The organism is Phyllobacterium sp. 21LDTY02-6 (assembly GCF_023554255.2).
GTDB lineage: Bacteria > Pseudomonadota > Alphaproteobacteria > Rhizobiales > Rhizobiaceae > Phyllobacterium.
This window is the reverse complement of record NZ_JAMJWD020000005.1, coordinates 1-57,275: the sequence shown is the minus strand read 5'-3', so window position 1 is coordinate 57,275 and position 57,275 is coordinate 1. Positions and strand designations below refer to the sequence as shown.

Here is a 57,275-nt window from a genome sequence, read left to right as displayed (position 1 = left end):
GATCGTGCCGTTGGCTTGACCTGACTTTGGCGCCGGCGGTGTGGTCGGGGATCGCATACGTCGGCGCCGTAGCAGAGCAGCGTACCCGCCGCTTCAGGAACCTGGGACGCAATATCGTTACTCGTGGCCGAACGGGCCATTGTCGTGACGCCGGTCCTGTTCCTGAGTGGTGGCAGTTTTCGCATTCTGGTTCCTGTGAACCAATTCTTGGGAGGTTGAATTATGAAGAAAATACTGTTTCTGACGGCGGCGCTGCTGGGAAGCCTTCTGGCTGCAGCTCCCGCAGTGGCCCAGAATCCGCGCCTGGGCTACGTCCCCACGGAAGACCATCCGGTGGGACAGGCCTCGCGCCATTTTGCGAAGCTGGTGGAAGAGAAAACCGGTGGTCGCATCAAGATCGACACGTTCGGCAACGGCGTGCTCGGCAGCGAGCCCGAAATGCAATCGTCGGTTCAGGCCGGTTTCATCGACATCATGGTCGGCCCGACTCCCAATCTGGTCGGCGTCGTTCCGCAATTCATGCTCTTCGACCTTCCGTTCTTCTTCAAGGACTTCGCGGCGGCCGATGCCGTCATGGACGGCGCAGTCGGCGAGCAGCTGTTTGCACAGCTGAAGGAAAAGACCGGCATTGTCGGGCTGGCATGGTGGGACAACGGCTTCCGCCACCTGACCAATGCAGTTCGCCCCGTCAACACGGTGGAGGATATGGCCGGGCTCAATATCCGGGTCATCCCCAACCCGTTGTTCATTGCGACCTGGTCGGCTCTGGGGACCAATCCGACGCCGCTTCCCTGGCCTGAGCTCTACAGTGCCCTCGAAAATCGCGCAGTCGACGGTCAGGAGACGCCGTACGCTCTGATCAGTACCGCAAGGTTCTATGAGGTGCAGGGCCATCTGGCAAAGACGGGCCATGTCTATACCCCGTTCGTTCTGCTCGCGAGCCAGAAGTGGTTTGGAAGCCTCTCCGAGGAAGACAAGACGATCGTCATGGAAGCCGCGAAGGAATCGGCAACCTTCCAGCGGCAACTTTCTCGCAAGGCCGCAGAGGATCTGGAGGGGGAACTCGAAGCGAAGGGCTTCAAGATCACCCGCCCGACGCCTGAAGCGCTTGCAGCCATGAGCGAACGCGTTGCGCCTGTCGTGAAGGAATACAGCGATAAGATCGGCGTCGATCTGGTCGAGCAGGCACGATCGGCTATGGGTGCCAAGTAACATCCACCTTCGTGGCGCCGGGGCTCGGTTCACCTGCTCCGGCGTCAATCTGCAGAAGCACAATGCGTCTGGTCCGGTTTGAAGTGCAGCCAGATGGTGGACGCAGCAATACCGAACCAATAGGGTTGCAATCGCTGTGACACGATTCTCGACCTGGTTATTGTGATGATTCTTGAGAGCTACGTCCGCGTCTTTGTCGATCCTGACGCTATCGACCGCACGATCGATTTTTATCGTTCGCTGCTATCGGGCGAGGTCAGCCTGCGCTTCACCGACCCCGGAACTGAGCTGGAACTGGCGGCAGTCACTTCACAGACGCTGTCCGTGCTGATCGTCGCTGGGCTACCCGATCGACGTGCGCCCTTTGAGGCGACGCGGTTGACGATCAAGGTTGACCGACTGGAGACGGCGATCGCCATTCTGCTGAACAATGGCGGCCAGCAACTCGAGCCGGTCCAAAAGACGCCCGTGGGGCGCAAAACGCGCTTCAGGCACGCCGATGGGACCATTGTGGAATACGTCGATCATGACGCATCCCTTCCGTGATTGAAGGACAGGATTTGCCGCGTGCGCTCCGGCAGCAATACACGGAACTGACGTCATAATCGCGTCAGCGGCAAGCCACCTTCGTCCCGACCGAATTTTGCAATCCATCCCAGCAGGTTTGGCTTCCAGTTTCGCTGGAGGCGTTACCATTTATGGCTGAAGGATGCGATGACCGAACGACCTTCACCGTAGAAACAACCGAAGTTGCAGCTTGCAACGTAGCGTTCATCCGCGATGTTGTGGACATTGATCGCGGCGGTGAAGTTGTTCTTCTCGTATCGCAAACCTGCGTCGAACAGGGTGACGGAAGGCAGGGAGATAGCGTTGGCGTTCTCGCCATACCGCGAGCCGATATAGCGGACGCCACCGCCGACCGAGAAACCGGCCAGTGCGGTGCTTTCCGCAAAGGTGTAGTCAAGCCACAGAGAGGCTGCATGGCGCGGAATATTGGCGGGCCGGTTGCCGGTCGTGGACGTGGCCGTCATATCGCCTTGCGTGATCTCGGCATCGGTGTAGGTGTAGTTCGCCAGAAGATCCAGCCCTTCAGCAAGGCTCGCAACGCCTTCGATTTCGAAGCCGCGCGAACGCACTTCGCCTATCTGTGTCGTTACCGCACCTGGGAAGCCAGCCCTGATTTCCTCAGAGGCAATGTTGGTCTTGGTGAGGTTGTAGACGCTAGCAGTGATGAAACTCTTCTTGCCGGCAGGCTGGTACTTGATTCCGGCCTCGATCTGCTCGCCTTCGGTGGGCTGCAGGAGATCGCCGGTGATGTCATTCGTGCCAGCTTGAGGAGCGAACGAGGTGGAGTAGCTGACGAAGGGTGCAAGCCCGTTGTCAAACAGGTAGACGGCGCCCGCCCGCCCAGTGAGAGCATGGTCCCTTTGGGTTGTTCCGCTTTCGTGATTGCGCGTCTCAGCCCAGTCCTGGCGCAAGCCGAGCATGAACGAAAGTCGGTCGATCTTAATTTGGTCCTGAACATAAAGACCGGTCTGCATCAGGCGTACGTCGCTTATGCTGGCCCGGGCAGGATCATAGGTGATCGGCGTGCCATAGACTGGATTGAAAAGGTCGATCGTCGTGCGGCTGCCGGTAAAATTAGACGAGCGCCACTGGTTGGTGTTGCGATAATCGATCCCGAAAACCGCTTTGTGCTCCAATAGACCAGTTTCGAATTGAGCTTCCAGTTGATTGTCGATGCCGAAGCTGTCGAGCTCCTCCGACTGAACGCTTGCACCGCGCGTAACTGTGCGCAGGTCTGCAGGATTCAGCCTGTTGAAGTACAGGTTGTTGAAGTCTGCGTCGAAAGACAGATATTGCGCATTCTGGCGAAATTCGAAGACTTCGTCGAACCGATGGCGAAACTCGTAGCCGAGTGTCCAGAGAGAGCTTTCGTTATCGTTGAAATCGGGTTCCCCAAGGTAGCGGTTGATCGGAACGGTTCCGTGGGGATTGAAGTCCAGGGTGCCAGCCTGCGGCAGACCGACCTGCGAGGTTCCCGTGTCGCGCTGGAAGCTGCCAAGAATGGTGAGGGCGGTGTCGTCAGTTGGCGCCCAGGTCACTGACGGCGCAATATGGAAGCGGTCGTCCGTGATGAAATCCTGGTCACCGTCGGCAAGCCGCCCGAGAGAGTTCAAGCGCCAGGCGAAATCCTCACCGAACGTGCCACCCGCATCCACTTTGCCGACATATCGACTGTCGGTCCCGATCTCGCCGCCCACTTCGACGAAATCCGTGAATGTCGGCCGCTTGGAGATCAGATTGATCATGCCGCCCGGCTCACCCTGGCCGTACAGCACGGAAGAAGGTCCACGCAGGACTTCGATGCGCTCGAGGCCGTAAGGTTCGAAGGCCAGCGCGCCGAAATCGCGGATGAAGCGGAACGAGTTGAGGTAGACGCTGTCATTGCCCTCGAAGCCGCGGATCAGCGGATTGAAATAACGTACGTCATTTCCGAAGGGCTCTGCAATGACACCAGCCGAATAGCCCAGGGCCTGTCCAAGCGTCTGGACGTTGCGATCATCAAGCTGGTCGCGAGTGATGACGGAGATCGACTGGGGAATCTCGATGATCGGCGTCGTGGTCTTGGAGCCGGTGGTTGTGCCAGTGGCCACGTAACCGTCCACCGGGCCGCTTCCAGCCAGTGCTTCTTCCGCGGCGCTCGCTTCTCTGCCGCTCTGGATAATGATGGGCTCCAGGTTGATCGTACCGGAAGCAGTGCGGTCGTCCTGAGCGGTGGCGGGAAGTGCCTGATATAGCAGACCGCAAAATGAGAGCGCTATGAGATTGAGTTTCTTTTGATAATGAAAGGACATCAGGCCACCCGTCGGTATTAATGACCGACATGTAGCCAGAAAAACATGAGAACAATAGTTTCCTTTTCAAGCTCTTTCGGTAAATTGCGGGATATGTGGGATTAATGCCACATGTGTCTCCCGACGGCCCCTTATTCCCGGCCTCTGACCGCCGCCGCAGATCGCATGTTATCGAGCAGAACTGCGATCAGGAGAATGAAACCGCGCACGACATACTGGTAGAAGGCCTGGATGTTGAGAAGGTTCATGACGTTTTCGGCAATGCCCATGATCAGCACGCCGACAATAACGCCGGTCATGGCCGCACGTCCTCCGGCCAGTGAAACACCGCCGAGAACGCAGGCGGAAATGACCGAAAGTTCCAGGCCCGTTGCAGCATTCGGCTGTCCAGAGGTGATGCGGGACGCGAGCAGTATGCCGGCGACGCCGCACACGAGGCCCTGAAGGGCGAAGATCCATATCCGCATGCGCACGACGTTGACGCCAGCAAGCCGCGAGGCTTCGGGATTGCCGCCGATCGCCAGCGTGTTCTTGCCGAACACCGTGCGATTGAGGATGAAGCCGAAGACGATGAACAGCAGGATCATGATCCAGATCGGCGTCGGGATGGTGAAGATGCGCGACAAGGCCAGCTGGTAGAAGTTGGGATCATTGATGCCGACGGCGCGGCCTTCGGACGAGATCAGCGCCAGGCCGCGGACGATCTGCATGGTGGCAAGGGTGGTGATCAGCGCGTTGATCCGGAATTTTGCGATCACGACGCCATTGACGAGGCCGACTGCGCTGCCGGCGAGAAGGGCGGCCAGGAGCCCCAGCAGGATCGAGCCGGAGGCGTTGGACACCATGACCGCGATCATGCCCGAAAAGGCGACTGTCGAGCCGACCGATAGATCGAAATCGCGCGACGCCAGGCAGAACATCATGGTGCAGGCGACGATGCCGATCGTGACCACCGATTGCAAGAGGCCGAGCATGTTGCGCTCGGTCAAGAAGTTCGGAACGAAGATCGACACGATCACGAAGGCAATGGCGAAGATCACCACCAGCCCCTGTTCGCCAAGAAGGATTTTTTTCAACGAGTTCATCGATTGCGTTCCTGGATTAGATCGTGTGGGCTGCGTTCTTGTCGGGCAAGGCGGCGGTCAGTATGCTGCGCTCTTCGAAATCAGGGCGTTCGATGTTGGCGGCCACGCGACCCTGGCACATGACCATGATGCGGTCCGATATGCCCATCACCTCAGGCAGTTCGCTGGAGATGACGATGATGGCCATGCCGTCCGCTGCCAACTCGTAGAGGATCTCGTAGATTTCCGACTTGGCGCCGACATCGATGCCGCGGGTAGGTTCGTCGATCACGAGGACCTTGACGCCCTGCTCGGAAAGCCACCGCCCCAGAATGACTTTCTGCTGGTTGCCGCCCGACAGGTTGATGATGTCCTGTTTGCGCGACGGCGTACGCACCTTCAGCCGGGCGATGAAGCGATCTGCGATCGCAGCTTCCTTCTTTGGGCTCAGAATGCCGAAAGGCGAGAAATGTCTTCTGGAAGAGATGGCGATGTTCTCTTCGATCGAACGGCCCTGCACGATGCCATCGAACTTTCGGTCCTCCGGGCAAAGCACCATGCCGGCATTGATCGCGGCCTTGGGATTGTCGGGTGAAACCGTGACGCCATCGATGGAAACCGTTCCTGTTTGCCGATGATCGGCCCCGTAGAGCAACCGCGCCATTTCGCTTCGACCGGCGCCGATCAGGCCGAAGAAGCCCAGGATTTCCCCTTTGCGGACCGTGAAGCTTATCGGGGTGCGCAGCCTGGCGCCGGAAAGGTTCTTCACCTCGAGCCGCGCCTCGCCGAGAGGGCGCTCCTGCCAACCCCAGATGTTGCTGATCTCGCGTCCGACCATCTCGGTGATGATCTTCTCGCGGGTCGTGTCAGAGATTTTCGGGTGATGAGCGGCAAGGCGGCCGTCACGCAGGACGGTCAGGCTGTCACAAAGGCGGAAGATCTCGTCCAACCGGTGCGAGACGTAAAGTATGACCGTTCCCTTGGCCCGCAACCGATCGATCAACCGGAACAGGATTTCGCTTTCGCGCGAGGAAAGAGACGAGGTCGGCTCATCGAGCGCGATCACCCGCGCTTCGAGCATCACCGCCTTGGCGATCTCCACCATCTGGCGGGCGCCGATGGACAGGGTGGATACCTTGGCGGCGGGATCGATGTCGATGCCGATCTCGTCCAGCCTGTTGCGCACGGTCTCGACGAGGGTGCGGCTGTCGATAATGCCGGCCCGGCCGGGAAAACGCCCCAGCCAGAGGTTTTCCGCCACCGTCAACTCCGGCACCAGTTGGAGTTCCTGGTGGATGACGATGACGCCGGCATGGAAGGAATCCCTCACCGAGCGATAATCCTGCTCTTCGCCGTCGATCAAGATGCTGCCGCTGTCGGCGGACTGGTCGCCCGACAGAATGCGGATGAGCGTGGACTTGCCCGCGCCGTTCTCGCCCATCAGTCCATGGACGGCTCCTTTCTCGACCGAGAAGGAGATATCGGAAAGCGCCTGGACGCCGGGATAGCCCTTGGAGATGGCGCTGAACTGAAGGAACGACATGAATGCCCCAGAGAAGGTGAATAGGCGGTCCCGGCAGCATGAGTCGCCGGGACGAGGTCTTTTCAATGCGGCAGTTTATTGGATGCCGAGCTCTTTGCGCACCTGCTCATAATCGCTCCGCAGCGCCAGTGAGCCGGAGGTCAACGTCAGCATCGGCGGCTCCTTGTCGTTGGCGATCCAATCGTACATGTTGAGCGCCGTCTCGTAACCGTGGCGCTTCGGCGAGATGATGACCGTACCGAAGAAGCCCGTGGCCGTTGGCTTCTTGAACTCGTTGATCGCCGACTCGGCGCCGCCGATCCCGACCCCGATGATGTTTTCGGCATTGATCCCGACGGATTCCGAGGCTCGAACAGCGCCGAGCACGGCTTCGTCGTTGAGGCCGAATGCCACCCAGTGCTTGATGTTCGAATGCTTGTTGAGGACGGTTGTCGCGGCGTTGAGAGCTGCCTCCGTATCCGTCTTGGCCTGCGGCGCGTCGTAGATGTTCTCGGCGGGGAAGCCGGCAGCCTTGAGAACCGAGACCGCTCCTTCGACGCGATCGACAGCCGTCGGAAGCTGATCATAGGAGACGCGGATCGCGCCGACCTCCTTCATGTTCCAGCCGCGCTTCTTGATCTCGTCGGCAATCGCCTGGCCCACGGTCTCGCCGATCTTGGTTGCGGAAATGCCCATGTGAGGGACGTCTTCAAGCGGGCTGCCGTCAGCGCCAACCAGGCGATCGTCGACCGTCATCAACTTGAGGTCATTCGCTGTCGCCTTGGCCACGATACCTGGACCCAATTTGACGTCCGGCACGCAGATGATGAAGCCCTGTGCCCCTTGTGCGCCAAGGTTGTCGATCGCCGACTGGACCTTCTCGCCATCTTCCGCGCCGATCTTGACCAGGGTGAAGCCCTTCTCCTGAGCCGCCTGCTCAGCGAACTTCCACTCGTCCTGGAACCAGGGCTCTTCGGCCTGCTTCACCACGAACCCGATCTTGACATCAGCCGCCCATGCCGCGCTTGCCGACAGGACGACGGCACCAGCCAGCAACAGTGCTTTCAAAGAACGCATAGATATTCTCTCCCTCTTGCCGCGTGCCTCCCCGCGGACCCTCGACAACTATCCATTAAATATCATATCAGTCAATATATATGTATGATTTTTTGCGTGGCATTCTATCGAGTGGACGCCTCGGCATTCTTACGCGCGCGCCGCAGTGCGTCCGTCATTTCGCTCCGCGCCACGCCGATGAGTTGCTCCATCGCGTGTCGGGCTGCTTCAGGGCGGCGCATCCTGATGGCCTCGAGAACATCCTGATGCGTAAGAATTGCCTGTTCATGCGACTGGCTGGCGCGGTTGGTCAGCCGGAAGCTTGCGAGCAGCGCGGCCCGGATGGCGCTTGCAAATTGGCGGTAAACCCAGTTGCCGCTGGCGTCGATGATCGCCGTGTGGAACTCCAGATCGGCGCGGCTCCAATCCTCGGTATCACGTGAATTCGCCTCGACCATGTCTTCGAACGCTTTCGATATCTGGTAGAGCTGGCGAGCGTTGGCATTGGCGGCCGCCTGCGCCGCGGCGGCAGGCTCAAGCAGCTGGCGTGCGTCGATTAGGGAGGAATAGAACGTGTCGTCCGGCCCCACCGACAGCATCACGTCCAGCACGATGGGATCCAGGTAGTTCCAGTTCTCGCGCGGGAGAATGGTCGTCCCGGCACGCGTGCGCGATCGAACCATCCCAAGTGCAGAAAGATATTGCATCGCCTCGCGCAGGCTGGTGCGACTGACGCCGAATTGCTCTGTCAACTCCGCCTCATTCGGCAAGGTCGAGTTTTCGCGAAAGGTCCCCGAAACGATCTTCTCTACGAGACAGTGCAGCAATGCTTCTCGAATGGTACGCTTGCCACGCTGCGCGATCGGCGCCCCATGCTCGGTCAGTACCTTTGTCATCGATCCTGCTGTCAAGTTCTCGTTCCCCATCTTTCCCCCAGAGCATTCCGTTCGCCAAGACGGCCATGGGTAGTATGAATGAACAGCCGCGTCTGATCAAATAGGAAAATAAATCATATTTAAGTTGACATTCCCCATTACCCCATTACCTTGACGCCACCGGTCGTGGAGAGCCGAGCCGGCGGAGAAACCGTATCTGAGGGAGGAGCAGATGAAGCTCTTTAGGAACGCAGCGCTGCTGGCAGCCGTCGCGCTGGCAGGCGTGACAATCGCCGCTGCACAGGAAGATCTCAAGGTAGGGGCGATCTACATGGACGCCCAAGGCTTCTACGCCGGGGTGCGCAAAGGCATCCAGACCGGTGCAGGCGAAGCCGGGCGCAAGCTGGACATCGTAGAAACCAACGCGCAAGGGGATGTCAGCAAAGAGTCGTCGTTCATCGACTCTTTGATCTCGGCGGGGGTGCAGGCAATCATCGTCTCGCCCGTTTCTGCCGATGGATCGTATCGGGCCATCAGGCGCGCTCATGACGCCGGAATTCCGGTTGTCTGCTACAACACCTGCCTCAATGAAGCGGACATGAAGGAATATGTCTCGGCCTATGCGGTCGGCGATCCCTTCGAGTTCGGACACAAGCTCGGTGACGCGGCCGCTGATTACTTTATCGCCCAGAAGAACGATGCTCCCAAGATCGCGGTCCTGAATTGCGAGTTTGTCGAGGTTTGCGTCACCCGTCGCAAGGGTTTCGAAAAAGCGCTGATGGCCAAGGTGCCGGGCGCCCGGATCGTTGCAAACCAGGAGGGCGCCGTCCTCGATAAAGCGGTGTCGGTCGCCGGGACGATGCTGTCGTCCAACCCGGAGATCGATGCCTTCTTCGGCGAAGCAGGTGGGGCCACCCTCGGAGCGGCACGCGCGATCAAGAGCCAGGGCAAGACCGGCCAGGTCGTGGTGTTTGGTGGAGATATGACAACCGAAATCGCCCAGGAACTGGCCGACTTTTCCGTAATCAAGGCCGTGGTCGACATCTCGGGACAGGGACTGGGCAAGCTGGCGCTCACGCAAGCGATCAAGTCGATCGAGGGCCAGCCGCCGGAAGGCATTAAAGTTGCCTACGATATCGATGTCTACAAATCGCCCGAAGATGGCAAGGCCTGGCTTGAGGCCCATGCGGACGGCATTCCCTGATCGCCAGCGGGCTTAACCTGAGACCCAACCCGACGGGGCCGCCGCACATCCCGGCGGCATCCAAACGGAAAGATTGCCATGACTGCCACGCAGATGCGACAAGCCGATATGACTCCCGTAGCATCTATCCAGGGATGCACCCGACGCTATCCTGGCGTGCTGGCTCTCGATAATGCGACATTCGAGGTAGCGCCCGGTGAAGTAAGGGCGTTGCTCGGGAAGAATGGCGCGGGGAAATCCACTCTCATCCGCATGCTGACCGGAGCCGAGATACCCGACAGCGGCAGGGTGCTGCTGGATGGCTCCGAACTGACACACAATGGGTCGGGTCGCGCCCAGGAGGCCTTTGAGAAAGGCGTGCGCGTCGTTTATCAAGAGCTCAGCCTGGTGCCGGGCATGACGCTTGCCGAGAACCTTTTCCTCGGGCGCTGGCCACGCAAGCGCAGGGTAATCCAATACCGAACGATGGAGGCCGAGGCAGCGCAGGCGATGAAGCTTCTTGGTCTTGATCTTGCGCCAGACGGTTTGGTTGCGGGCTTGAGCCCTGCAGAACAGCAACTGCTTGAGATCGCGCGCGCCATGCTTGGTCGACCCAAGCTGATCATACTTGACGAGCCGACCAGCTCGCTTGCAGCCGCGGAAGCAGAAAAGGTGATGGCAGCCGTCACCCGTGTCGCGGCACAGGGCATCGCCGTTATATATGTCAGCCACCGGATGAACGAGATCCGCCAGATCGCTCACTCGGCAACGATCATGCGGGACGGCAAGATTATCGACACCGTCGATGTGAAGGGAGCCGACACCCGCGAAATCGTACGACTGATGTTGGGTTCGGAGGCCTCGCAGGCTGCTGCGCTGGAAGACAGGAGCCAGGCTGAAGTGGTGCTGGAGGTCAGGAACCTCGGCCTTGCGCCCAAACTTGCCTCGGTCTCCTTCGCCCTCCGCAAGGGAGAAGTGCTTGGCGTCGCTGGCCTGCTCGGATCGGGCCGCACCGAGTTGCTGCAAGCCATCATGGGGGTGCGGCGGCCCGATGCGGGCGATGTCTTGGTCGATGGCAGTCCGGTCAGGCATGCCGACTACAAGCGGATGCTCCGCAACGGCTTCGGCTACACGCCTGAAAGCCGAAAGGAAGAAGGGATCGTGCCGCTGCTCGGCGTCGATGAGAACACGCTCTCGACCAACTTTGCGGGCGTCAGCAGCAATGGCATCCTGTCGGCCCGCCGGATGGCGGAAGCGACGCGCAAGATCGTCGACCGCCTGCATGTCAAGACCGCAAGGACCGACACGCCAATCGGCACCCTGTCGGGCGGAAACCAGCAGAAGGTGGTCATAGGACGCTGGGTCTATGCAGGAAGCCGCGTCCTGCTGCTCGACGAGCCGACACGTGGTGTCGACGTCGAAGCGAAGGCGCAGATCTATGCGATCATTCGCCAACTGGCGGAGGAGGGGCGCAGCATCATCTTCGTCTCCAGCGAGATCGAGGAACTGCCGCTGGTCTGCGACCGCGTGCTCGTCCTGAGAGACGGGGCGCTGCAGGAAGAATTCAGATCACCAAATATCGATCAGGACAGCCTGATGGCAGCCTGCATTACCGGACATTGAGGGAGACAGACCATGTCGCTCGATCACGCTGCCAAACCGGCCGCATCTGACAAGGCCACAAGAGCAGGCTTCACGTTCTCGCAGCATATGAACGAGCTTAGCCTGTTCTTTGCGATTGTCGTCCTCTACGTCATCTTCTCGGCGACCGCCCCCGGCTTCATGTCGTTCAACAACCAGGTCAACATTCTTCGCGATGCCGCGACGATCGGCATCGCCGCATGGGCGGTCACGTTGATCATCATCGCCGGCGAGATCGACGTCAGCGTCGGTCCCATGGTCGCCTTCACTTCGGTGATCCTCGCGTTCCTCCTGCAGATGGGCATGCCCACACCGGTGGCTTTCGTTCTAGCCATAGCGCTCGGCGCGCTGCTTGGCGCGATCCCCGGAGTCCTGCGCGCATATTTCGATGTACCCTCCTTCGTCGGCACGCTCGGCATGTGGAGCGCGCTTCGTGGAACTGCCTTGTTTGTCACGGACGCCTTGCCGGTCTCGATCGGTCGCAACGACATGCTCGATGCGCTGGACCGCTCCATCTTCGGGATTCCGCCCGCAGCGATTGTCATGCTCGTGCTGTTCGGAGTCTTCGCCTTCATCAGCAGGAAAACAGCATTTGGCAGGTCCGTCTTTGCAATTGGCGGCAATGCCCACGCCGCGTTCCTCAGCGGCATCAGCGTCGCTCGCATCCGGGTGGCCCTGTTTGCAGTCGGCGGCGCGATGGCGGCGATCTCCGGTATCCTCTTGGTGTCGCGCCTGGGCTCCGGCAATGCGACAGCCGCAAATGGTCTTGAGTTCGACGTTATAGCAGCGGTTGTCGTGGGCGGCACGGCTCTGTCGGGCGGGCGCGGCTCCATGCTCGGCACCCTTCTTGGCGTTCTGGTCATCACCTTGATCGGCAATGGCCTGGTGCTGCTCGGCATCAACCCGTTCTTCCAGCAGGTCGTGCGCGGCCTGATCATCGTCATCGCGGTGTTGGCCAACATCCAGGCGATCAAGCGCAGCCTCGCGCGCAACAAGGGATGATCGCTGATGTCGATCATCAATTTGAGATCCGGGTCCCTGTTTCTGCGGCTCTCCACGATGGGCGGGTCGATCCTCGGCTTCTGGAAGGACGACGGAAAGCATCGCGTACCGCTGCTGCGCGATGCGCCCGACGATGCGGATGCGTTATCTTCCTCCTGCTATCCCCTCGTGCCTTTCGGCAACCGCGTAAGGGACAATCGCTTCGAGTTCGCGGGCCAGGAATTTCGTTTTAGCGCCAACACCTCGTGGGACCCCCATTACCTCCATGGTGAAGGCTGGCAGTCGGAGTGGGCCGTTGAAGAGCAGGCGGATGAGCATGTTGTCCTCGGCTTCTCCCACCGGGGCGAAGGTACGCCATACATCTATCGCGCCAGGCAACAGTTCTCGTTGAAGGACGGCGCGCTGGAGCTGAAGCTTTCGGTTCAGAACGATGGCAGCAAGCCTTTGCCCTTTGGCCTGGGGTGGCATCCTTATTTCCCGATGACGCCACAGACGACACTGCTTGCGCCGGCCCGCACGTTCTGGACGGAGGTGGAGGGCTGGCTACCGGGGGAGGCGACGGAGCTGCCCGCCGATCTCGATTTCCGCCGGCCGTCACCATTGCCTCACCGCTGGGTCAATAACGGTTTCCAGGACTGGTCGGGCGAGGCGGTTATCTCCTGGCCGGAATGGGATACGCAACTTCACCTGACGGCAGATCCGCTGTTCCGACACGCTTTCATCTTTGTTTCGGATACGGCCTTCGATCCGCAATTCAGGCGCGACTACTTCTGCTTCGAGCCGATGTCCCATTTGGCCAACGGCCACAACATGCCAGATCTCGGGGGGCTTCAGGTCCTTCAGCCCGGGCAGCAGCTTTCCGGCAGCATCCGCTTGCGTCCCCAGGCTATCGAGCACACGAATGTCCTTTAGGAGAACACATGTCTGATCCGAACCGCTTCGACTACATCATCGTTGGCGGTGGCAGCTCCGCCTGCGTTGTCGCGGCAAGACTTGTGGCCGAAGGGCGGGCCCGCGTGCTGCTTCTGGAGCGCGGCCCCGCAAAGCCGAACCCGATCATGAACTTCCCCGCCGGATACATGAAGTTCCTGGCAAGGGACACCTACCTCGCCATGCACAAGACGATGCCGCAGCCACAGCTCGACGGGCGCGGACCGATCGTGCCGCAGGGCAAGGTGCTTGGCGGTGGGAGTACCGTCAACGCGATGGTCTACATGCGTGGCCAGGCGGCCGACTTCGATCTCTGGAACGAGCTCGTGACCGCCCCGGGCTCAAATGATGGAGCATGGTCATACCGGGACCTGCTGCGTTACTTCAAGGCGCAGGAAGACAACGATCATCTGGCCGGAGAATATCACGGCGTGGGTGGGCCGCTGAAGATTTCCCATCTGGGTCACACGAGCCCGATGACCCGTACCTACCTGAAGACCCTGCAGGGGATGGGCATTCCCTATAACCCGGATTTCAATGGCGCTGAACAGTTCGGCGTCGGCTTCATGCAGCACACGATCGACTGGCAGACGCGCAGACGGTCAAATGCGGTCGATGCGTTTCTTGCGCCGGTGATGAAAAATCCGCTCCTGACGATCGAAACGGGGGCCACGGTCACTGCGGTAAAGCTCGAAGGGGATCGTGCGGTCGGCGTCGAATACGTTCGCAACGGCGCGCCGAGGTCAGCGCTCGCAGGAGCTGAAGTCATCCTGGCAGCGGGCGCCTATCAGACTCCGAAGTTGATGATGATTTCCGGTATTGGTCCGGAGAGCGAGCTATCCAAGCACGGCATCAAGGTGAAAGTCGCCTTGCCCGGGGTCGGCAAGAACCTTCAGGATCATTACGAATGCCCGGTCGTCGCGACCACGAAGGGGGCCTTCGGTTACTACAAGCAGGACCGCGGCTGGCCGATGGTCAAGGCCGGGCTGCAGTACCTGATGTTCAGGTCAGGTCCCGTCTCCACCACGGGCGTCGAAAGCTGCGCCTTCTATGATCCAGATGGAAACAACGAACGGCCGACGATCCAGATGTTCTGCGTCCCGACCGTTTACCTCGACCGCGATGTCATGGGAACGGAGCCTGGCGACGGCGTCACCATCAATTCGTTGTTGTTGCGGCCGAAGGCGAGGGGATCGGTCACCCTCGCTTCAAGCGATCCATTCGCAGATCCGGTCATCGATACTCGGATTTTCGGGCATCCAGACGATCTGCGCATCACCATGGCAGGCTTTCGTTTCGCCCGCACGGTGCTGGCGGCGTCGCCGATGCGTGACCTGATCGACAAGGAGATCTTCCCGGGTGCCGATGTGGTAAGCGACGAAGCAATTGCCGCTCACTGCAAGCGTACCGTCAAGACGGGGTATCATCCTGTCGGCACGTGCAAGATGGGGCAAGATGGCGATCCGGAAGCCGTGTTGGACGCCAGCCTGAAAGTACGAGGCACGCGCGGCCTGCGCGTGATCGACGCCTCCCTTATGCCCACCATTGTCAGCGGCAATACCAATGCCGCCGTTCTTGCAGCCGCCGGAAAAGCGGCCGACCTCATCCTCGCCTGATCGGAACCTGATTATGAAGATCACCAAGCTTACCACGTATATCGTCCCGCCGCGCTGGCTGTTCCTGAAGATCGAAACCGACGAAGGTGTGAGCGGATGGGGCGAGCCCGTCGTCGAAGGCCGGGCGCTGACCGTCGAAACGGCGGTTCAGGAGATGGCCGACTACCTGATAGGGAAAGACCCGTTCCTCATCGAAGACCACTGGACGATCCTGTATCGTGGCGGGTTCTACCGCGGGGGCGCCGTTCATATGTCTGCGCTTGCGGGGATCGACCAGGCCCTGTGGGACATCAAGGGAAAGGCCCTTGGCCAACCGGTGCATTCCCTGCTCGGCGGGCAGCTCAGGGATAGGATCAAGGTCTATTCATGGATCGGTGGCGACCGTCCGGCGGATGTCGCGCGCAACGCGCAGGAGGTGGTCGCGCGCGGGTTCAAGGCGATAAAGCTCAATGGCTGCCAGGAAATGCAGTTCGTCGATACGAATGAAAAGGTGGAGAAGGCAGTCGAGACGATTGCCATCGTCCGTGAAGCAGTTGGTCCGCATATCGGCATTGGCGTCGACTTCCACGGCCGGGTACACAAGCCGATGGCCAAGGTCTTGGCCAAGGAGCTCGATCCCTACAAGCTGATGTTCATCGAGGAGCCGGTTCTTTCCGAGAACAAGGAAGCGCTGAAGGAAATCGCCAATCACACCTCGACGCCGATAGCACTTGGCGAGCGATTATATTCGCGTTGGGACTTCAAGTCGGTTTTCGAGGGAGGGTTCGTTGACATCATCCAGCCTGACCTGTCCCATGCCGGCGGGATTACCGAATGCCGCAAGATCGCGGCGATGGCCGAGGCCTATGACGTGGCACTTGCACCGCATTGCCCACTCGGTCCAATCGCACTGGCCGCATGCCTTCAGATCGATGCCGTTTCCTACAATGCCTTCATCCAGGAACAGAGCCTTGGTATCCACTATAACGAGTCCAACGACATCCTGGATTACATCTCCAACAAGGACGTGTTTCACTACGCCGACGGTTTTGTCGGCATCCCCCAGGGGCCGGGGCTGGGGGTCGAGGTGGACGAAGCCTACGTGATCGAGCGGGCGAAGGAGGGCCATCGCTGGCGCAACCCGATCTGGCGTCACCCGGACGGTAGCTTTGCTGAATGGTAAGGAGAACACGATGACCGGACGCCTGACGAAAAAGCGGATATTTGTGACCGGAGCGGCTCAGGGAATTGGGCTCGCAATTGCCAAAGCCTTTCTACGGGAAGGAGCGTCCCTGTACCTCATAGATCTCGATCGCGAGCTTCTGGAGAAAGAGGCTCGCGCGCTCCGGGAGGCGGGCGGCAAGCTTGGCTGGATGGCGGCGGATATAGGCGGAGCTGCTGCAATGGCCGACGCTGTGCGCCGGGCCGCCGAAGAGATCGGTCCGATCAACGCGCTGGTCAACAACGCCGGCGTGAATGTGTTTGCCGAACCTCTCGAAACCAGCGATGAGGAATGGAACCGCTGCTTCGACATCAACCTCAAGGGCGCATGGAACTGCTGCAAGGCGGTGCTGCCCGGCATGATCGAGGCCGGCGGCGGCGTCGTCCTCAACATTGCCTCCACTCACGCCTTCACCATCATCCCGCATACATTCCCGTACCCGCTGGCGAAACACGCATTGCTCGGCATGACCAAGTCGCTCGGCCTCGAATACGCCTCGAAGAATATCCGCGTCAATGCGCTGGCACCCGGCTATGTCTCGACGCAGAAGGTCATCGACTACTGGAACAGCTTCCCAGACCCCGAGGCGGCAAAGGCAGAAACGATGAAGCTGCATCCAGGAGGAAGAATCGCTTCCCCCGAAGAGATCGCGATGGCGGCCGTTTTCATGGTTTCAGATGAATGTCCCTTCATGAATGCGACCTGCTTGACCATCGACGGCGGATTGAGTGTTCAGCAACATCCGGCTTGACCAGGCTGGGCAGAGCGATAATTCCAGAGCATGTCACGCAACGCGGCGCCATCTTGCCCCGAGTTTCATCCCGACCATCACCATGCGAGCTGCATCCTCGGCTGCCCTGGAGAGTAGTTTCGGGGCACTGAAGATTGCGTCCTCCAACGAGCAGCGCCTGCTCAGGATCGAGGCAAAGGCGTCAATGCCGTGCTCGAAATTGAGGCGCACACCCTTGCCGATGGTTCCGGCAAGCGCGATCACCGGCACGCCGGCAGTTTTCGCCCGGGCCGCCACTTCGGCAGGCACCTTGCCGAAAGGCGTTTGCCCGTCAAGGCTCCCTTCCGCGGTGATGACAAGGTCGGCCTGCGCAATGAACCGATCCAGCTCCAGATACTGCATGACAATATCGTAGCGCGGGTGGAGCTTGCCGGCGAGGAGCCCGAGTACCGCAGCACCCAGCCCCCCGGATGCGCCCGATCCGGGCGCCATGCCGACTTCGATGCCTGTCGTGTCGCGGATGGCCGCGGCATATCTCTCCATGGCTGCAACGAGCAGTTCCACCTGCGTCGGCGTCGCGCCCTTTTGTGGTCCGAAGATGCGGGCGACGCCGCGCTCGCCAAGCAGTACATTATGCCAGTTGACGGCCGCATCGATGCGCACGCCATCGAGGCGCGGGTCGCGGCCGCTGATATCGATGGTGCCGAGCCGGGCAAGTGCTGCACCGCCACGAGGCAGGGGATCGCCCGACCCGTCAAGAAACCGGATGCCGAGCGCTTCGGCCATACCGGCGCCGCCATCATTGATGCCGCTATCGCCACAACCGAGAAGAATACGGCGCGCCCCCCGGTCCAGCGCGGCACGCACCAGTTCGCCGACGCCATAGCTCGTCGTCAGGCAGGGATTGCGCTGATCGCGCGGGACGAGGCTGAGCCCGGCAGCAGCGGCCATCTCGATCACGGCGGTTGGCGTACCGCTGCCGCCGAGGAAACCGAAATGTGCCTCGACCGGATCGTTGACGGGACCGGTCACTGTCAGGTTGTAGAGCGTGCCGTTGGTGGCCTTGACCAGGGCCCTGGTGAAACCTTCACCGCCATCGACCATTGGCGCCTTGATGACGGTAGCACCGGGATAGGCGCGCAGGACGCCGCTTTCGATGCAATCCGCTGCCTGATCCGCCGACAGGCTTTCCTTGAAACCGGAGGGTGCGACGAGAACCGTGAAAGACATGGGAGTGTTCCTTTACCTATGACAATAATGTGACAGGGGAGGAACGGGATGGCTCGAAACCTATTCCAACAAATCAAAAATAAATTATGCGGCTAATAAAAAAGGCCACTCGATGTGGCCTTTTCATCTGTGTTTTCATTGCATTCAACGCAGCGGCAAACCCTGCAGTGGCCAGACGAGGGTGGCAAAGACGACGAGCATCGCCACGAAGGGCAGGATCAGGTAAGCCGCGAGCCGGAACAGGTCGGCCTGCCCAAACGGCTGCGGGTCCATCGTGCCGAAGAGTGCCACCGGCTTGGCGGATACCATCAATGTCTGGCAGAAACCGCTTGCCAGCGTGACGACCATAACGAGGTTGAGCGGATCGATCCCGAGGGCTGCAAGCGGCAAGGCAAGGGCGGGAATGAGGACGGTCGCCCGCGCCGTGCGCGACGTGATGATGATATGAGAAAGCGTTGCCACGATTGCGGCGAACGCAACAATGAGTACCGGCCACGCCGCGATGCTGCCGCCGGCAAACTCGACCATCCGTTGGGCCAGATGCTCCGCGGTGCCGGTCTCCAGCAGTGCCTCGCCGATGACCAGCGTGCCTGCGAGGAAGAGCAGAAGGTTCCATTCGACGCTTTTGAGCGCCGTTTTCAGCGGCAGGCCAGAGACTTTCTGGTTGGCCAGGAGAAGCGCGGCCGCAATGCCGATGAGCGGCATGCCGATGCCATGCACCGGCTGCGCGGCAAAAAGCAGGATCATTGCACCGGTGATCGCGAGCACGGTCCATTGCTGACGCGTCAGCGGAACCCGGGTCTTGTCGAGGTTATGCTCTGCGATCTTGATCGAACGTTCCTCGCGGGTGAGGAAAAAGCGCAGCAATACATGGCAGGCGAGCAGCGAGCATAGGAGCGAGAAGGGGCCGGCAAGTGCGATCCATCCCAGAAAGTCGGGGCTTTGCCCGCGCAATCGCTCCATCGTCCCGGCGGCGACGAGGTGAGCACCGGCGCCGATCAGGGACGCGCCCGCCGAAAGCAGGATAATCGAGGGGAAAAGCAATGCGAGCGCGCGGTTGATCCGCGCATTGCCGATTGCGGCTGCAATGCCGAGATAGACCGGAGCCATCATGGCAGCGCGCGCCGAGGTCGAAGGGATGACGAAGGCCGTTGCGAAGATCAGCAGTGTCAGCGCCCAGAAAAGGCCCTGCACGGTGGCAATCCGGGCGAGAAGCTGGCGGATGACCTGCTCGATGACGCCGACCTGCCGGAGCACCCCCGCAACGACGAATGCAGCCAGCATCAGCCAGACGATGTCATTGCCGAGCGAGCGATAGAGCACCTCCTCGTCGATTGCACCGACAACCGGCAGGAAAGCCGCCCCCGCAAGCGCCACGGGCGTATCCGGCAAGTCGAGAACGGTCCAGGCGATGATCGTCGTGACGAAAACCGCCAGCGTCAGCCGCATGTTCATCGTCAGCCCGTCGATAGCGAGAAAGATCAGAACGGCGCTGAAAGCGAGGATGATTGCTGCGACGATCCGCTTGACGCGGGCGAGCGGTACCGTGCGCTCAGGTGGCGCGGACGGTTCCCCACGCCGGTCGGCGTGGGGTTCCACTGGGGCGATTGAATATAGGGCCACGATCGCCCTCCTTTCGGTCTGTCGGTTGTCTCAATCGTCGTCGGACGATGAATTGGAGGAAGAATTCGAACTTGAATTGCTCGAGGAATTGGACGAGCTGTTCGAGCTGGAATTGCTCGACGAGTTGGAGCTGCTGTTTGAGTTCGAATTCGAGCTCGAGTTTCGGGAGGAATTCGACGAACTGTTGGAATTGCGATTGGAACTCCAACCGCCGCGCTTGTCGTCGTGCCGATCGCGATTATAGCGAGCATCGCCAGCCTTGTTGCTTCGGGTCATCTTCTGCAGGAAGCGGTGAACCGCGTCGTCAGCGGCGGCGGGAACGGGCGCCGCGGCGCCGGCGACCAGGAATGCGCTCAGGATTGCGATGAACTTTTTCATGTCGTTTCTCCTTCGAATGACAGCCTCATTGGCTGCGGGGGAGAAACGGCTGCGGGCGCTTCTTATTCCCGAAAAACAAAATATTTTCAATCGATTACGCAGCCCCTACGCAGCTTAAGGGGACATGCGTCAGCGCCGCCGCTACCGGTGGCGACGGATCGACGAACCCATCCGGTCAGGATCATCTCTGGGCGCGGGCGAACCGACGATACCAGCCGTCCGATGCCAATGTCTTGCGCAGGATGGTCTGGCGCATATTGCCCTCCGTCCGGCTCTCGGCGCGAATGTCCGCGGCGAGGTCCGATGTCTCCCTGCGGAAGGGAATGACCTGGGCGATCGGCATGCCGCGTTCGAGAACATGCAGGCCTGGCTCGCCGGTCGCGAAGAACGGGAAGTGGATTTCCGACTGGTAGGTATCCGTGTCGACAACACCGGCCACGATCTCAAATATGCCGTTCGGACGATTCAGCGGCGGAACGAACAGGCAGCTCCAGCCGGGAGGTGTGCGGATGGTCCAATAGTTGTGAAACTTGCAGGGCGGCAGCGGCTCCCGCGGATTGCCGGCAACCTGATGGCTGGCATGATTGCTGACGAGCGTGCGGTCGAAATCCCAGCCGCAATCCACCGTCTTTCCGCCGTCGGAGATTTCCATACGCACCGTTGCCGCGAGGCCGATGACCCAGCCCGCCGCCATGGCGTCGAGAAAGGGCATGCAACGTTTCACCGTCAGTCCGCTATTGGTGGGCGAGACATGCGCCGCGTCGACGGGTGGCAGCTGGCGGAACCAGTCGGGCAGGGCTGTCTTGGCGCGTACGGGTGCTGGAATAACCCCCTCGTCCTCCTTGCGGCAAAGAAAGGTCAGTCGAGGCTGTGGCTTCTTTAGAAGTGCAAGTTCCATGGCTGTTCTCCGCGTGAACCGATGCGGGAAGAACGGCGCCGGGATACACTTATTCCCACCGCAGCCAAATATTCGTTCAGGGTGCCAGGATTGCCCGTTCCTCCTCGGGCGACAGGGGCGCGCCGGCCTCGATCGACGAGAGATAGGCATCTATCGTTTCCTGCGATGAGGCAGGCACGTAGCCATCGGCCCGCGGTGTCGTCAGTGCCAGCCGCGTCGCCCAGGCACCGTTCTGGCGGCAGGCGATGGTGAGTGTGCTGCTTTCCGGCTGTTTCAGCTCGTATTCGCGGCAAAGCTCGCCACGTTCGTCGCGGAACGAGGCGACGACACGCAACACCAGGTTCGAGGCGGCAAGTGTTACGTCCCGGCCGGAAGCCTCCCTGTCGAGGGCGGTTGCGATCTCCGCGCCCACGCCAGGTGTCGATGGGGCCATGCGGCCCAGTGAAAAACCGACAACACCTGCCACCACGGCCACGAGACTAGCCGCGATCGGCATGAGCCAGCGCCACGTCGCCGGCTGTCGCTTCGGCCGGAAGGGAACGATACTGTCCTGCGATGGCGTCGGGCGCTTTGCCTCCTCCGCCATCCGGTGCACCGAAGCGCGCAGTGCCTCCGGCACCGGCTCATCGATCAGCGGTTTCAGCGTGTCGCCCACCAGACGACGGCTGTCGAGGAAAACGGCGAGCCGTTGGGCCAGCGCCTCGTTATGGGCAAGCGCCTCCTCCAGCGCAAGACTTCGGGCTTCCTCCAGTTCGCCGTCGGCGAAAGCCATCAACGTCTCATCGTCAAAATCGTGTCCGGTCATGCAACGCCCCTTTTCGTATCGGACGAACGTTTTTCCCCGAAACTTATTCCTGTCATTTCCGCAAGATTCTTCCGTGCCCGGGCAAGGCGGCTCATCACCGTTCCGATCGGGATCGATAGAACCTCGGCCGCATCGCGGTAACTGAGTTCCTCGACACAGACCAGCACGAGCACTTCGCGCTGCTCGTCCGGCAGCTTCTGCAAGGCAGCGGTGACTTCGAGCAGATCCATGCGCGCAAGCGATGCGGCCTCGCCGGAGGGAACCGATACGTCGCGCGCTTCCTCCAGTTCGTCGTGGGGGCCTGCGGTTTTCTGCCGGCGCAATTGATCGATCCACAGATTGCGCAGGATGCGAAACATCCAGGCATCGAACCGGCTACCGGGCACAAAGCTGTCGGCCGCGAGTATGGCGCGCTCGCAGGCGGTCTGCACAAGATCATCCGCCAATTCCCGGGAATGGCAGATTGAAATTGCAAAACGCCTGAGGTTAGGCAGGAAGGCAACCAGCCGTTCCGGCACTGTCTGCATGTCGTCGATCATCCGGCTTTTTTTGCACGCCGGGGAATAAGCTGTCGAGTCAAACGTATAACGAGGGTGGTGGAATTGAAATACGTCTCACTGTGCCGGCAAGGACGGAGCGGATTTCAATTCCGCACCACACCAGGAGTATATATTTGTTAGCCTAATCGAAAGCGCTTCCAAGGCCGCGCACCTGGACTGGGATGTCGCTACAGGAGACCGATCGTGCTGCTCATTTTGAAACTGAAACCATTGCGCCTCCTCACTGCCGCAGTCACCCTGGGCGCAATGATGGTGATGCCGCTGCCATTGAGTGAGGCCGGCTTCACCATTCCGGCCGCATTTGCCGACGATGATGACGATGACGACGACGATGATGACGACGACGACGGTCCCCGGTATTATCGCGACGTCCTGCCTGATCCGCGCCCGGTCATTCGTCGGCCTTCCCGCGAGCGTCGTGAACCCGTGCGCCGTGCACCCATACGCCGCCCGGCCCCGGTTCCGGCGCAGGCGCCGAACGAGCTCGTCGCGATAGGCCTGCAGGAAGACGCGATCGCGGGGCTGGTCCAGGAAGGCTTTGCCGTTGACGATCGTGTCCAGCTGTCGCTCGCCGGCGGCGAAATGGTGCGGCTCACCGTGCCGCGAGGGATGACGCTCGAAACGGCGCGCGCTGCCGTTGCTGCCCGCGATGCCACGGCAACCGTCGACCTGAACCATTTCTATCGGCCGCAATCGGAAAGCAGGTCAGGCTGCGCCGGCAAGGGTTGCACGCTTGTGCGTGAGATCGTTGGATGGCCAAAGGGCGATGGCGCCGGATGCGCAAAGCCGCACCGTATCGGTCTCATCGACACGGCGATCAATGCCGACCACATGACATTGGTCAATTCCCGGCTTGAAGTCATCCGCCTTGATCAGGGCCAAGCGAAAAAAAGTTCGGGCACGCAGCATGGAACTGCCGTCGCCGCCCTTTTGGTCGGTACGTCCGACAGCCGTGTTCCGGGCCTCCTGCCCGGGGCGGAGCTTGTCGCTGTCGATGCTTTTCGGCGGTTCGGAAAGTCTGCCGATATCGCCAGCATCTATGACCTCGTGCACGCGCTGGACCTGCTCGTTCAGCGTGATGTCAGGGTCGTCAACCTGAGCCTGACCGGCCCGGCGAATACCCTGCTGGAGAGCGCGGTGAAAGCGGCGACCAGACGGGGGATGATCCTCGTGGCTGCCGCCGGCAATGATGGACCGAACGCAAAGCCCGTCTACCCTGCGGCCTATGATGACGTGATCGCGGTTACCGCGGTCGACAAGGCGCGCAACCCTTATCGTCGGGCGGTGCGTGGAGACCATGTGGACATTGCCGCTCCCGGCGTTGGTGTCTGGACCGCGGCGTCGATAACCGGAGCACGCCAGAAAACCGGCACATCCTTCGCCACTCCCTTCGTAACGGCAGCGGTCTCGCTGCTGATTGCCGGTGAAACGGATATGTCGCCAGCGAGACTGGAAGCAAGGATACGACAATTCACCGATGACATGGGAGAGCCCGGGAGAGACCCTGTGTTCGGGTGGGGGCTTCTCAATGCAAGGAGGCTTTGTCAAAGCGGAAGCGAACAGGGGCCATCGGCGCTGTAAGTTTGCGCACGGGAAGCGCTTGACCTGTCAGGCGGCCGGCTGGCGCAGCTGGCGCCCGATGCGGGTTCACCATGAGCAAGGTGATTGAATACGGAAAATCCGCACCACGCCCGCGAAAATCGCGTCTGGTCATTGAAAATGGGGGGAGACGGGCGGTCTTCAGCGCGTCAGTATCATATCAGGGTCGAGGTCCGAAGACCGCCCGCGACGTCTTTGCCTGCTATCATTGCGTTTGTCAGACGCAACAACCCGGAAACATGAGCGCTACCTCCGTTTCCTTCTGCAGTTTGCTGGCCGATCGGGGTTGTCACTTCCGACTGTCCGGCAACGCCATCCTTTCCCAGCAATCGAAACAGCACCGGAAGCTGCTCCCCCACTGGAAAGGACCGAATCAGAATACTCCGGTTCCAAACAGGGGGGATAAGTTTTTTTGCGTGCCGGGGCGAAGAATGAGCGAAATCAGCGGCTTGCAGGGCAAAATATTTTTTTAGGCCGAAAATCTATCCCACCACGTGGGCCAGTTGTGCCCCCGTTCAGGGCCCGCAGCCTTGCCACCAACCCACCTAGCTTCAATGCCTGATCCTGTAAACCGCTGCGGGCGCGGTGTCCGTGCTGTCAGTTCTCCCGCAGGATCGATGCGATTATTGCGGCAACGTGTCGAAGCGCGGTATCCGTGTGCCGGCGGTGGTGCCAAGCGAGATGGAGGGGGAAGCCGGCGATTGGGATCGGCGGCGGAAAAGAGACAAGTCCGCCTTGGGTCGCCACAACGCGTGAAGGCAGCATGGAGATCATGTCCGAGCCCTGAAGGAGCGACGGGACAAGCTGGAAGTTTGGCACGACGAGACCGACGCGCCGGGCGAGCCCGCGCCTGGTGAGTTCGGCGTCTAGCGGGGTTCGCGTGTCGCCCCGGCCGGAGACGAGGATGTGCGGATAGCCCAGCCAGGTATCGAGCTCGAAGTCGCTGGCTATGGGATGGCCCTCGCGCATGGCGACCAGATAGTGCTCCACGAGCAGTTCCTCCCGATGAAGTTCGTCGTCCGCAGGCGGGAAAACGGAAATGGCCAGATCGGTCGTTCCTTCCACCAATTGAACACGGGCGGCGTCGGCTCCGTGCCAAGGCTGGATCACAAGGTCTATGCCCGGCGCAGAATGTTGAAGTTGCTGTTGCATGGGCGCGATGACGAGCAACGCCGGATAGTCCGCCATCGTAACGCGCAGGGTCTGGCGTATCTCGCTGAGCGGCACTTCCGGCGGGTCGACCAGATCCACGACACCCGCCAACAGCGATTTCAGCGGCGCGCGCAGCGCCTCGGCCTTCGGGGTCAGGCGCATGGTCCCGCGACCGCGTTCCAAAAGCTCGTCGCGAAACAGAAGGCGACAGCGTTGCAGCGCGGCCGAAGCCGCCGGCTGGGACAGGCCGACCCTTTCGGCGGCGTGACTGACGTGGGCCTCGTCCAGTAGTGCGTCGAGTATGACGAGAAGATTGAGGTCGAGCGTTCTTAAATTCATGGAACCGATAATAGATTATAATAAAAATCGATTGGAGTAATTTTTCGTGCAGCGCAATCGTCGCTCCATCTCAGCCCAAAAGAGAGGCGATCATGAGCAAGACACTCATCCTCCTGTTCCATCCCGACCTCTCAAGGTCGAAGGCAAATGCCGCCATGGCTACGGCAGCGGCGAGGCTGCCAGATGTCGAAATCGTCGACATGCAATCTGCCTATCCCGACGGCATCGATATGTTCCGCGACGGTGAAAGCGAGGCGGCACGCCTGCTCGCCGCCGGGCGCATCGTGCTCCAGTTTCCCGTGCAATGGTATTCGACGCCGCCCTTGCTGAAAGCGTGGCAGGATTCCGTGCTCACGCGCATGTTCTATGTCAACTATGAGACGGAAGGCCGCGTGCTGGAAGGGACCGAACTGATGGTGGCGGCCACTGCGGGCAATGTGCCGGAAGCCTATCGGCCGGGCGGACGCAACATGTTCGAGATCGAGGCATTGTTTGCGCCGCTTCGGGCTACTGCCAATCGCTGTGGTCTTGAATGGTCGCCGCCCTTCGTCATATATAAGGCGGACAAACTGCCACCCGAGGCGCTAAGGGCCGAGGCGGATCGCTATGCTGACCGGCTGGCCGAAGCCTGCCGGTGAGAGCAGCTATGCAACCGCCTTCGCCACCATGTCCGGATGCTGGCCGATCACCTTCACATAGGCGATAGCGAAATCTGGTGCGGTTACCCGCGCCTGCTCCCAATCGCGTAGCGTGCCGACCGGAACCGGAAACCGGCTGGCGAACTCGGACTGCAACAGGCGAAGCCCGGTTCTCGTCTTGCGGATCAGGCGGGCGCGCTGGCCCCGATCCATAGCTTCGGTCGTCACGTCGAAATCGTCGGCGTCGGCCGGATCAGCAGGCAGCGTAATATGCTCTTTCTTCACCTTGTTGCTCCTTCTCACCGAGATGAAGCGAGGCAGATCGCCCCGCCGCAGTCAAAACGGAAACCGGGTTGACTGGTGCCGCTATTCAACGGAACTGTAATTCAACGCCTGACCAGCAATCTTTCCAGCGCTTCTGCGACAAGGGCGGGTACGCCCTTCGGGTCGTCGAGATATGCTGCTTCGAGCAGACCGTCCGACAGGGCGACGAGCAGCGAGGCAGTAACGGATGGAGTGGGATCGCCATCTGCCAGCAGAAGTTCCCGCAGGACATCGTGATGCCAGGTACGGCGCGCATCGATGGCTTGCCGCACAGCGCTTGTCGGGTCGGGATATTCGGCGGCCGCGTTGAGAAACGGGCACCCACGCCAGCCGCCGGCAACCACGGCCGCGCTGATCCGCCCCATGATAGCCGAGATCATCGCTCGCGGCGGTTGCTCGGGAAGCGCTGAAACGGCATCCCGCCCAAGCCGGTCCTGCTCCTTGATATAGGTCAGGACGAGATCATCCTTTGACGGGAAGTGGTTGTAGAAGGTCGCCTTGGCCACGCCGGCCTCCGCGATGATGCGGTCGATGCCGACGGCGCGAATGCCCTCGGTATAGAAGAGACGGGTGGCCGTATCGAGCAGGCGGCGACGTGCGGCGCTTGCTCCGGTGTCGTTCTGCGAAGCGGTCTTGTCCATGCACTTGACTCTAACAGACAGGTCTGTATGCTGCAAATAGACAGACCTGTCTGGATAGGAGGAGATCATGCAGACGAGCGACACAGCCGAGATCATGCGGCGATTCAACCAGGCGTTCCGCGATCACACGCCCGAGACACTCAGGGGCCTGATCGCCCCTGACTGCGTGATGGAGTCTATTCAGCCGGCGCCGAACGGAACGCGATACGAAGGCCATGACGCCTGCCTCGCGTTCTGGGAAGCGCTGGCCAATGACCCGGTTGCGCATTTCGACGTCGAAGACACGATCACAATGGGCGACCGCGCCATCATCCGCTGGCGTTTCAACTTTGGCGCCGGGGACTCGGTCCGGGGCGTCAACCTGATGCACGTCCGTGACGGCCTGATCGTCGAGGCACTGGGGTACTCAAAAATCCCCGGCCTATCGACGCCGCTGCCGGAGTGACAGCAACAATCCATCAGCGTTTCAAGGAGGAAAGCTCATGATTATCATCGCTGGCTACACTCGCACCGACGTTGAGAAGCGGGACCGTGCCGCGGAAGCCTTCAAGGGCATGGTGCAACGCGCGAGAGCGCAAGATGGCTGCCTCGACTTCTCCATAAGCGCGGATGCGGTCGATCCGGAGCGCGTCAATCTATTCGAATGCTGGCGCGACCAAATCTCGCTGGACGCCTGGCGCAAGGTCGCGAAAGGAGGGCCGCGAGGGAAGCCTCGGGAAGTGGCAGTAAGCCTCTATCGCACCGACAAAGCCGAAAAGCCCTTCCAGGCCCGGATTTCAGGAGGTGAAAAGATGAATGCCGACAGCAAGACGACCCTCGAAATCGTCAACCGTTTCCATGATGCGTTCGAAAAGCATCGCCCCGAAGATCTCGATGATCTGATTGGTGACGGCTGTGTCCTTGAGAATACCACGCCCGCACCCGATGGCGCGCGCTACGAAGGGCGTGCGGCCTGCCTCGACTTCTGGAAGGGGATCGCATCCTCGGCGAACCTCGTCTTCGAAGCCGAGGATATCTGGGCCAGCGAGGATCGCGGCATTATCCGCTGGCGGCTCCGTTGGGGCGAGAGCGCGGCGGATCGGGTTCGGGGGGTAAACATCATGCGCGTTCAGGACGGACAGATCGTTGAAGGTCGAGGTTATGTGAAGGGATAGCCGCGATGCAACGCAGCTGGTTGAGGGCAGCGTCGCGTCGACGGAGGCTCCAGCAGCTTGTGTCTCGCCATGGAACTGCGCTCAGGGCACGCCATCGCCCATCTGCCAGGCTGGCGTTTCCGCAAATTCCGGCGGGCCGCCCTGGGTGAGCAGATAGCCATATGTATCGCCCGCCAGCCCGTCGTCGGGCGCTCCGGAGCCATCGGGCGATGCCCAGTCGGCGTGACGCGGGTTGGAAACGGCAAATGTGGTCTGATCGACGTCATAGCGGATGACGAGGTAACGGACATTGTCCATGGGCTCGCCGGAGGTGAGTGTCTGGAGTGCCTCCTCGGCTCGGAACCTGTCTGCCGGCGATGCCGCAGCCCAGCTTCCATTGCCTTCTGCGGCATCGAGCATGCGGTCAAGAGCGTAAGTCGGGCCGAGACGCTGGTCGGCGCTGAGCTTCGAACTGTTGGCCTTGATCTCGGCTACGATATACTGCCTGGTCTTGGGGTTGTACATGAAGATATCGACCCCGTGGCCGGACGGGTTCTTGGCCGTGAGTATCGTCGTATAGCCCCGTTTTTTGAAGTCGTTGATGGCAAAATCTTCCGCAGCATCGCCGATTTTCTGATTCTGCGGTTTGATGGTCGGTTTCGGTTGGACGACCGGGGGCTTGCCAGGTTCAGTCACGACTTCAAGTTCAGGCAGGTGCCTGCTTGCATTGGTGCGGCGCAGGGCAAGCCTGTCCGGCTTGCCATTGACCCCCGGCTGCCTGTACCAGACATAGTCTGACCGGTTCAGGTTATTGGCAGCAATGTAATCGTCATATGCCTCTTGCGACGAGCCTTTCAGGCCGCCGTCCGGCCCGTCCGTGCGGGCCATTTCCCGGCCGGTGGAGGGCTGCTTTATGACCGAGGGATCGGTGATTTTCGGATCGGTGGCGATGCGCTGCAGTCCCGAAAGATAGCCGGTATAATCGCCGATCTCGGCTGAAATCTGGGCTTTTTCGTAGTCCGACAGGCCGGGCTTCTGCAGATCCTGGCGCAACTGCTGCAGCTTGGGGGTCAATTTTTCCAGTTCGAATTGGATCTGATAGGCCTTGGTGCCGGGCTTTGCGACGTCGGCGCCGAGGAAGCTCCGCAGATTTCCCTGGAACCCGTTGTTCTGATACATCAGCCGGGCAACGCGCCTGTGATTGGCTATATCCGCCTGCGAGGCGGAAGGGCCGGCCTCGATGACAAATCCGCCGTTTCCGGACGGGTCATCGACGATGCGAATCTCGTTTCCCTGGAGCTGCGGATTCTTGACGACGGTCGGTTCATAGGCCGCAAGCAGATTCCGCGTCTGCGTGACGGGGTTGAACATGCCTGCAATGTTTCGCGGGGTCGGCGAAGGACCGCGTGACATGTTCACGCCAATCGTCGTGCCCCAGAAGCCCATGGAGAGGATGGCGGATGCTTTTTCCTCGCCGGACATGGAGCCCCAGTTGGTGGCGCTGTAGTGGGCCATATTGGCGATGGCCGCCGCATCCGCAGTGTTTGAAATGGCCGTGCCGTACCCGAGAATACGCGCCATTGTCGGGGTAAGCGTCGCGCCTTTCGATGCGATGTTCGCCAGTTTCGCGGCGCTTCCGAACGCCGCCGCTCCGGCGATGCTCGATACGCCGTCGAGCCAGAGCATGCGCGCGTCGGCATCCGTGATGGGATTGATCGACTGGCCATGTTCAGCGCGGTCGGCAAGCTGGGTCCCGGCGCGATAGGCCCCCCAGCCGGCGGCGGCGACGCCGACGCCGGCAACGATGGGCGTTGCGACACCGCCAGTTCCGATGATGACCGCCGCGCCCACGATGATGCCGCCCACCAGCGCGGCCTTGTCGATGATCTCGGTTACATGCTCGCCGAAAGTGTCGACGGTTTTCGGCGTGTTCTCTGGACCGGACAATTTGACCGATCCATCCGGATTCTGGGTAAGCTGACCATCGGCAGGATAGGTCATTGCACCGGGAGGCAGCTGATTATTGGCCTTCCAGTCGTTGAAATCCTTGTATTCACGACCGAGATTATCGACGAATTTGTCGCCACCGGCTGTCGATACCCGGAACAATGGCAATGTCACTGTGCCCGTCTGGCTGCTGGAATACTGGATCGGCAGCACCGTGACGGCGATGTCGCCTCCGCCGGCCGTCCTGCGAATCTGGTCGGCGATTGTCTGCACGGGCTTGTTGTCTTCACCGCCAAAGAGCGAGAGTTCGCCATTGGCGACCTTGGCCTGCATGTCCTCATCTGACATGCCCTCCGGAATGACCGGTTTCGAGCCCATGGCGGTGCCGATCGTGTTTTCAAGGTCCGTGCCCTTGAGCACCATGGGCGCATTGCCGCGCAGTTCCAGATATTGACCTGCGGTCTCCTGCGCAGGCGGATTGACAAAAACCGGATTTTGCCAGGGATCATCGGTCTTCTTCAGGGTGTCGGCATTGATGTTCCTGTCTGAACGGACGATGGCGAGCGCATTGGCACGCGCCCCGAGGGACAGCGAGACGTCGTCACCGGTTCCCGGAAACAGCAATTCGCGCCCTTGGTCGGTATCGAGAATGGACTGAAGGCGACGAGCCTCCGCATCGCGCGTCCGGGCATCGTCCGGGAACCACTCGCGGGCGAGGGCTGTGGCCATTTCACCCGGGCCACCCTCGGGATTCGAGCGCAAGGTCGGGCTATAGGTATCGGAGAGCGCAAAGACATTCTGGACAACCGCGCTTGTAGTGGGCGTATGGGCCCCCGAATTCACCGCCATGAGAACCGCCTGCAGCGAATTCGTGCGGTCCATGGTTGTCTGTCCAGTGTCGGCCTCCGTCCTGAAGCCGATCGACTGGATGAAAGCGGCAGCTTTTTCAGGGCCGAGCGCTTCAATTGCGCTTCGCAGCGACGACATATCGTATTTGCCATCCTCGCCGACCGTCGCAGGTGTGCTTGCCCGGACGGCCTGATTGGCAAAATAGCGGGCTCTGAACTTGTCCTCCTGACCGGGTTGCCCGCCGGATTCCGGTGCGGCAAGGGTTGCCGCCCGCGCGGCCATCCGCTCACTGACGATGGTTCGCAATGCCGGGTCATCGGACCGGCTCGCCGCCTCGGCGAGATAGCTGATGTCCGACAGACCGCTATCCGTGTCGAGTTTGGCAAGCACCTTGTCGAGGAGATATTTCTTCGTGCGCTCATCCAGCTTGCCGAGATCACCGTCCTCGCCCTTGAGGGCTTTCATGACCGTTTCCACGCCGTCCGTATATTTGAGCTCCTTGCCATCCAGCCAGGTATCGACCTTCTGCTGATTTTCGGCATCGCGCACAAGCTGGACCGCTTCGGGATTCTGCTTCAGCGCAAGCTGCACCTCCGGCGGCTGGCCTTGCGACAGATCCGTGAAGGTTTTCTTGACATCGCCCGGTCCTCCTGCGGCGCGTGCCTTGTCGATGATGCCGCGCGCCGTGTTTTCCGCTTCCGATCCGGTATGGCCACTTTCCCTCAGCCGAATGCCCATATCCTTGGCGACCTGCTCGATCTCCTTCTGGGCCGATCCCGCATCCTGCCAGTTGCGATCATACAGATATTGCAGTTGCGCCGCCCGTTCGCCCTGCGGAAGGCTTTCCAGATAGGACTTCACGTCAGTTGCAATCTCGCCGCTCTTGCCCTCTTTACCCTTGAGATGGAGTGCGTCGCCGAAACTGTCGGCGGCTGCATTCCTGATCGCGGTGCTGGCAGGAGCCGCGTCCTTCCATGTCCTCGCATCCGCCTGCAGGCGGTTCGCCGCAGCCTGGCGCTCCGAGGGAGGGAGGGCGTCGAGATAGGCTTTTACATCCTTCTGAATATCCTGGCGTTCCGCATCGGCCTGCTCGGGCGACAATGTCTTGTCTTCCAGCACTTCCCGACCGCGCACGCGCAAATCATTGAGGAAGGCTTTTTCGTCCGCCGGTACGCCATTGACGTCCTTGGGGCTGCTGGCTGTCAGAACCGGATCGCGCTGCGGGATGAAGATGACCTCGTTGGGATGCAGCACGTCATTCGGACCGAAAATACCCTTGTTGGCATTTTGAAGCTCAATGAGGGTGATTCCGTTGTCGCGTGCGATGCGCTCGGGCGCATCCCCAGCCTCGACCACCGCGACTTTCTCTTCGAGAGGATCAATCTTGCCGGACCCGCCGGCTTTCTTCCTGTCCTGCAGGGCTTGATTGATGCTGCTCGTAAACGCCCGTTCCTGCTGGGTATTTGCGGGGGTGACCACATTCCCTGTCTTGTTGTAACGGAATTTGCCATTCTCATCGATCCGGAACATCGTGTCCTCCAAAATGCGATGCAAACTATAGTTAATCCGTGACGGAGCTCAGGACCAATAAGAATAGCTGCCGGCTGTAACGCCAAATGACATTTTGTAACAATTCTGAACAGACGATTGCCGACTTACTGCTGACGGTGCTTCAGGCGATGCTTCCTCCGGCCGGAACGGTCCACTGAATAGACGCACCGGCTTAACAGTTACTTCAGCCGTTGCCGACACGAAACCATGTGCGCTAAGTTTTGAACGATGACCAAAGAATATATCCTCGACGGCACGAAGATCACGTCACTTGAGGCTTTTTACGATCAGGTGAGCGAACGACTTGTTCCGGGTGTAACTTGGGGAAGAAGTCTTGATGCCTTTAATGACATCCTGCGCGGAGGCTTTGGCACGCCCCAAGGCGGATTTGTGCTTCGGTGGGCCGATTCAGAGGTATCTCGGGAAAATCTGGGCTATCCGGAAACGGCAAGGCAGTTGGAGAAACGGCTGGCACGCTGTCACCCCGGCAATCGGGAGCTTGTGCAATCCGATCTAGGCCGAGCGCAAAAAGGGCAGGGGACCACCGTATTCGATTGGCTTGTTGAGATCATTCAAATCCATGGCGCCGGCGGTGACGAGGCCAAAGACAACGTCAAACTCGTCCTGGAGTGATGTGTCCACTATCCATCCGACACCTGCATCTCTTTCTCCCGCCATCCGCGTGCATTGACACCAGCGGTGATGGCGAGAGCTTCCAGCGCGGCAATGTCGTCGCCGGAGAGCATCCAGTCGGCGGCGCGCAGCAGTGATGTAACTGACACACAACTGGGCAGGTGCGAGAGATATTGCCTAAAATGTAGGCGATCCGGAATTAACCCGGTCGGCGAGAAAGCTCGATGGGCGCCTGCGTCGGAGGCTGGCATGATTTTTGCTTGCATAAGATCAGCGTAATTTCCAGGAGTTGATATGATGCAACCGACTACCGCAATGCCAGATGACGGCAATACCCTGTTTCCGATAGTGCTGTCATTGGTAGCTGCGGCAGCAACCGGCGTTTTGTGGGCCTATGCCAATCCCATTCAACTGGTTCCCGGTGTCATTCAATGGCGGATCTTTGCTTTTCTGCCCCCGTTGATCGGCATTCTCCTTGGGGCGCGAAGCGGCTTCATATGTGGCTATTTGGGAACGATCGTCTGGTCTCTCTTGGCGGGCACGTTCATTCCAGCTCATTCTCTGATTGTCGATGGCATCATGGTCGGGTTGACTGGGCTCGTGCCCGGTCTCTTGTTCAATCCGGACAGAACCCAGTTCAACCGCGCAACGCTCGTAAAAATAGCGCTTGTGTGCCTGGTTGTCGGGCTCGTCATGGTCGCGATCGTTTCTGCCAGCCTCGCTTATCTCGGCATATTTCCCTACTGGTGGGCGGTTTTCTATCTCGGACTTTCAGACATTGTGCCGATGTTGATCGGAACGCCTATGTTGGTCGTTCCAGCATTGAAAATACTGAAAAGCGCCCACAGCTCCGGGTTCACCCGGTTCTGAATCATGAAGATGCCGTCCACGTGTTGTCCGGTGGCCTGGCTGTTTCTTCCCTATTCGCTTGGATGCGCCTGAGGCGATGTAGTGCTCAAAATAAATGAACTGACGATAGGGTTCGGTGAGAAGCCTTCTGTTCTCACCGGCATCTCCCTTGATGTTGCAGACGGAGAAAGCGTGCTCATTTGCGGCGCTGCGGGTTCAGGGAAAACCACCCTGCTGTCGGCGGCTGCGGGGATCATCCCGCACCTGATCCGGCCTGGAACCATCAGCGGCCAAATCGAGCTTAACGGCACACCGTTTTCAGCTATCGGCAAGAAGGCATTATACGCATCGGTAAACATCGTTTTTCAAAACGTTGAGGATCAGCTCTGGGATCTGAGCGTGGAAGATCTCATCGCATTCCCCCTGGAGAACAGAGGGGTTCAGAAGTCCGAGATCAGGCAGCGGATCGGTGAATTGTTAGGCCAGTTGCAGCTTGACAGTCTTCGAGGAAGGAGAGTTCTGACCCTGTCTGGCGGTGAACGCCGTATGGCGGCAATCGCTGCAGCCATGGCGGCGAGGCCCCGGCTGCTGGTGCTTGATGAACCGACAACGGGCCTGGACCCCTCGGCACGTTCCCGATTGGTCGAAACGCTATTGGAGCTTCGCACCGAGATCCCCATGCTGCTTGTTGCAGACCAGGACGCCGTTTCGCTTGCGCCCCTTGCCGACCGAATTGGCCTGCTGAAGGATGGCCGTCTATCGAAGCCGCTCTCGAGCGCGTCAATGATGCGGGGTTCGGAAAGCTGGCTCAGCGCCGGTGTCTTGCCACCGACCCGCATGAAGAAGCGGCGAGATGCGGCGGCAAAGGGCGACACATTGATAGAGGTCGCCAAGTTGAAGTCGAGCCTGACGAGGTCCGATGGGAAGCATGTCCTGCAGGATGTTTCATTTCAGCTGCAAGCGGGCGAAATCGTTGGATTGATAGGACGCAATGGGGCTGGAAAAACCACGCTTTTCCAATCCGTGCTTGGGCTTAGCAAGGTCGTGGACGGCGTAGTCAATATCGATAGGGTGGATGCAGGTAATTGGACGCCTGCACAACGTGCGCGACGTGTGGGCTATCTTCCGCAGAACATGCGGCGCATTCTATTCAATCTGACTGTCCTCGATGAAGTCATCTTTGCGGCCACCGGCAGCACCAAACCGAACCGGGACGCGGCTGTCATCGACAACGCCATGCTGAGCCTTGCGAAATACGGTCTGGCGGACCATGCCGGAGACAATCCGTTCGCGCTTTCATCGCGTGCGCAGGCAATGCTTGGCCTGGCTTGCGTGGAATCGACAGGCTGCAGTCTTGCGATCCTGGACGAGCCGCTCCTCGCGCGCGATATTGATGGCCGCAGGATGCTGGACATATTCCTTGATGACCTCGTGAAGCAGGGAAGGGCAGCACTGATCATTTCACATGATCTCGAATTGATAGATGACATTGCAGAGCGCACGTTGATCCTGGACGAGGGAAGAATGGTATTTGACGGCGAGACGTCCGAAGTATGGACCTCCGACGCATTCCGGAAACTTGGTTGGATGCCACCCAGGCCCGTTTTGGAGCACGCATGACCTGGCTGAACAATGTGAATTTCTTTATCAAGGTGTTCGTCGCATTCGCCATTATGGGCGTGGCGTGGCTGGCGCCGAACCTGCCGATGAGCCTCCTTCTCGTCGTCGTTGTAATCGGAATTCTCGCGGTTGCGCGTGTTCCCGGGTTTCGCGGCTATCTGAAAGGGGCTGCACTGCTGGCGGGCCTGGTCATCATCAGTTGGTGCTTGAACCTGATGCTGCAGGGAATGTCCTGGATGGATGCCCTGCCAATTGCAACCAAGATGGCATGCCGCCTGATCGCCACAACCGGTGCCTTTTACTTTGTGATGGAAACAAGCACACCCGGTTCCATTCTATCCGCATGCAGCGCGGCGCGGCTTCCGCCAATGGTCACGCTGGTTCTATCGCTTACGTTCGGGATCATTCCCATGTTGCGCGAAGAGTTTGAGCGTATCGGCGATGCACAACGGGCGAGGGGAATGGAGATTGATCAGGTGCCGTTCTTTACAAGGCTGCGCTTTGCCTTGGCTCGTGGCGTTCCATTGCTCGTGCAGGCAATCAGAATGGCGCATGCAATTTCATTGGCGCTTGCCATTTATGGGTTCGATACGCGGCAGAAGCGAACGACCTGGCGAAACGTCGGTCTGAGCGTCGAGCCCCTATTGCCGTTTCAGGAGAAGGCTAAATGACAATAACAGAATCGATATCACCACATACCGGCAAAAAATGGCGGGTCGACGTCTCAGGTTTCGACGTAGAGCTACCAATTGTTGCGATCAAACCGGATTTTGCGATCTCCTTGATGATGGTAATCGACCTTGGGATCAAGTTCGGCGAACATGTCGGCAAAAAGCTCGCTGAAAGGCTGGCTCCGCTGCAACCGGAAGTCATTGTCGGTGCAGCGACGCTCGGCATTCCGGTGGCCATGGAAGTAAGCCGGGCCTTGGGTCTCGATCAATATGTCATCCTTCAAAAGTCACCCAAAATCCATCTCGGCGATGCGCTCGTTCAGCCTATTTCGTCCATCACATCAAAGGGCGAGCAAAAGCTGCTGCTCGATCGCCAGTCCATACCGCTCTTAGAGGGTAGGAGGACCATCGTTGTTGATGACGTTGTTGCATCTGGATCAAGTTTGAAGGGGTCTATCCAATTGGCCCGCGCCGCCGGGGCCAATGTCGTTGGTGTCGGACTAATCCTGACGGAAGCGAACGAATGGAAGTCGGTGCTCGGCGCCGACGCCGATCTGGTTCACAGCCTCGCCCATATCCCCCAGTTCAAACAAGGCACAATGGGTTGGGAGCCGATTCCCGAAACGCTCTGATTGGAGACCCGCAAGATAATCTGATCCTACCCTGGACCTTGAATATAAGGTCCAGGATGCCGGTAACCCCGCCACAATGGCGATGGCTTTCTCACCGTTTACCGTCGGTGCGTTGTAGCCAGTTCCCGGAAATCGGCCAGGTCGCGATTGAACCGTTGCGCTTCCTCCAGGAATGGAGCATGCCCGGAATCGGCATAGATTTGCTGGCGAATTGCCGGGTTGAGTGCCTTCGCGCGTTCGAGGCTCGGCCGCACCATGACCAGGGCGTCCTTCTCGCCGTAGAGCATCAGCATAGGGGCCGTGATCTTGGCTAGCCCGTCTGCCGCAGAAACCGTCATGGAAGGCACTGTTCGGGTCATGATCCATGATGCCATGGCCGCGTTCGACAACAGTCGCTCGAACGTCACCTCGTCTGGCGGTGTTGCAAAGCATAGCGCCAGAAAGTCGCGCATTGCATCGAGATGAACCTTCAGCTTGTCCGAAGCAAGGCCCGCATAGACCTCTGGGTGCGACGTTATAAGCTCAGCCTTCAGTTCAACAACGCCGCCGACATAGACCAGACCGCCGATGCCGTCATCTCCGTAAGCTGCAATATAATTCGAAACGACCGCCCCACCCAGCGACCAGCCGACAAGAACCGGATTATCGGCCTTCGTCGCCTCGAGCACGGCACGCAGATCGTCGGCCCAGAGGCGTCCATCTCTATAGGCCTGTGCGTCCCGTGGCTTTCCCGAAAGCCCATGTCCACGAAGATCGAAAGTAATCAGCCGGTAATGCGAAAGATCGGGGCTGGCCAACTGGTTCTCCCAATTCAGATGGCTTCCGAGCAATCCATGGATGAAGACGATGGGCGGACCTGCAGGATTGCCCGCTTCCTGAACCGCGATGTCGACACCGTCCGGTGATCTTACAACATAGTCCTTTTGCCCAGCCATCGTGACCGAGGGCATGATCGTGATCAATATTGCCAGCCATAATGCGAACAGCACCGAGGCAAGGCCGGTACGCGTCGGTTTGCTGCCGCTCAACCCCGAAGGCGATGGCTTCCCCTGTGTCGTCAATATCGGATAATTCACAATAGGCATTCCTTATGTTTAGCGATCACTACAAACTAAAGACTTGCTTTATTCTGTCAAGCTCTCTTTAGTGATCACTATGGATAAGATAGTGAAGAAACGCCGGGGCGGACCACGGACCTTCGATAGGGACCAAGCGGTCGATACCGCCATGCGCCTGTTTTGGCGCCATGGATATGAGGGAGTCTCGCTTAACGATCTGACGGCGGCGATCGGGATTGCGCCGCCAAGCCTCTATTCAGCGTTCGGCAGCAAGGCAGGCCTCTATCGCGAGGCGCTGGATCGATATACTGGCCTGCCAAGAGCCGTGAGCAATCTCGGGCAGCCGGCTAGTCTTTGCGAAGCAGTCGAAACACTCCTCGAGCGCGCCATTGATGCCGTCACGGCGCCAGAGGGGGAGCGCGGCTGCATGATTTCGGGTGGCATGATCCAGTGCAGCGAGGACCATGCCGACCTAGCACGTGAATTGGCGGAGCGCCGAGGTTTGATGCGGGACACCATCGCCCTTAAACTCGAACGCTGGCTGAATCGGGATCGAGCCGCTTCCTTGTCCCGCTACCTTGTCACCGTCCTGCAGGGCCTTTCAATCCAGGCATGCGACGGTGCCTCCCGCGAAGACCTTAGGCAGATTGCTGGCGAAGTCGTGGCCGGCATCAGGGCTCGTGACCTCCTGAATTGAAACAGAGAGACACAACGCGGGACGCGGGCATCTACCGGATTGGTCATTTGCAACAACGACAATCGCTATGCCGTCAAGCCATGAGATCAGCCCACCACATAGAGCACGATAGCGAAAATGGCCATTGTCGAGAGAATGGGAACCAGGACCATCACAAGCATGGTGCGATCTATCGAAAGTCGACCATTTCTATCCCTGCTTACATAGACAAACACTCCAAGCACGAACGCTGCCACCATGGTGACAAAGGCCAGAGTGATGTGCTCAACCGTAAACATCTGCAAACCCGTGATTTCCATACTATTGAGAGATAGAGCGTATTCGGGCTTTATCGCAGCCCTCCGCAGGTCGATGCCTGTACCCACCGTCCGGAATACGCAGTTCGGTGTCCTTTTCCACCGTCTTTAGATTGGAATTGCGGGCACTCTCGAGCGTCAGGCTACTCTTTCAATCGATCGATCGCTGCCAACGAGGCGTTCACAGACGCGTTATCCGCCGTTGCAACAATGCTCGCTGCCGCCTATGTCGCCGCTACCGACATGACCCGCCAAACCCAAGGAGCCTCCATGCCGACAACGAAACTAGTTGCCCTTATGTGCACCCTAACGTTCTGCAGTTCAATGGTCGCAATGGCTGAGGAACGACAAGAATACGGGCCGCGGCTGGAAGGCTTTGATTATCCCTACAAGACGGAAACGTTTCGCTTTACCGGGCAGGGACAACCACTCGAGATGGTGTTCATGGACATTGCCGCCGACAAGCCCAATGGCGAAACAGTCGTGTTGCTGCATGGAAAGAACTTTTGCGGCGCGACGTGGGAGACGACGATCAAGGTGCTGAACGATGCCGGTTACCGCGTCATCGCGCCGGACCAGATCGGTTTTTGCAAGTCGAGCAAGCCGGACAGGTATCAGTTCAGCTTTCATCAACTGGCGGAGAATACCAGGGCATTGCTGAAGCAGCAGGGTATTGAGAAGGCCACGGTGATCGGCCATTCGATGGGGGGCATGCTGGCGACGCGTTTTGCGCTGATGTACCCGGAATCGACTGGACGGATGGTGCTGGTCAACCCGATCGGACTCGAGGACTGGAAAGCCCAGGGGGTGCCGTACCAATCGATAGACGCAGCCTTTGAGGCAGAGAAAAGAACGACCTTCGACAGCATAAAATCCTACCAGCAGAAGTTCTATTACTCCGGTCAGTGGAAGCCCGAATATGACCGCTGGGTGGGTATGAGCGCCGGTATGTATCAAGGCAGCGGTGGCGACATTGTAGCATGGAACCAGGCGCTGACTTCGGACATGGTATTCACGCAGCCGGTAGTGCACGAATTCGATCGGATCAAGGTTCCGACCATATTGATGATCGGCATGACCGACAAGACAGCGCCCGGCGCCAACCGCGCGCCGGACGACATTGCCAGGAAACTGGGCGACTACACGCAACTGGGGAAAACGGCTGCGGCGGCCATCCCCAACGCCAAGCTCGTGGAGTTCGAGGATCTTGGCCATTCACCGCAAATACAGGACCCCGATCGCTTCCATGACGCCCTGCTCGAGTCGTTGCGATCAAGTTAAGTCAGGAAAGGCGGCAGGATGTCACCAGAGCTGGTGGACATGGGGAGCTAGCTGCTGCGTGTAGATTTCACGCAGAGCAGCCATCGTATCGGGCGAAAGCGCGGCGATGCTGCTGGCGGCAGCGTTAGCTTCTGCCTGTGCTGCGTTCTTGGCGCCAGGGATCACCACGGTGACAGCCTCTTCCATGAGTATCCAGCGCAGTGCGAACTGCGCCATGGAAACGTTGTCCGGAACCAGCTTTCGGATGTCTTCGACAACCTCCAGCGCGACCTCATACGGTACGCCAGCGAAGGTTTCCCCCGGTCGAAGGCCGAGCCGTCCCGGTTGAACGCACGGTGGTCATTGGCGGCAAAATTTGTTGTTGCGGTCATCTTCCCGGTCAGCAGGCCCGAGGCAAGAGGGACGCGCGCAATGACGGCCACGCCCTTTGCCTTTGCCTCCCGGAAGAACAGGTTGCCGGGACGCTGCCTGAAAATATTGTAGATGATCTGCACCGAGGCCATGCCCGGATACTCGATCGCTTTCAGGCCTTCTTCGACCTTTTCGACCGAAACCCCATAATTGCGGATCTTGCCCGCGCGCTTCAGTTCCTCCAGGGCCTCGAAAACCTCAGGGCGATAAAGAACCTCGGTCGGCGGGCAATGAAGCTGCACCAGATCAAGGCAGTCGGTGGCAAGATTCTTCAGCGAACGCTCGATGAAGGCGGTCAGGTTCTCCAGCGTGTAGCCGCTTGCCGTATGGGGCGACAGGCGTCGCCCGGCCTTGGTAGCAACAAAGGGCCTGTCGCCACTGCGCTCCCGCAATACCTCGGCGATGATGCGCTCCGAGCGGCCATCGCCGTAAACGTCCGCGGTATCGATGAAGGTCATGCCTGCATCGAGTGCCGCATGGAGAGCAGCGCGCGCGTCGGCGTCCGAGACTTCGCCCCAGGAGCCGCCGATCGCCCAGGCACCGAAGCCGATTTCCGATACTTTGCGCGCCGTATTGCCGAATTTTCTGTATTGCATGACAGGGCGTTCTCCTTATGGCATTGACTGGCCGCCGTTAACTTCGATCACCTGCCGGGTTATATACCCGGACATGGCCTGCGAGTTTGGAATTTTGCGTCACGACGCGGATGTTTTCCAGGACTTTTCGATGATACGAAACGACGCCATCACTGCAAGTTGGGTCCATGTTTCATGACCCAGGCTGAATTCCGTGGCTGAACTATGCGGTGCTTATGAGTATGCCGGCTTCCCTGGCGGCAGCGATAAACAAATCTCTCACGATTTCGTCCGCGACTTTTCCTTGCAGGGCGTCGAGACAGGCTTGCCGGGCCGATGTTATCAGGCCGCCTGGCACTATGGGCCAGTCAAAAAGAATGAATTCTGCGGCTTCTTCGATGGAATGGATGATTGTGGGCTTTTGCGTATGTTCGTTGAGTACGGTTACCGATGCGAATGGCATTGCACTTCCGAGTTCGAGGGCACCGAATCAGGCGGAATTTCAATTATTTACGTTTCCCGTGATTCAAACGTGACCCAGGTGTCGCGCGGATCGGAAGTCGAAGCCAGCCAAGCCTTCTTGCTCAATTATCGATCCTGCCGATCTCGCTCAAGCATTGGGTGCCCAATTCGTTGTCCAGGGAGCAGACGGTTTTAGTTGGGACGATTTATGGGGAGGTGCAGGGAAACGCCCGCCTTTTCGGCGGCCGTTCGCAGCCGCTTGTCTCTCGTCCACAAGGTCGCTTGCTGGGCAAGAAGGACGGATGCCAGCAAATGAGCATCGGTGTAGCCAATGCCGATGCTGAAAAGACTGTGGCGCTCGATCATGGTCATGACTTCGTCGTGCGTCGCGACGGCGACCGCGCGCTGCGCTGCCAGAAAGGCGATCACGCTGCCGCGATCCCTGAGGCTGCCAAGCGCCAGCTCACCGATCACGGCTGGATGGCAAAGGAGAAGGTCGTCTTCGATAATCCTGCGCAGCTCTGCATCGACGCGACGAAAATGATCGATCCAGATCGAGGTATCTGCGAGTATCACTTCGCCTTTGCGCCCCGGCGGCGCGGCGCTGCCTCGGCATCGGGCATCGTTCCTCCGAGCGCGATGAGGCGCTTTCCGGACTCCACACGGACAAGAGTTTCCAATGCCTGGCGCACAAGGGCCGCAGTTTCTTTTGTACCGGTCAGGAATCTGGCCTTCTCGATGAGTGTATCATCGAGATTAATGGTCGACCGCATGATGAGCTCCTCACTTGAAGCGTCAAAAATAGCACCATTTGGTGATAGAATCCACGACGGCTGCAGCACTGCCATCACAAATAACCAACCGCACGGTTCGTAGCTGTTTCCGTGCGATCCGTTTCTGCCGAACGCGGGCATACATTCTTGTTGTGGGGCACTCGCCTGGATTGATGCCGTAGGGCCTGATCTGCCGCAACAAGCGCAGTGATGACTGCCTGCCAACGAGACCCCTCAGGCCGAATCTCGCAGCATGATTTCTGCGTTGAGCAGGATACGCTCGCTTCCGTCCGCAGCCTCTGCACCTTCGATCTCATCGAGTTTGCGGAACAGCAGATCCATCGCCAGACGACCGATTTCGTTGTAGTTCTGCGCCACCGTGGTGATTGGCGGGCATGCGTAAAGCGAAAGCGGATGGTCGTCATGGCCAGCAATACGGATATCGCTGGCGGCCGAGTGTCCGATTTTCAGCCCGTGCTGATAGGCGGCGGCGATGGCCCCGAAAGCGACGCGGTCATTTGCGCAGAGAATAGTCTTGGTCGGGAAGCCACCGCTCCTTAGAACGCGTTTCGTTTCCTCATAGCCGAACCGCTCGAAATCCCAGCCATCGTCATGACTGATCTCCAGTACGACCGGCTCCATCTTCAGCTGCCGCATAGCCTCGACATAGGCAGTCTCGCGGGTCGCGGCATTGGTATTGACCGGCGGCATGCCGAGATAGCAAGGCGGCTCGCCGGAGCGAACGAGGTAATCGACGATGAGCTGAAAACTCTGGCGGTTATTGGTGCCGACGAAAGGCGAGGTGTCGTCAAGCGGAGAGTCGACGTAAACCAGTGCGATGGATTTCCCGAGCGCCTTAAGCGTTTCGTGTTGCGACTGTACTCCGAGCGGAGCGATGACGGCACCGGCGACGTTCATCGACTTCAGCGTTTCGATCGCCCGCGCTTCGATCTCCGCATTGCCATCCGACGACAACACGAAGGCCAGAAAACCGGCGGCATTGGCGATCAGTTCGACACGGCGCGTCAGGGCCATGTAGAATGGATCAGTGGAATTCGGAATGATGATGCCGATGATATTGCTGCGCCGGCGGTTGAGGTTGACAGCAAACATGTTTGGCCGAAAACCACTGTCCTTCAGCGCCACCTCGATCAGTCCACGGGTTTTGGGACGTACCGAGTTCGGGTCGTTGAAATATTTGGATACGGTCGGGCGGGACAATCCGACAAACTCGGAAAAGTCCTCCATCGTCTTGATGGGCGAATTGATGGGTTTGTCTGACAATGCTGTCCACCCGTTTTGCTGGTCAGTTTAACACAGTTCAATCAAAACTTCTGAGTCCCCGCAAGCCGCGCCAGTCAGGCGCGGCAGGCTTCGAAATAATCGTCCAGTACGCGATCGACGGCGGCGAGGGCCAGGGCGCGGGCCTTTCGCTCCACCTTACCGTCACGAACCGAAACATAGGCGCCGGCGAGATACTGGCTGATCAGCATTTCAGGGATTTCGACGCCATCCAGCAGGTCGAAAAGAGTCTCGACCGCGGCATCGATTTCACGATGCGGCCAGTAATAGCGGATACGGTCGCTATAGCTGAAGTGGCGCTGGATATGCTTTTCGGCTTCCGGGCCGTGGTAGTATTTGTCCCAGTTCTTCGGGTCGGCGGTCATCACGCGTTCGACGGTGGCGATCAGCATTTCGGAGCGCTTGCCGGCAAACAGGAATTCGGCGATCTGGTCCAGACCGTACAATGCTTCGCGCAGCGCAAAGGTAAGACCCGGGCCAACTTTCAGGATCGCAAAACCATCCAACACCAGCTGGCGCAACATCTCACGGGTCTGGTAGTCGGTGGAATGGGCTTCGAAAACCATGCCTGGCATATCGGAAAGCGTGGCGCTGAGGGCCTTGGCCTTCGCCGGATCGTAAGGGATGACGTTCTCGTTGCCGAATTCCACGCCCGGCTGCACGACGACACCTACGACGCGAGAAAATGCCTCCGATACACCGGCGGTCGCGAAGGCCCTGGCGTGGATGGCAATGGTTTCTCGAGCTGAATCCGGCCTGGTGACTTCGAGCACGTCAAGCTCCTCCATGGCGCCACCGGGTATAGGCACTTCGGTACCGACGATATAGACCGGCTTGACGCCATTCGAGCCCTTCGCGGCCGTCTCGGCAATCACTGCCAGGCGCGCGGCGCGTTCTGCCGTCAGCGCGTCCGGCAGGGCGACAGGCTCACCTGCGCAGCCCATACTGGTATCGAGGTGCAGTTTCGTGAAACCTGCACGGACAAAAGCCTCGATCATCGTGCAGGCTTTGGCCATTGCCTCTTCAGCCGCCAGATCTTTCCATGGATTGGGACCAAGATGATCGCCGCCGAGAATGAGCTTTTCCAGCGGGAAACCGACTTTCTTGGCGATCTTCTCGGCAAAGGCCCGGAAATCGGCGGGCGTCATGCCGGTGTAGCCACCGTCCTGATTGACCTGATTGCAGGTGGCCTCGACGAGCAGGTAGGCATCCTGCTTCAGCGCACGCAGCATCGACGCCTCGATGACCATAGGGTGGGCCGAGCAGATCGAGGGGATACCCTTGACGCCTGAACCACTCCGCCAATTGGCGATGTCGGTGAGATAGCTCTTCTGCATTTCAGACATTTCCTTGCGCTTGAATGAGTGCGTCGAGTTCGGCGCGGGTGGAGGCGCCCTCCATCGGGCCGGCCCTGGTGACCGCGCGGGCGCCGGAAGCATTGGCGTAGCGCAGCGCTTCGGCTGGCGGCATGCCCTTCAGCCAGAAGGTGACGAAGGTGGCGCCAAAACAGTCGCCGGCGCCGGTGGGATCGACCTCCTCGACCTTGTAGCTGTCGAGGTCGACCTGCATGTCCTTGTCGAAATAGCTCGCGCCCTTGTTGCCGCGCTTGACGACGATCGCCTTGATGCCCTTCGCAAGCAGCTCGGCGACGGCCTCCTTTTCCGTGCCTGCCTCGGCGAAGAGAAAGAGTTCCTCACCACTCGGCATAAACAGGTCTGTCATCGAAAGTACGGTCCGCAGGGCTTCGCGCATGCCGGGGCTATCGAGAATTTCGGCACGCAGGTTGGGGTCGAAGGACACCGTACCGCCCGCGCCCTTGATGCGTTCGACGGCGGTGAGGATGCTGGCGACGACGCTTGGGGAATACAGCGCGGTGCCCATGACGTGCATGTGCGTGCAGGCATCTATCAGCGCGAGCGTCTTGTCCGACAGTTCGATCGTGCCGCAGGCGCTGTGGCGGATGTTGAAAACGAAGGAGCGGCCACCATCCTCGCGGTAACGCACGAACGCGCTGCCGGTCGTAGCGAGCGGAGCCACTTCGATGCCGGAGACATCGACGCCATCTTCGGTCAGACGGTTGATATTGACCCAGCCGAAATCGTCATCGCCCACGCGCGAGATGATGGCGCACTCCTGGCCGAGCTTGCCGACCTGATCGATGAAGATGGCTGGTGCGCCGGAGGGAAACGGGCCGATCAGCGGCACGGCTTCGCGAAATCCGTTGCCGCGATCAGTGGCAATGATCTCAACGAGAATTTCGCCGATGGTGAGGATTTTCGACATGGATGCTGCTTGCTCTGATTACTGCTTGGCGCGCTTTGAGCGCACGTCGAGATAGACGGCGATGAGGATGACGAGGCCCTTGACGATGAGCTGATAGAAGTACGGCACCGACAGCATGTTCATGCCGTTGTTGAGGACGCCGATGATCAACGCACCGATCAGCGTGCCGATCATGGTGCCGACGCCGCCGGCAAGGCTGGTGCCGCCGAGAACGGCTGCGGCAATGGCGTCGAGTTCGTAGCTCATGCCGGCATTGGTTTGCGCCGAGAACAGGCGCGACGAGAGCAGGATGCCGCTGATCGCCGCCATGACGCCGGAGATCATGAAGATGACGATCTTCAAACTGTCGACCTTGATCCCGGAATAATGCGCCGCCTCCTTGTTGCCGCCGGTGAGATAGGCGCGACGGCCGAACTTGGTCTTGCTCAACAGGATGTGGTTGAACAGGAACAGGACGGCGACGACCCAGATGACGATCGGGATGCCGATGAAACTCTGGGTGCCGATGGCGGTCCAGCTGGGTTCCATGATCATTGCCGGCGCGCCATTGGTCGGCAGGCTGACCATGCCGCGATAGATGCCCATCGTGGCGACGGTCACGATAAAAGACGGCAACAGCAGTTTCGCTGTCAGTACGCCGTTGACGAGGCCGAGAAGCGCGCCCGCAACCAGCGTCAGGGACAGCGCCGGCGCGAAACCGAGACCGAAGGCGAAACACTGGGCGCCGACCATGCCGGCGACCGCGATGATCGAGCCGATCGACAAGTCGATTTCACCAAGCAGGATGACCCAGGTCATGCCGAAGGCTGCAATCGCGATGACCGAAACCTGTTGCAGGATGTTCAGGAAGTTCGCCACCGACATGAAACGCTGGTTGGCGACGGAGAAGATCACGCACAATATGATCAGCGATAGAAAAATACCGCCATATTGTCTCATGACCTGTTTGAAAGCGGCGCTGGCTGCGCTCTTGTCACTCATGATGTAAATCCTGTGGCAAAGCTCATGATCTTTTCCGGCGTCATCTGGTCGGGATCGGCAATCGCCGTGACCTTGCCCTCGCTCATCACGACGACGCGGTCGCTCATGCCGATGACTTCCGGAAGTTCAGACGACACCAGCAGGATTGCCGTGCCTTCTGCCGCCAGCTGGCGGATGATCTTGTAGATTTCGAATTTGGCGCCGACGTCGACGCCGCGCGTCGGTTCGTCGAGGATGAGTATTTTCGGCTGGGTCAGAAGCCATTTGGCCAGCACGATCTTCTGCTGGTTGCCGCCGGACAGCGAGCCGGCGCTGATGTCGAGCGATGCGGTCTTGATGGCCAGTCGGTCAACTTCTGCATTGGCGGCTTGACGCTCGCTGCGGCGTTTCAGGAATCCGAGCGGGCTCGAAAAACGGTTCAGCGCCACCATCGAAATATTGCTTTCGACACTATGGCCCAGAACCAGCCCTTCTTCCTTGCGGTTTTCGGTGGCAAAACCGATGCCGCGGCTGATGGCATCGACCGGCGAGGCAATCGTCACCTCCTTACCGTCGATGGCCACCGTACCGGCGGAAGCGCGCGCAATGCCGAACAGCGTGTTCATGACCTCTGAGCGACCGGAGCCAATCAACCCGAAGAAGCCAAGGATTTCGCCGGGACGAACCTCAAAAGACACGTTTTCGAACTCGTCGCCGCGTGACAGGCCCTTGACGGCAAGCACAGGTCCCTTGGTTGTCGCCGGTGCGGCAACCTCACGCGCCGGATAGATCTCGTTCATGTCGCGGCCCACCATCAGGGCGATCAATTCGGCAATGGTCACTTCGGTCTTGTCGCGCGTGGTGATGTAATTGCCGTCGCGCACGACGGTAATGTCGTCGCTCAGCCGCATGATTTCTTCCATGCGGTGAGAAATGTAGATGACCGCGACGCCACGGGCCTTCAAACGGGCGATGATCTCAAACAGGATTTCGGCTTCGCTGTCGCTGAGGGAGGAGGTCGGCTCGTCGAGAATGACGACCTTGGCCTCGATGCTGAGGCCTTTTGCGATCTCGACCAACTGGCGCTGAGCGATCGATAGGTCGCCGACCCTGGTCGTGACGGAGACCGGCAGACCAAGCTCTTTCACCAGTTCGGCAGCTTTGCGAACGAGGGCCTTGTCGTTGATGAAGCCACCACGTGAAGGCTCGCGCGTCGCCAGGATGTTTTCAGCAACCGTCATGTTGTTGCAGAGACTGAGTTCCTGAAAGACGATCGTCAGGCCCGCCCTGGCAGCATCCTGCGGACTGGTCGGCGCGTAAGGCTGGCCGTCGAGCAGGATCGAACCCGAGGTCGGCTGGTAGACGCCGGCCAGGATCTTCATCAGCGTCGACTTGCCGGCGCCGTTTTCACCGAGAATGGTATGAACGCGACCCGATTTCACCGAAAGCTGCATGTCTTTCAGCGCGGTCACAGCGCCGAAGACCTTTGTCATGTCCTTGATTTCAAGAACTGCATTGTCGCCTGAGATCGTCACGACGTCACCTTTCACCGAGAGGGCGGGCCGTTTCGCAACGGCCTGACACTTCTTCTTCCTGATCCTGCACATCGCTGCCGAAAACCAACCAGTATCGGCGTGGCTGCGGACGGAAGCGGTCTCCATGCGGCAGGCGTCAACCTCGCATGGATCGCCTTTGGGAGATTACTGCTTCTTCGTGTAGACGCCCGGCACGATCGGCTGTTCGGCGGGGACGTCCTTGCCTGCCTGCAGGTCCAGCGCCGTATCGACGGCAAGCTTGCCCATCTGGTCCGGGAACTGCTGGATGACGCCGACCATGTCCGGATCACTATCGACGGCCTTTATGGCTTCCGGCATGCCGTCGAAACCGATGACCTTTACCTTGCCGGTCAGGCCCGAGGACTTGACTGCGACGGCGGCGGCCAGGGCGGCGTCATCGCCGAAACCAAAAATGCCAGTGATGTCCGGGTTGGCCTGCAACATGTTCTGGGCAACGGCCAGCGCTTCTGCACGGGTAATGCCGGTCTGGACCGATACGATCTTGATGTCCGGGTGTTTGGCGATGGCGTCCTTGAAGCCGTTGACCCGGTTCACCACCGACTGCACGAGCGGGTAGTCAATGATCGCGACATTGCCTTTTCCGCCGAGCTGCTCGGCCATCAATTCGCCTGCCTTGACGCCACCGGCATAGTTGTCGGTGCCGATGTAGGAGGAAACCTTGACGCCTTCGACAGGAACGTCGACCGTGATGACCTTGATGCCGGCTGCCTGGGCGCGGGCAACGGCTGCAAGTGCGCCCTTGCTGTCGACCGGGGACATGATGATGACGTCGACGCCCTTGACGATGAAGTCTTCGATGTCGGCGAGCTGCTTGTTCAGGTCCTGGTTGGCGATCGCGATTTCCACCGGAACATTCTTCGCCTTGGCTTCGGCAGTGATCGCCTTGGCAAGCTCGTTATAAAATGGGTGCTGCTGGGTGAGCAGCGATGCGCCAACGCCTTCGGCGTGAGCTGCAGCCGCGGCAAACGCAATGCTGGCGGTAACCAGAAGCGTGTTGGCGATAGTCTTAAAGGTCATTTTATTCCTCCCAGTCCATAAGGCCCGTTTACGGCGACGATCCATCTGGGCGGGCCTCCTGCTGCCAGCGGATGTTTCCAACATATCCTTTAAAATTTACGCGCGTCAAGAAATTTTAAATCATACGTAAAATATCAGACCGATAGCCATGCCGCTGAAGGAACGGGGCTGAACGGTGCTGGGCGCGGGGTGAGGGATTTGGACCGTTGCGGCTACGGCATGGTGCATCAACGAAACGAGCGCCTCATCGTCCGACAAGGCGCTCGCTCTTCGCTGTTCGTATTGGGGATCGGGATCAGCCGTCGGTGTGAAGTTCGGCCGCCGATTTGCTTTTGTCGTTCAGGCCATCGAAACGATGGTCGAACTCATCCTCGGCCTTCAACTCCTTGCCCTGGAAGGTGCCAGCTGCCTTCAGCAAGTCGATCGTATCCTGCTGGCGCGGAATGATCTCGGATTTCCAGTCCGGGATGTAGCTTTCGCCGCTCTCGGCATGGATGACGGCCTGGGCGTCCTCGGCGCTCAGCCTCTGGTCCTTGACCAGGTAGTCCCGGGCCCAGGTCTCCGCGTTGCTGTTCTTCCAGAGATGGGCGCGGTACCAATGGACGACGAGGTCGCGGATCGCGGCCGCCTGCGCCGGATCGGCGAGCGCGGACTTGGCGGCATACAGAATCTTCAGGTTCTTGTTGCCGCCATCGGCGTCTTCGATCTCGCGGGCCCCGGTCCCGGCGACGGACTTCAGATAGCGCGCTCGATCGGGCTGCTTGAGAACGGCGGCGTCGATCTGGCCGGCACGCAGAGCATCCGCGAACTCGGCAAGGCCCAGATTGACCGGCTGAATGTCTTCAGGCTTCAGGCCGCTCGCGCGCAGGTTCCTGAAGACGATCGCCTGCTGGGCGGTGCCGGGATTGATGCCGACCTTCTTGCCCTTGAGGTCCTTCAATTCGTTGATACCGGATTCGGGAGACGTCGCAATGATGGTGCTGGGGCCTTCCGTCACCACCACGCCGACGATGACGACCTCGGCGCCGGAGAAGTGGGCCAGGATCGGCGGCACATCGCCGACGGCGCCTACCTGCGCGGCGCCCGCACGGATGGCTTCGAGGCGGAGAGGGCCGCTCGTGAAATTGGCGAAGGACACGTCGGCGGCGAGCTTGTCGTATTCGCCGGAGAGCTTCAGGAGGCTGGCGGCGTTATTCGCATCGTCGGCGAGAACGATCCTGGTGCCGCTCGGGACTTTCGTGGGAAGCGCCGGATCGTCCGCCAGGGCCGATGTAGCGACCAAGGCGGAGAAAATGGCGGCAATCCCCGCCAGGAATGCTTTCGAGGATCTTTGCATGTCGGCCTCTCAGTGCTGTCGCTGGGGAACGCCCAGATGTTCAAGGATTTCGGTTCGGTACGCTTCAAAACGGGTGGGGGATGCCCGGACGTCTTCGGTCTTCTCGTCATAGGAGACTATCCCGTCAGTGATGATCAGAACCCGATCCGCCAACCGCAGCGACTCTTCCACGTCATGCGTCACGAAGAGTACAGCGGGCTGGTGCCGGCTGCAAAGATCGAGAAGCAGTCGTTGCATCCGTATCCTTGTCAGGGCATCGAGTGCGCTGAAGGGCTCGTCGGCAAGAATAAGCTCAGGTCTTCGAACGAGGGAACGCGCCAGCGCCACCCTCTGCTGTTCGCCACCCGACAAGGTTTTCGGCCAGGCATCGGTGCGATGCTGGAGTTCGACTTCTTCCAGCGCCCTCAGCGCCCCCGCTCGGGCATCCGGATCGTCCAGACCGAGCGTGACATTGTCGATGACCTTCTTCCAGGGTAGCAGCCTCGAGTCCTGGAACAGAACGGAACGCCGGGAGGGGACGGCGATGGTGCCCGTCCCGTCGACGCCCTCGTCCAACCCCGCGAGCGCACGCAGGATGGTGCTTTTACCGGAACCGCTCTTGCCGAGCAGCGCCACGAACTCTCCCTTGTGGATCTCAAGATTGACGCCATGCAGCACCGTATTGCCGTGGAACCGACGGACGAGCCCCCGTGCGCGCACGGCGACTTCACGTCGGGTCAGCCCTTTGACTACTGCTCGAGCGACTGACGCCATGACAGGACCCTCCTTTCGATGATCCGGACGGCAGCATCGGACGAAAAGCCGAGTACGCCATATATGATGAGCCCGAGCAGCACGAGTTCGGTCTGGCCATAGGTTCGCGCCTGGCTGATCATGTAGCCGATGCCGCTTGTCGCATTGATGGTTTCGACAACCACGAGGGCGGTCCACGCCCCGGTCACGCCAAGCCTCAAGCCCGTGAAGAAGCCGGGGAGGGAGGCGGGAATGACGATGTCGCGGACGAAGCGCTTCCGTGTAAGCGCGACGGTCTGACCGAGTTCGACGTAACGCCGATCGATGCTGCGCAGCGCGGCATGCGTGTTGATGTAGATGGGCACCATGACGCCGAGCGCTATCACCATGATTTTCATCGTTTCACCGATTCCGAGCCAGATGATGAAGAGCGGGATGAGCGCGAGGTTCGGGATGGCTCGCTTCACCTGGACGTTGCCGTCGATGACGGAATCGCCAAATCTGCTTAGCCCGGCGATCACGGCGAGCACGAAACCAAGCGAAACGCCGATACCGAGCCCCAATGCGGCACGCTGCAACGACATCAGGAGATCGTTCGCCAGTACGCCTGTCGCGATCGTTTCGTTGAAGGCGGTGAGGACGGCGGCCGGCCCGGGCAACTTGGCAGGCGACACCCACTGCTGGGCGGATGCCACGTACCATAGGAGGATGACAAGGACCGGCCCCAGGATACGCTGACCGGGGATCGACGGCTTCGGAAGCAGCCGGACACTCGTGGGAGCGCCGCGGCCGACCTCGCTATCGGGACGCTCGCCCGGCGGAGAAAACGATACCAGTGTCATGTTCCGCCTCACTCATTCTGCCGCGGCGGCGAAGACACGCGACGCCCGCGTTACATTTGGCCGATCGAGGCCGAGATGTTCCCGCAGCGTCGCCCCCTCATATTCGGTACGGAACAGGCCGCGGTTCTGGAGGATCGGCACGACGTTGTCGACGAAGGCCGTCAGCGACGTGGGCAATGCCGGCGGGATGAGATTGAAGCCGTCGGCGGCCCCGTTCTCGAACCAATGCTGGATCGTGTCCGCGACCTGGTCTGGCGTGCCGGTCGCGATGCGATGTCCGCGGCCTGCGCTCAGACGGCGAAGCAGCTGCCGCAGTGTGACCGTCTCGGTGGAGGTGAGATGATGCACGAGGTCGTGGCGGCTTTTCTGGTCAGTGGCGACTTCCCCGCGAGGCGGTATCCGTACCACGTCGTCGAGATCATGGTTCGAATAGTCGATACCGGTTATCCGCTTGAGCTGTGCCAGCCCGTAGGTGGGGAGCGTCAGATCCTCGAACTTGTCCTGCAGGCGCTTCGCCTCCTCTTCCGTTCCGCCGATAAAGAAGGAGAGACCGGGAAGTATGTGGACCTTGTCCGGATCCCTACCGTAGGTTCGCACCCTGGATTTCACGTCGGCGTAGAACGCCTGCGCCTCGTCGAGCACCGGCTGCGCGGTGAAGATCGCTTCCGCGAAGCGAGCAGCGAGATCCTTCCCGGGTTCCGACGAGCCTGCCTGGAAGACGACCGGGCGACCTTGCGGCGAGCGGGGAACTTCGAGCGGGCCCGCAACATCGAAGTGCTTTCCGTGATGATCGATGCGATGGATGCCGTCTGGCTGGACGAAGGTGCCGCCCTCCTTGTCTCCAAGGATCGCGTCGTCGTCCCAGCTGTCCCAGAGACGGTTGACGATTTCAAGGAATTCGGCGGCCCTCTCATACCTGGCGTCCGGATCGGGATGATATCCCAGGCTGAAGTTGGCGGCTGCGGCGGCGTTTGCCGTGGTGACGGCATTCCACGCTGCCCGACCCTTGCTGACATGGTCCAGGGTGGCGAACCTGCGGGCAAGGCCGTAGGGGTCGTTGTAAGTGGTCGATGCGGTCGCGACCAGACCGATCCGCTCGGTAACGCCGGACAATGCGGCGATGAGGGTAAACGGGTCGAGCGAGTCCCATGGCCTGTCTTGGGCTCGATCCTTCAGAACCGGGTGGTCGGCGAAGAAGATGGCGTCGAGCTTTCCGCGTTCGGCGATCCGGGCGAGGTTCCGGTAGTGATCGATATCCGTTACAGACGCGATGCGGGTTTCCGGAAGTCGCCACGCGGCCTCGTGCTGGCCGACATTGCGAAGAAACGCATTAAGGTGGAGCTGTCGAGTGTAGGTCATGGCTTCCTCCAATCTATCTTTTTATACTCGACTCGGTTGATAGACTTTGCGAGGCACATTTTTTTCCTTATGGTCGATGCAGGGAGCAAATGTCTCCAAAGGGCAGGGCGTTTGGAGCTGAATGGAGCTTTGAAGTCGATTGCTTCAGCCGTTTCTCGCTGAGCAATGGCGCCCTGTCTGGACGAAATCGCACGAACTTCTGAAGGAATAAGCCCATGACATCGGTCCGTCGTATCGCACTTGCAAGCAGGCCAACCGGGGAGCCCGGTCCGGAAAACTTTCGTCTCGAGACGTTCGAATTGCCGGAAGCGGCCGAGGGAGAAGTCACCGTAAGGTCGCTTTACCTCTCGCTCGATCCCTACATGCGCGGTCGCATGAGCGATGCGAAGTCCTATGCGGCGCCGGTTCCGGTCGGCGGCGTCATGGAAGGCGAGGCGATTTCGGAGGTCGTCAAATCCAGACATACAAAGTTCGCACCAGGCAACATCGTTCGCGGCCGAACCGGATGGAGCAGTCACGCCGTGGTCAGCGGCGATGTATTGAAGCCAGTCGAAACTCACGGCGCGCCGATCACGACGGCGATCGGGGCTCTTGGAATGCCCGGCTTTACCGCATGGAGCGGACTGAAATTCATCGGGAAACCTAAAGAAGGAGAAACGGTTGTCGTCGCCGCCGCGTCCGGTCCGGTGGGTTCCATGGTCGGCCAGCTCGCGAAACTGGCTGGCGCCAGAGCCGTCGGCATAGCCGGTGGTCCCGAGAAATGCGCTTTCGTGAAGGACGAACTCGGATTCGATGCAGTCATCGATCATCGATCGAAGGAATTTGCCTCGGGTCTCGAGGCAGCATGTCCGGACGGTATTGACGTGTATTTCGAGAATGTCGGCGGGCATGTCTGGGACGCTGTCCTGCCGCTGCTCAACCAGTTCGCTCGTATCCCTGTTTGCGGCCTGGTCGCTCATTACAATGGATCAGGATCGGCTGAGACCGACCGACTGCCGGGGACGATGTCCGCGATCCTGCGCCGCAGCCTGCTCGTCCGCGGCTTCATCCAGACGGAGTTTGCCAGCCATTTCGACGAATTCCTGGATGAAGTAGGACCTCGCCTCGCGGCAGGCGAGATCAAATACCGGGAAGATATCGTCGACGGGCTCGAGAACGCGCCGGAAGCCTTCATCGGCATGCTGACCGGAGGCAACTTCGGCAAGTTGATCGTCAAGATCGCCGACTAGGCTGCGAGGTATGCAGCGCTTGCGCCAAGCCGCCGCAAGCCGGACAAGTGGCGCGATCAGCGCTGCAGACAACATGCTCTCAAATTCGGCTTCGAAGAGCGCCAGCCAGCTTCGGTTTTGCCGAATGGACACCGATGGCCACCGTCGTCAACAAACGAGGATCTGATATCGCAGCGATCGGAAAACACACCTTGAGTCGCCGGGTCTTCGATGAGCCGTAGTCGATGACATTGCGTCACCCTTCTGCTCGCTGGATTTCAGCGTAAATTGTTTCTATCCGAGCGGCTTCTGCGTCGCTGAGCGCCGAAAACTCTCTATCGCGGGCCCGACCTGACAGGTGCCCTCCGTTCTGGCGTAGGAAGCGGAACAGCAGGTCCAGCAAGCGATCGGGCATATCGATCATCTGCTGTACTTCAAGCTTGAACGCGTCATAGATGCGAAGGAACGCCGTTTCGGCCGGCAGGTCCACATCGATCGTCTGGGCTACGCATTCGAACAGGAACGTGGCGTGCGGCGTTGCGTCGAAATAGCGGTAAAAGTCGGCGGTGTCATTCAGCACTGCGACATTGCCACGGTCCGTTGATTGCCAACGAATAAGCGGCAAAAGGCGCCTTGAGTAGCTTTCCAATGCGGTTCGATAGGCATCGATGCGATCCAGGATGACTGACGAGACCGGGAAGACGAGACCGGGAGGGTTGAACCCGCGCTCGGCGAGAACATGATGGATCAGATAGCGGTGCAATCGGCCGTTTCCGTCCTCGAAAGGGTGGATGTAGACGAAGCCGAAGGCGATAGCTGCGGCGGCGAGTACAGGATCGAGCCGCTGTGCCGCGCCGCTGTCGAAAGAGGCCAGGCCGTCGATCAGCGAGGGCAGATCTTCGTGTCGGGCGCTGACATGATCGGGGATCGGCGCGCCCGTCTGGCGATCGTGCTCGCCAATGAAGCCACCGTCGACACGCAGGCCGAGATGGACGAAGCGGGCATCGCCGATGACAATACGTTGTAACCGCTCCAGTTCGGCACGGTCTATCGGCCGGCGGCCGGCTTCGCCGATCACCTGGCCCCAACGCTGGATGCGATCTTGTGGCGGAGTTTCTCCCTCTATCTGGAAGCTCGAGCGCGAATCCTTGAGCAGCAGGAATGCAGCGGTGCGCGCAAGCAGGTCTGCCGGCACTTCGGCGATCAACCGCCGCGCTTCGTCACCAAGCCCGCGCGCAACGAACGCCGCGAGTGCGGGCGTGCGGAAGATCATCGGGCAGAAGGCTGGTGTCCCGGGCAAATTGTTCTTCACCCGATGTCTCGTCGAATTCGTTCCACTCACCGCGAATTGGCGATCTGGATCGACGACAAGGGCATAGGTGCCCTGTGCCGCGTCGGGCAGATCGAGAGGTGTATCAAGCAGCCATTCGTAAAGAAACCACAGCCGACGCGCATAGGCGCCAGTAGGCGCTGCGCGCACCAGGTCAGCGATTGGCTGAGGACCTGTTTCCCGGAAAAGAGCTTTCAGAACCGCAAGATCCAGCCCTTCATAGCGCAACGCGAAGGTCAGATGCCCAACGAGACCGTTGTCCGGTTGGTGGCGCGGGGTATAAATATTCCAACTCTCGGCCTGATAGACTTTGTGGCGTGGGCCTATCGCTGACAGGGTGATTGGCACTGGTACGGATAGTTCAAAAGCATCAATCAGGGCGGCATAACCGACAGGGATGGCGGATTCTGGCATGCCGCGGCCGTGAAAAATGCTGACCGCGCCTGAAAACGGCTTTTTTTGTCCCTGTTCCATGAATCCTGGTATTTGCTTCGGAAACTGTGTCTGGGCGTAAGGTCTCATGAAAATCGATCATTGGCAATGAATTTCGATGACAACAAGGACGAACTTGCGAATATTGATTCTCCGGGTCCTCGCGCCGCCGGGCGCCGGTATTCGGACCGAGGAGCAGGACAAATCTGAAAAATCTCTGGGCAAGTCCGCGACTTTCGCTACGCTGGCGAGGAGGCACAAGATGCTTCACCAAAAGAGGATGGAACATGAAGAAACGAATATTGGTAACTGCTTTGGCCGCTGTCGCTTTTGCATCATGTGCTGGCGCTCAGGAGATCCGCATCGCAACCGAGGGTGCTTA

General features: G+C 59.8%; 53 protein-coding genes and 2 pseudogenes (1 of these 55 running past the window's edge). 23 read left to right on the top strand and 32 right to left on the bottom strand.

All coding sequences use genetic code 11. The annotated features are described in order from the left end of the window. The 3 genes from M8997_RS16950 to M8997_RS16940 form a co-directional block, all read left to right on the top strand. Positions 1–2: a 2-nt sliver of a cupin domain-containing protein gene (locus M8997_RS16950; protein WP_250015894.1), read on the top strand. Its footprint begins 970 nt before the window's first position; just 2 of its 972 coding nucleotides fall inside the window; its start codon lies off the left edge, out of view; the stop codon is cut by the window's left edge — 2 of its three bases fall inside, at positions 1–2. 220 nt (positions 3–222) lie between these two features. Then, positions 223–1,212 carry a TRAP transporter substrate-binding protein gene (locus M8997_RS16945; RefSeq protein ID WP_250015891.1) on the top strand — a complete coding sequence of 330 codons (990 nt, stop codon included), beginning with the start codon at positions 223–225 and terminating at the stop codon, positions 1,210–1,212. Between the two features lie 165 nt (positions 1,213–1,377). Further along, the gene (locus M8997_RS16940; RefSeq protein ID WP_250015890.1) at positions 1,378–1,758 is read left to right on the top strand and encodes a VOC family protein; all 381 of its coding nucleotides are present in this window, start codon (positions 1,378–1,380) and stop codon (positions 1,756–1,758) included. 143 nt (positions 1,759–1,901) lie between these two features. Here M8997_RS16940 and M8997_RS16935 read toward each other — a convergent pair whose 3' ends face one another. From M8997_RS16935 to M8997_RS16915, 5 genes are all read right to left on the bottom strand, one after another. Beyond that, positions 1,902–4,070, bottom strand: coding sequence for a TonB-dependent siderophore receptor (locus M8997_RS16935; RefSeq protein WP_250015889.1), 2,169 nt, complete (start codon positions 4,068–4,070; stop codon positions 1,902–1,904). A 131-nt stretch (positions 4,071–4,201) separates the two neighbouring features. Beyond that, the gene (araH, locus tag M8997_RS16930; protein ID WP_250015888.1) at positions 4,202–5,155 is read right to left on the bottom strand and encodes an L-arabinose ABC transporter permease AraH; all 954 of its coding nucleotides are present in this window, start codon (positions 5,153–5,155) and stop codon (positions 4,202–4,204) included. A gap of 16 nt (positions 5,156–5,171) precedes the next feature. Continuing rightward, positions 5,172–6,677 (bottom strand): L-arabinose ABC transporter ATP-binding protein AraG, encoded by a 1,506-nt coding sequence (araG, locus tag M8997_RS16925; protein ID WP_250015887.1) that lies wholly within the window; start codon positions 6,675–6,677, stop codon positions 5,172–5,174. 75 nt (positions 6,678–6,752) lie between these two features. Continuing rightward, the gene (locus M8997_RS16920; protein ID WP_250015886.1) at positions 6,753–7,733 is read right to left on the bottom strand and encodes an arabinose ABC transporter substrate-binding protein; all 981 of its coding nucleotides are present in this window, start codon (positions 7,731–7,733) and stop codon (positions 6,753–6,755) included. Between the two features lie 104 nt (positions 7,734–7,837). After that, entirely contained in the window at positions 7,838–8,608 is a 771-nt protein-coding gene (locus M8997_RS16915) for a FadR/GntR family transcriptional regulator (RefSeq protein ID WP_250015885.1), read from the bottom strand. 211 nt (positions 8,609–8,819) lie between these two features. On the opposite strand from M8997_RS16915, the gene M8997_RS16910 reads away from it, so the two are divergent. The 7 genes from M8997_RS16910 (at position 8,820) to M8997_RS16880 (ending at position 16,911) form a co-directional block, all read left to right on the top strand. Further along, the gene (locus tag M8997_RS16910; RefSeq protein WP_250015884.1) at positions 8,820–9,791 is read left to right on the top strand and encodes a substrate-binding domain-containing protein; all 972 of its coding nucleotides are present in this window, start codon (positions 8,820–8,822) and stop codon (positions 9,789–9,791) included. 78 nt (positions 9,792–9,869) lie between these two features. Then, positions 9,870–11,393, top strand: a complete 1,524-nt coding sequence (locus M8997_RS16905; protein WP_250015883.1) for a sugar ABC transporter ATP-binding protein — start codon at positions 9,870–9,872, stop codon at positions 11,391–11,393. A gap of 12 nt (positions 11,394–11,405) precedes the next feature. Beyond that, entirely contained in the window at positions 11,406–12,413 is a 1,008-nt protein-coding gene (locus tag M8997_RS16900; RefSeq protein ID WP_250015881.1) for an ABC transporter permease, read from the top strand. A 6-nt stretch (positions 12,414–12,419) separates the two neighbouring features. Next, positions 12,420–13,325: an aldose 1-epimerase gene (locus M8997_RS16895; RefSeq protein WP_250015878.1), complete on the top strand. Its 906-nt coding sequence runs from the start codon at positions 12,420–12,422 to the stop codon at positions 13,323–13,325. Between the two features lie 8 nt (positions 13,326–13,333). Further along, positions 13,334–14,959, top strand: a complete 1,626-nt coding sequence (locus M8997_RS16890; RefSeq protein ID WP_250015876.1) for a GMC family oxidoreductase — start codon at positions 13,334–13,336, stop codon at positions 14,957–14,959. Positions 14,960–14,972: 13 nt separating this feature from the next. Further along, on the top strand, positions 14,973–16,121 hold the full coding sequence (dgoD, locus tag M8997_RS16885) for a galactonate dehydratase (protein WP_250015873.1): 1,149 nt from the start codon (positions 14,973–14,975) through the stop codon (positions 16,119–16,121). 10 nt (positions 16,122–16,131) lie between these two features. Beyond that, complete coding sequence (locus M8997_RS16880; RefSeq protein ID WP_250015871.1) at positions 16,132–16,911, top strand: SDR family oxidoreductase; 780 nt, start codon at positions 16,132–16,134, stop codon at positions 16,909–16,911. Positions 16,912–16,944: 33 nt separating this feature from the next. Here M8997_RS16880 and M8997_RS16875 read toward each other — a convergent pair whose 3' ends face one another. The 6 genes from M8997_RS16875 to M8997_RS16850 all read right to left on the bottom strand — a co-directional run bounded on the left by M8997_RS16875 (position 16,945) and on the right by M8997_RS16850 (position 22,363). Then, complete coding sequence (locus tag M8997_RS16875) at positions 16,945–18,120, bottom strand: glycerate kinase (RefSeq protein ID WP_250015869.1); 1,176 nt, start codon at positions 18,118–18,120, stop codon at positions 16,945–16,947. A 144-nt stretch (positions 18,121–18,264) separates the two neighbouring features. Then, positions 18,265–19,743: an SLC13 family permease gene (locus M8997_RS16870; protein ID WP_250015867.1), complete on the bottom strand. Its 1,479-nt coding sequence runs from the start codon at positions 19,741–19,743 to the stop codon at positions 18,265–18,267. A 30-nt stretch (positions 19,744–19,773) separates the two neighbouring features. Next, positions 19,774–20,121 carry a hypothetical protein gene (locus M8997_RS16865; protein WP_250015865.1) on the bottom strand — a complete coding sequence of 116 codons (348 nt, stop codon included), beginning with the start codon at positions 20,119–20,121 and terminating at the stop codon, positions 19,774–19,776. 181 nt (positions 20,122–20,302) lie between these two features. Beyond that, entirely contained in the window at positions 20,303–21,019 is a 717-nt protein-coding gene (locus M8997_RS16860) for a DUF6065 family protein (protein WP_250015863.1), read from the bottom strand. Positions 21,020–21,095: 76 nt separating this feature from the next. Next, complete coding sequence (locus M8997_RS16855) at positions 21,096–21,824, bottom strand: anti-sigma factor (RefSeq protein WP_250015861.1); 729 nt, start codon at positions 21,822–21,824, stop codon at positions 21,096–21,098. Further along, the gene (locus M8997_RS16850) at positions 21,821–22,363 is read right to left on the bottom strand and encodes an RNA polymerase sigma factor (protein ID WP_250015859.1); all 543 of its coding nucleotides are present in this window, start codon (positions 22,361–22,363) and stop codon (positions 21,821–21,823) included. Before M8997_RS16850 ends, M8997_RS16855 begins: the two co-directional genes overlap by 4 nt. 204 nt (positions 22,364–22,567) lie before the next feature. Here M8997_RS16850 and M8997_RS16845 point away from each other — a divergent pair, with 204 nt between their 5' ends. Then, positions 22,568–23,965: a S8 family serine peptidase gene (locus tag M8997_RS16845; RefSeq protein ID WP_250015856.1), complete on the top strand. Its 1,398-nt coding sequence runs from the start codon at positions 22,568–22,570 to the stop codon at positions 23,963–23,965. Positions 23,966–24,580: 615 nt separating this feature from the next. Here the strand turns inward: M8997_RS16845 and M8997_RS16840 are convergent. Then, on the bottom strand, positions 24,581–25,474 hold the full coding sequence (locus tag M8997_RS16840) for a LysR family transcriptional regulator (RefSeq protein WP_250015854.1): 894 nt from the start codon (positions 25,472–25,474) through the stop codon (positions 24,581–24,583). A gap of 92 nt (positions 25,475–25,566) precedes the next feature. Between M8997_RS16840 and M8997_RS16835 the strand changes: the two genes are divergently transcribed. Then, on the top strand, positions 25,567–26,112 hold the full coding sequence (locus M8997_RS16835; protein WP_250015852.1) for an NAD(P)H-dependent oxidoreductase: 546 nt from the start codon (positions 25,567–25,569) through the stop codon (positions 26,110–26,112). A 6-nt stretch (positions 26,113–26,118) separates the two neighbouring features. On the opposite strand, the gene M8997_RS16830 is transcribed toward M8997_RS16835, so the two are convergent. Together M8997_RS16830 and M8997_RS16825 are read right to left on the bottom strand one after the other, a co-directional pair. Beyond that, positions 26,119–26,397, bottom strand: a complete 279-nt coding sequence (locus M8997_RS16830) for a transcriptional regulator (protein ID WP_250015850.1) — start codon at positions 26,395–26,397, stop codon at positions 26,119–26,121. A 101-nt stretch (positions 26,398–26,498) separates the two neighbouring features. Then, entirely contained in the window at positions 26,499–27,077 is a 579-nt protein-coding gene (locus M8997_RS16825) for a TetR/AcrR family transcriptional regulator (protein ID WP_250015849.1), read from the bottom strand. A 67-nt stretch (positions 27,078–27,144) separates the two neighbouring features. Here M8997_RS16825 and M8997_RS16820 point away from each other — a divergent pair, with 67 nt between their 5' ends. The 3 genes and pseudogenes from M8997_RS16820 to M8997_RS16810 all read left to right on the top strand — a co-directional run bounded on the left by M8997_RS16820 (position 27,145) and on the right by M8997_RS16810 (position 28,231). After that, positions 27,145–27,522 (top strand): nuclear transport factor 2 family protein, encoded by a 378-nt coding sequence (locus tag M8997_RS16820; protein WP_250015848.1) that lies wholly within the window; start codon positions 27,145–27,147, stop codon positions 27,520–27,522. A 37-nt stretch (positions 27,523–27,559) separates the two neighbouring features. Continuing rightward, a pseudogene (locus tag M8997_RS16815) lies at positions 27,560–27,748 on the top strand (putative quinol monooxygenase); the annotation flags it as partial. A 120-nt stretch (positions 27,749–27,868) separates the two neighbouring features. Next, positions 27,869–28,231 (top strand): nuclear transport factor 2 family protein, encoded by a 363-nt coding sequence (locus M8997_RS16810; RefSeq protein ID WP_250016070.1) that lies wholly within the window; start codon positions 27,869–27,871, stop codon positions 28,229–28,231. An 81-nt stretch (positions 28,232–28,312) separates the two neighbouring features. Here M8997_RS16810 and M8997_RS16805 read toward each other — a convergent pair whose 3' ends face one another. Further along, complete coding sequence (locus M8997_RS16805) at positions 28,313–32,536, bottom strand: DUF4781 domain-containing protein (protein WP_250015847.1); 4,224 nt, start codon at positions 32,534–32,536, stop codon at positions 28,313–28,315. Between the two features lie 249 nt (positions 32,537–32,785). Here M8997_RS16805 and M8997_RS16800 point away from each other — a divergent pair, with 249 nt between their 5' ends. Next, a complete protein-coding gene (locus M8997_RS16800) occupies positions 32,786–33,190 on the top strand; it encodes a barstar family protein (RefSeq protein WP_250015846.1) in 405 nt (134 codons plus the stop codon). A gap of 8 nt (positions 33,191–33,198) precedes the next feature. Here M8997_RS16800 and M8997_RS16795 read toward each other — a convergent pair whose 3' ends face one another. Then, entirely contained in the window at positions 33,199–33,339 is a 141-nt protein-coding gene (locus M8997_RS16795; protein ID WP_250015845.1) for a hypothetical protein, read from the bottom strand. Between the two features lie 145 nt (positions 33,340–33,484). Here M8997_RS16795 and M8997_RS16790 point away from each other — a divergent pair, with 145 nt between their 5' ends. The 4 genes from M8997_RS16790 to M8997_RS16775 all read left to right on the top strand — a co-directional run bounded on the left by M8997_RS16790 (position 33,485) and on the right by M8997_RS16775 (position 36,962). Further along, the gene (locus M8997_RS16790; RefSeq protein ID WP_250015844.1) at positions 33,485–34,060 is read left to right on the top strand and encodes an aminotriazole resistance protein; all 576 of its coding nucleotides are present in this window, start codon (positions 33,485–33,487) and stop codon (positions 34,058–34,060) included. A gap of 81 nt (positions 34,061–34,141) precedes the next feature. Then, the gene (locus M8997_RS16785) at positions 34,142–35,659 is read left to right on the top strand and encodes an ATP-binding cassette domain-containing protein (protein WP_250015843.1); all 1,518 of its coding nucleotides are present in this window, start codon (positions 34,142–34,144) and stop codon (positions 35,657–35,659) included. After that, the gene (locus M8997_RS16780; protein WP_250015842.1) at positions 35,656–36,330 is read left to right on the top strand and encodes an energy-coupling factor transporter transmembrane protein EcfT; all 675 of its coding nucleotides are present in this window, start codon (positions 35,656–35,658) and stop codon (positions 36,328–36,330) included. Before M8997_RS16785 ends, M8997_RS16780 begins: the two co-directional genes overlap by 4 nt. Next, entirely contained in the window at positions 36,327–36,962 is a 636-nt protein-coding gene (locus M8997_RS16775; protein WP_250015841.1) for a phosphoribosyltransferase family protein, read from the top strand. The genes M8997_RS16780 and M8997_RS16775 overlap by 4 nt, the downstream gene beginning before the upstream one ends. Positions 36,963–37,060: 98 nt before the next feature. On the opposite strand, the gene M8997_RS16770 is transcribed toward M8997_RS16775, so the two are convergent. After that, positions 37,061–38,038: an alpha/beta fold hydrolase gene (locus M8997_RS16770; protein ID WP_250015840.1), complete on the bottom strand. Its 978-nt coding sequence runs from the start codon at positions 38,036–38,038 to the stop codon at positions 37,061–37,063. 79 nt (positions 38,039–38,117) lie between these two features. On the opposite strand from M8997_RS16770, the gene M8997_RS16765 reads away from it, so the two are divergent. Both M8997_RS16765 and M8997_RS16760 read left to right on the top strand, forming a co-directional pair. Next, a complete protein-coding gene (locus M8997_RS16765) occupies positions 38,118–38,717 on the top strand; it encodes a TetR/AcrR family transcriptional regulator (RefSeq protein WP_250016069.1) in 600 nt (199 codons plus the stop codon). 566 nt (positions 38,718–39,283) lie between these two features. After that, complete coding sequence (locus tag M8997_RS16760; RefSeq protein ID WP_250015839.1) at positions 39,284–40,294, top strand: alpha/beta fold hydrolase; 1,011 nt, start codon at positions 39,284–39,286, stop codon at positions 40,292–40,294. 21 nt (positions 40,295–40,315) lie between these two features. Here the strand turns inward: M8997_RS16760 and M8997_RS16755 are convergent. The 14 genes and pseudogenes from M8997_RS16755 to M8997_RS16690 all read right to left on the bottom strand — a co-directional run bounded on the left by M8997_RS16755 (position 40,316) and on the right by M8997_RS16690 (position 53,923). Then, a pseudogene (locus M8997_RS16755) lies at positions 40,316–41,301 on the bottom strand (aldo/keto reductase). Between the two features lie 202 nt (positions 41,302–41,503). After that, positions 41,504–41,743: a DUF982 domain-containing protein gene (locus M8997_RS16750; RefSeq protein WP_250015838.1), complete on the bottom strand. Its 240-nt coding sequence runs from the start codon at positions 41,741–41,743 to the stop codon at positions 41,504–41,506. Between the two features lie 191 nt (positions 41,744–41,934). Then, positions 41,935–42,318, bottom strand: coding sequence for a PIN domain-containing protein (locus tag M8997_RS16745; protein ID WP_250015837.1), 384 nt, complete (start codon positions 42,316–42,318; stop codon positions 41,935–41,937). Next, positions 42,315–42,515, bottom strand: a complete 201-nt coding sequence (locus M8997_RS16740; protein WP_250016068.1) for a type II toxin-antitoxin system VapB family antitoxin — start codon at positions 42,513–42,515, stop codon at positions 42,315–42,317. Before M8997_RS16740 ends, M8997_RS16745 begins: the two co-directional genes overlap by 4 nt. A gap of 234 nt (positions 42,516–42,749) precedes the next feature. Further along, positions 42,750–43,763 (bottom strand): LacI family DNA-binding transcriptional regulator, encoded by a 1,014-nt coding sequence (locus tag M8997_RS16735; protein WP_250016067.1) that lies wholly within the window; start codon positions 43,761–43,763, stop codon positions 42,750–42,752. A gap of 110 nt (positions 43,764–43,873) precedes the next feature. Beyond that, on the bottom strand, positions 43,874–45,154 hold the full coding sequence (locus M8997_RS16730; RefSeq protein ID WP_250015836.1) for a D-tagatose-bisphosphate aldolase, class II, non-catalytic subunit: 1,281 nt from the start codon (positions 45,152–45,154) through the stop codon (positions 43,874–43,876). A gap of 1 nt (position 45,155) precedes the next feature. Next, complete coding sequence (locus M8997_RS16725) at positions 45,156–46,100, bottom strand: sugar kinase (RefSeq protein WP_250015834.1); 945 nt, start codon at positions 46,098–46,100, stop codon at positions 45,156–45,158. Between the two features lie 18 nt (positions 46,101–46,118). Then, a complete protein-coding gene (locus M8997_RS16720) occupies positions 46,119–47,081 on the bottom strand; it encodes an ABC transporter permease (protein ID WP_250015832.1) in 963 nt (320 codons plus the stop codon). Continuing rightward, entirely contained in the window at positions 47,078–48,553 is a 1,476-nt protein-coding gene (locus M8997_RS16715) for a sugar ABC transporter ATP-binding protein (protein ID WP_250016066.1), read from the bottom strand. Before M8997_RS16715 ends, M8997_RS16720 begins: the two co-directional genes overlap by 4 nt. A gap of 207 nt (positions 48,554–48,760) precedes the next feature. Continuing rightward, positions 48,761–49,654 (bottom strand): substrate-binding domain-containing protein, encoded by an 894-nt coding sequence (locus tag M8997_RS16710; RefSeq protein ID WP_250015830.1) that lies wholly within the window; start codon positions 49,652–49,654, stop codon positions 48,761–48,763. Positions 49,655–49,949: 295 nt separating this feature from the next. Beyond that, entirely contained in the window at positions 49,950–50,990 is a 1,041-nt protein-coding gene (locus M8997_RS16705) for an ABC transporter substrate-binding protein (RefSeq protein WP_250015829.1), read from the bottom strand. Positions 50,991–50,999: 9 nt separating this feature from the next. Further along, positions 51,000–51,743 (bottom strand): ABC transporter ATP-binding protein, encoded by a 744-nt coding sequence (locus M8997_RS16700; protein ID WP_250015828.1) that lies wholly within the window; start codon positions 51,741–51,743, stop codon positions 51,000–51,002. Beyond that, a complete protein-coding gene (locus tag M8997_RS16695; RefSeq protein ID WP_250015827.1) occupies positions 51,719–52,564 on the bottom strand; it encodes an ABC transporter permease in 846 nt (281 codons plus the stop codon). The genes M8997_RS16700 and M8997_RS16695 overlap by 25 nt, the downstream gene beginning before the upstream one ends. Before the next feature lie 12 nt (positions 52,565–52,576). Then, positions 52,577–53,923: an LLM class flavin-dependent oxidoreductase gene (locus M8997_RS16690; RefSeq protein WP_250015826.1), complete on the bottom strand. Its 1,347-nt coding sequence runs from the start codon at positions 53,921–53,923 to the stop codon at positions 52,577–52,579. 215 nt (positions 53,924–54,138) lie between these two features. Between M8997_RS16690 and M8997_RS16685 the strand changes: the two genes are divergently transcribed. Then, positions 54,139–55,152, top strand: coding sequence for an NADP-dependent oxidoreductase (locus M8997_RS16685; protein WP_250015825.1), 1,014 nt, complete (start codon positions 54,139–54,141; stop codon positions 55,150–55,152). Between the two features lie 235 nt (positions 55,153–55,387). Here the strand turns inward: M8997_RS16685 and M8997_RS16680 are convergent, their stop codons facing one another. After that, a complete protein-coding gene (locus M8997_RS16680) occupies positions 55,388–56,935 on the bottom strand; it encodes a Fic family protein (protein ID WP_250015824.1) in 1,548 nt (515 codons plus the stop codon). Positions 56,936–57,275: the final 340 nt, after the last annotated feature.

Excerpts from the sequence above, each read along its gene's own strand:
- M8997_RS16945 (WP_250015891.1), top strand. The coding sequence starts at position 223 with ATGAAGAAAATACTGTTTCTGACGGCGGCGCTGCTGGGAAGCCTTCTG.
- M8997_RS16940 (WP_250015890.1), top strand. The coding sequence starts at position 1,378 with ATGATTCTTGAGAGCTACGTCCGCGTCTTTGTCGATCCTGACGCTATC.
- M8997_RS16935 (WP_250015889.1), bottom strand. The coding sequence starts at position 4,070 with ATGTCCTTTCATTATCAAAAGAAACTCAATCTCATAGCGCTCTCATTT.
- araH (WP_250015888.1), bottom strand. The coding sequence starts at position 5,155 with ATGAACTCGTTGAAAAAAATCCTTCTTGGCGAACAGGGGCTGGTGGTG.
- araG (WP_250015887.1), bottom strand. The coding sequence starts at position 6,677 with ATGTCGTTCCTTCAGTTCAGCGCCATCTCCAAGGGCTATCCCGGCGTC.
- M8997_RS16920 (WP_250015886.1), bottom strand. The coding sequence starts at position 7,733 with ATGCGTTCTTTGAAAGCACTGTTGCTGGCTGGTGCCGTCGTCCTGTCG.
- M8997_RS16915 (WP_250015885.1), bottom strand. The coding sequence starts at position 8,608 with ATGACAAAGGTACTGACCGAGCATGGGGCGCCGATCGCGCAGCGTGGC.
- M8997_RS16910 (WP_250015884.1), top strand. The coding sequence starts at position 8,820 with ATGAAGCTCTTTAGGAACGCAGCGCTGCTGGCAGCCGTCGCGCTGGCA.
- M8997_RS16905 (WP_250015883.1), top strand. The coding sequence starts at position 9,870 with ATGACTGCCACGCAGATGCGACAAGCCGATATGACTCCCGTAGCATCT.
- M8997_RS16900 (WP_250015881.1), top strand. The coding sequence starts at position 11,406 with ATGTCGCTCGATCACGCTGCCAAACCGGCCGCATCTGACAAGGCCACA.
- M8997_RS16895 (WP_250015878.1), top strand. The coding sequence starts at position 12,420 with ATGTCGATCATCAATTTGAGATCCGGGTCCCTGTTTCTGCGGCTCTCC.
- M8997_RS16890 (WP_250015876.1), top strand. The coding sequence starts at position 13,334 with ATGTCTGATCCGAACCGCTTCGACTACATCATCGTTGGCGGTGGCAGC.
- dgoD (WP_250015873.1), top strand. The coding sequence starts at position 14,973 with ATGAAGATCACCAAGCTTACCACGTATATCGTCCCGCCGCGCTGGCTG.
- M8997_RS16880 (WP_250015871.1), top strand. The coding sequence starts at position 16,132 with ATGACCGGACGCCTGACGAAAAAGCGGATATTTGTGACCGGAGCGGCT.
- M8997_RS16875 (WP_250015869.1), bottom strand. The coding sequence starts at position 18,120 with ATGTCTTTCACGGTTCTCGTCGCACCCTCCGGTTTCAAGGAAAGCCTG.
- M8997_RS16865 (WP_250015865.1), bottom strand. The coding sequence starts at position 20,121 with ATGAAAAAGTTCATCGCAATCCTGAGCGCATTCCTGGTCGCCGGCGCC.
- M8997_RS16860 (WP_250015863.1), bottom strand. The coding sequence starts at position 21,019 with ATGGAACTTGCACTTCTAAAGAAGCCACAGCCTCGACTGACCTTTCTT.
- M8997_RS16855 (WP_250015861.1), bottom strand. The coding sequence starts at position 21,824 with ATGACCGGACACGATTTTGACGATGAGACGTTGATGGCTTTCGCCGAC.
- M8997_RS16850 (WP_250015859.1), bottom strand. The coding sequence starts at position 22,363 with ATGATCGACGACATGCAGACAGTGCCGGAACGGCTGGTTGCCTTCCTG.
- M8997_RS16840 (WP_250015854.1), bottom strand. The coding sequence starts at position 25,474 with ATGAATTTAAGAACGCTCGACCTCAATCTTCTCGTCATACTCGACGCA.
- M8997_RS16835 (WP_250015852.1), top strand. The coding sequence starts at position 25,567 with ATGAGCAAGACACTCATCCTCCTGTTCCATCCCGACCTCTCAAGGTCG.
- M8997_RS16825 (WP_250015849.1), bottom strand. The coding sequence starts at position 27,077 with ATGGACAAGACCGCTTCGCAGAACGACACCGGAGCAAGCGCCGCACGT.
- M8997_RS16820 (WP_250015848.1), top strand. The coding sequence starts at position 27,145 with ATGCAGACGAGCGACACAGCCGAGATCATGCGGCGATTCAACCAGGCG.
- M8997_RS16810 (WP_250016070.1), top strand. The coding sequence starts at position 27,869 with ATGAATGCCGACAGCAAGACGACCCTCGAAATCGTCAACCGTTTCCAT.
- M8997_RS16805 (WP_250015847.1), bottom strand. The coding sequence starts at position 32,536 with ATGTTCCGGATCGATGAGAATGGCAAATTCCGTTACAACAAGACAGGG.
- M8997_RS16800 (WP_250015846.1), top strand. The coding sequence starts at position 32,786 with ATGACCAAAGAATATATCCTCGACGGCACGAAGATCACGTCACTTGAG.
- M8997_RS16790 (WP_250015844.1), top strand. The coding sequence starts at position 33,485 with ATGATGCAACCGACTACCGCAATGCCAGATGACGGCAATACCCTGTTT.
- M8997_RS16780 (WP_250015842.1), top strand. The coding sequence starts at position 35,656 with ATGACCTGGCTGAACAATGTGAATTTCTTTATCAAGGTGTTCGTCGCA.
- M8997_RS16775 (WP_250015841.1), top strand. The coding sequence starts at position 36,327 with ATGACAATAACAGAATCGATATCACCACATACCGGCAAAAAATGGCGG.
- M8997_RS16765 (WP_250016069.1), top strand. The coding sequence starts at position 38,118 with ATGGATAAGATAGTGAAGAAACGCCGGGGCGGACCACGGACCTTCGAT.
- M8997_RS16760 (WP_250015839.1), top strand. The coding sequence starts at position 39,284 with ATGCCGACAACGAAACTAGTTGCCCTTATGTGCACCCTAACGTTCTGC.
- M8997_RS16750 (WP_250015838.1), bottom strand. The coding sequence starts at position 41,743 with ATGCCATTCGCATCGGTAACCGTACTCAACGAACATACGCAAAAGCCC.
- M8997_RS16740 (WP_250016068.1), bottom strand. The coding sequence starts at position 42,515 with ATGCGGTCGACCATTAATCTCGATGATACACTCATCGAGAAGGCCAGA.
- M8997_RS16735 (WP_250016067.1), bottom strand. The coding sequence starts at position 43,763 with ATGGAGGACTTTTCCGAGTTTGTCGGATTGTCCCGCCCGACCGTATCC.
- M8997_RS16730 (WP_250015836.1), bottom strand. The coding sequence starts at position 45,154 with ATGCAGAAGAGCTATCTCACCGACATCGCCAATTGGCGGAGTGGTTCA.
- M8997_RS16725 (WP_250015834.1), bottom strand. The coding sequence starts at position 46,100 with ATGTCGAAAATCCTCACCATCGGCGAAATTCTCGTTGAGATCATTGCC.
- M8997_RS16720 (WP_250015832.1), bottom strand. The coding sequence starts at position 47,081 with ATGAGTGACAAGAGCGCAGCCAGCGCCGCTTTCAAACAGGTCATGAGA.
- M8997_RS16715 (WP_250016066.1), bottom strand. The coding sequence starts at position 48,553 with ATGACAAAGGTCTTCGGCGCTGTGACCGCGCTGAAAGACATGCAGCTT.
- M8997_RS16710 (WP_250015830.1), bottom strand. The coding sequence starts at position 49,654 with ATGACCTTTAAGACTATCGCCAACACGCTTCTGGTTACCGCCAGCATT.
- M8997_RS16705 (WP_250015829.1), bottom strand. The coding sequence starts at position 50,990 with ATGCAAAGATCCTCGAAAGCATTCCTGGCGGGGATTGCCGCCATTTTC.
- M8997_RS16700 (WP_250015828.1), bottom strand. The coding sequence starts at position 51,743 with ATGGCGTCAGTCGCTCGAGCAGTAGTCAAAGGGCTGACCCGACGTGAA.
- M8997_RS16695 (WP_250015827.1), bottom strand. The coding sequence starts at position 52,564 with ATGACACTGGTATCGTTTTCTCCGCCGGGCGAGCGTCCCGATAGCGAG.
- M8997_RS16690 (WP_250015826.1), bottom strand. The coding sequence starts at position 53,923 with ATGACCTACACTCGACAGCTCCACCTTAATGCGTTTCTTCGCAATGTC.
- M8997_RS16685 (WP_250015825.1), top strand. The coding sequence starts at position 54,139 with ATGACATCGGTCCGTCGTATCGCACTTGCAAGCAGGCCAACCGGGGAG.
- M8997_RS16680 (WP_250015824.1), bottom strand. The coding sequence starts at position 56,935 with ATGGAACAGGGACAAAAAAAGCCGTTTTCAGGCGCGGTCAGCATTTTT.